At 40.2% G+C, this 57,671-nt stretch carries 33 protein-coding genes and 1 tRNA gene (2 of these 34 running past the window's edge); 16 read left to right on the top strand and 18 right to left on the bottom strand.

The window, feature by feature from the left end; genetic code table 11:
• The 11 genes from HME9304_RS09510 to HME9304_RS09460 all read right to left on the bottom strand — a co-directional run.
• Positions 1–327: the beginning of an SGNH/GDSL hydrolase family protein gene (locus HME9304_RS09510; RefSeq protein WP_112378371.1), read on the bottom strand. The gene continues 1,575 nt to the left of window position 1, outside the view; only the first 327 of its 1,902 coding nucleotides appear in the window; the start codon lies at positions 325–327; its stop codon lies beyond the left edge, outside the window.
• Positions 328–553: 226 nt separating this feature from the next.
• Positions 554–1,390, bottom strand: a complete 837-nt coding sequence (locus HME9304_RS09505) for an endonuclease/exonuclease/phosphatase family protein (protein ID WP_112378370.1) — start codon at positions 1,388–1,390, stop codon at positions 554–556.
• Positions 1,387–3,027: a sulfatase family protein gene (locus HME9304_RS09500; protein ID WP_112378369.1), complete on the bottom strand. Its 1,641-nt coding sequence runs from the start codon at positions 3,025–3,027 to the stop codon at positions 1,387–1,389. Before HME9304_RS09500 ends, HME9304_RS09505 begins: the two co-directional genes overlap by 4 nt.
• On the bottom strand, positions 3,024–3,929 hold the full coding sequence (locus HME9304_RS09495) for an alpha/beta hydrolase (RefSeq protein WP_112378368.1): 906 nt from the start codon (positions 3,927–3,929) through the stop codon (positions 3,024–3,026). The genes HME9304_RS09500 and HME9304_RS09495 overlap by 4 nt, the downstream gene beginning before the upstream one ends.
• A gap of 194 nt (positions 3,930–4,123) precedes the next feature.
• Complete coding sequence (bglX, locus tag HME9304_RS09490; RefSeq protein WP_112378367.1) at positions 4,124–6,400, bottom strand: beta-glucosidase BglX; 2,277 nt, start codon at positions 6,398–6,400, stop codon at positions 4,124–4,126.
• Positions 6,401–6,413: 13 nt separating this feature from the next.
• On the bottom strand, positions 6,414–8,162 hold the full coding sequence (locus HME9304_RS09485) for a family 43 glycosylhydrolase (RefSeq protein WP_112378366.1): 1,749 nt from the start codon (positions 8,160–8,162) through the stop codon (positions 6,414–6,416).
• A 45-nt stretch (positions 8,163–8,207) separates the two neighbouring features.
• Positions 8,208–9,587, bottom strand: coding sequence for a glucoamylase family protein (locus HME9304_RS09480; RefSeq protein ID WP_112378365.1), 1,380 nt, complete (start codon positions 9,585–9,587; stop codon positions 8,208–8,210).
• A gap of 63 nt (positions 9,588–9,650) precedes the next feature.
• On the bottom strand, positions 9,651–11,018 hold the full coding sequence (locus HME9304_RS09475) for a glucoamylase family protein (protein ID WP_112378364.1): 1,368 nt from the start codon (positions 11,016–11,018) through the stop codon (positions 9,651–9,653).
• 1 nt (position 11,019) lies between these two features.
• Positions 11,020–12,444, bottom strand: coding sequence for a RagB/SusD family nutrient uptake outer membrane protein (locus HME9304_RS09470; RefSeq protein ID WP_112378363.1), 1,425 nt, complete (start codon positions 12,442–12,444; stop codon positions 11,020–11,022).
• Positions 12,445–12,461: 17 nt separating this feature from the next.
• A complete protein-coding gene (locus HME9304_RS09465) occupies positions 12,462–15,536 on the bottom strand; it encodes a SusC/RagA family TonB-linked outer membrane protein (protein ID WP_239023233.1) in 3,075 nt (1,024 codons plus the stop codon).
• A 274-nt stretch (positions 15,537–15,810) separates the two neighbouring features.
• Positions 15,811–18,594 (bottom strand): Two component regulator three Y domain-containing protein, encoded by a 2,784-nt coding sequence (locus HME9304_RS09460; RefSeq protein WP_239023231.1) that lies wholly within the window; start codon positions 18,592–18,594, stop codon positions 15,811–15,813.
• A gap of 818 nt (positions 18,595–19,412) precedes the next feature.
• Between HME9304_RS09460 and HME9304_RS09455 the strand changes: the two genes are divergently transcribed.
• The 8 genes from HME9304_RS09455 to HME9304_RS09420 all read left to right on the top strand — a co-directional run bounded on the left by HME9304_RS09455 (position 19,413) and on the right by HME9304_RS09420 (position 36,474).
• On the top strand, positions 19,413–21,560 hold the full coding sequence (locus HME9304_RS09455; RefSeq protein ID WP_112378360.1) for a DUF5723 family protein: 2,148 nt from the start codon (positions 19,413–19,415) through the stop codon (positions 21,558–21,560).
• 338 nt (positions 21,561–21,898) lie between these two features.
• Positions 21,899–29,440 (top strand): T9SS type B sorting domain-containing protein, encoded by a 7,542-nt coding sequence (locus HME9304_RS09450; RefSeq protein ID WP_164674826.1) that lies wholly within the window; start codon positions 21,899–21,901, stop codon positions 29,438–29,440.
• Between the two features lie 3 nt (positions 29,441–29,443).
• On the top strand, positions 29,444–30,412 hold the full coding sequence (locus HME9304_RS09445) for a PorP/SprF family type IX secretion system membrane protein (protein ID WP_112378358.1): 969 nt from the start codon (positions 29,444–29,446) through the stop codon (positions 30,410–30,412).
• A 20-nt stretch (positions 30,413–30,432) separates the two neighbouring features.
• Positions 30,433–31,446 (top strand): dienelactone hydrolase family protein, encoded by a 1,014-nt coding sequence (locus HME9304_RS09440; RefSeq protein ID WP_112378357.1) that lies wholly within the window; start codon positions 30,433–30,435, stop codon positions 31,444–31,446.
• A 290-nt stretch (positions 31,447–31,736) separates the two neighbouring features.
• Positions 31,737–32,123: a hypothetical protein gene (locus tag HME9304_RS09435; RefSeq protein WP_112378356.1), complete on the top strand. Its 387-nt coding sequence runs from the start codon at positions 31,737–31,739 to the stop codon at positions 32,121–32,123.
• A gap of 251 nt (positions 32,124–32,374) precedes the next feature.
• Positions 32,375–33,040, top strand: a complete 666-nt coding sequence (locus HME9304_RS09430; RefSeq protein ID WP_112378355.1) for a hypothetical protein — start codon at positions 32,375–32,377, stop codon at positions 33,038–33,040.
• An 816-nt stretch (positions 33,041–33,856) separates the two neighbouring features.
• Entirely contained in the window at positions 33,857–35,725 is a 1,869-nt protein-coding gene (locus HME9304_RS09425) for a sensor histidine kinase (protein ID WP_112378354.1), read from the top strand.
• On the top strand, positions 35,722–36,474 hold the full coding sequence (locus HME9304_RS09420) for a LytR/AlgR family response regulator transcription factor (RefSeq protein ID WP_112378353.1): 753 nt from the start codon (positions 35,722–35,724) through the stop codon (positions 36,472–36,474). Before HME9304_RS09425 ends, HME9304_RS09420 begins: the two co-directional genes overlap by 4 nt.
• A gap of 42 nt (positions 36,475–36,516) precedes the next feature.
• Here HME9304_RS09420 and HME9304_RS09415 read toward each other — a convergent pair whose 3' ends face one another.
• The 4 genes from HME9304_RS09415 to HME9304_RS09400 form a co-directional block, all read right to left on the bottom strand.
• Positions 36,517–36,882 carry a DUF7009 family protein gene (locus HME9304_RS09415; protein WP_112378352.1) on the bottom strand — a complete coding sequence of 122 codons (366 nt, stop codon included), beginning with the start codon at positions 36,880–36,882 and terminating at the stop codon, positions 36,517–36,519.
• Between the two features lie 224 nt (positions 36,883–37,106).
• Positions 37,107–39,056, bottom strand: coding sequence for an OmpA family protein (locus HME9304_RS09410; RefSeq protein ID WP_112378351.1), 1,950 nt, complete (start codon positions 39,054–39,056; stop codon positions 37,107–37,109).
• A gap of 1 nt (position 39,057) precedes the next feature.
• The gene (locus tag HME9304_RS09405; protein ID WP_112378350.1) at positions 39,058–39,951 is read right to left on the bottom strand and encodes a PorP/SprF family type IX secretion system membrane protein; all 894 of its coding nucleotides are present in this window, start codon (positions 39,949–39,951) and stop codon (positions 39,058–39,060) included.
• Between the two features lie 63 nt (positions 39,952–40,014).
• Complete coding sequence (locus HME9304_RS09400) at positions 40,015–43,908, bottom strand: T9SS type B sorting domain-containing protein (protein ID WP_112378349.1); 3,894 nt, start codon at positions 43,906–43,908, stop codon at positions 40,015–40,017.
• 265 nt (positions 43,909–44,173) lie between these two features.
• Between HME9304_RS09400 and HME9304_RS09395 the strand changes: the two genes are divergently transcribed.
• Positions 44,174–45,073 (top strand): hypothetical protein, encoded by a 900-nt coding sequence (locus HME9304_RS09395; protein WP_112378348.1) that lies wholly within the window; start codon positions 44,174–44,176, stop codon positions 45,071–45,073.
• A 35-nt stretch (positions 45,074–45,108) separates the two neighbouring features.
• Here HME9304_RS09395 and HME9304_RS09390 read toward each other — a convergent pair.
• A tRNA-Leu gene (locus HME9304_RS09390) sits at positions 45,109–45,190 on the bottom strand.
• A gap of 149 nt (positions 45,191–45,339) precedes the next feature.
• Here HME9304_RS09390 and HME9304_RS09385 point away from each other — a divergent pair.
• The 3 genes from HME9304_RS09385 to pth all read left to right on the top strand — a co-directional run bounded on the left by HME9304_RS09385 (position 45,340) and on the right by pth (position 47,752).
• Positions 45,340–46,281: a ribose-phosphate pyrophosphokinase gene (locus HME9304_RS09385; protein WP_112378347.1), complete on the top strand. Its 942-nt coding sequence runs from the start codon at positions 45,340–45,342 to the stop codon at positions 46,279–46,281.
• Positions 46,282–46,373: 92 nt separating this feature from the next.
• The gene (locus tag HME9304_RS09380) at positions 46,374–47,027 is read left to right on the top strand and encodes a 50S ribosomal protein L25/general stress protein Ctc (protein ID WP_112378346.1); all 654 of its coding nucleotides are present in this window, start codon (positions 46,374–46,376) and stop codon (positions 47,025–47,027) included.
• Between the two features lie 95 nt (positions 47,028–47,122).
• Positions 47,123–47,752: an aminoacyl-tRNA hydrolase gene (gene pth, locus HME9304_RS09375; protein ID WP_112379781.1), complete on the top strand. Its 630-nt coding sequence runs from the start codon at positions 47,123–47,125 to the stop codon at positions 47,750–47,752.
• On the opposite strand, the gene HME9304_RS09370 is transcribed toward pth, so the two are convergent.
• Positions 47,753–48,439 (bottom strand): fibronectin type III domain-containing protein, encoded by a 687-nt coding sequence (locus HME9304_RS09370; protein ID WP_112378345.1) that lies wholly within the window; start codon positions 48,437–48,439, stop codon positions 47,753–47,755.
• Entirely contained in the window at positions 48,436–52,212 is a 3,777-nt protein-coding gene (locus HME9304_RS09365; protein WP_112378344.1) for a reprolysin-like metallopeptidase, read from the bottom strand. The genes HME9304_RS09370 and HME9304_RS09365 overlap by 4 nt, the downstream gene beginning before the upstream one ends.
• A gap of 53 nt (positions 52,213–52,265) precedes the next feature.
• Between HME9304_RS09365 and HME9304_RS09360 the strand changes: the two genes are divergently transcribed.
• The 4 genes from HME9304_RS09360 to HME9304_RS09345 all read left to right on the top strand — a co-directional run.
• The gene (locus tag HME9304_RS09360; RefSeq protein ID WP_112378343.1) at positions 52,266–53,195 is read left to right on the top strand and encodes a bifunctional riboflavin kinase/FAD synthetase; all 930 of its coding nucleotides are present in this window, start codon (positions 52,266–52,268) and stop codon (positions 53,193–53,195) included.
• Position 53,196: 1 nt separating this feature from the next.
• Complete coding sequence (locus HME9304_RS09355; protein WP_112379780.1) at positions 53,197–54,513, top strand: HTTM domain-containing protein; 1,317 nt, start codon at positions 53,197–53,199, stop codon at positions 54,511–54,513.
• Positions 54,514–54,564: 51 nt separating this feature from the next.
• Positions 54,565–55,836: a serine--tRNA ligase gene (gene serS, locus HME9304_RS09350; protein ID WP_112378342.1), complete on the top strand. Its 1,272-nt coding sequence runs from the start codon at positions 54,565–54,567 to the stop codon at positions 55,834–55,836.
• 76 nt (positions 55,837–55,912) lie between these two features.
• Positions 55,913–57,671, top strand: the 5' portion of a protein-coding gene (locus HME9304_RS09345; protein ID WP_417935256.1) for a tetratricopeptide repeat protein. 29 nt of this gene lie beyond the right edge of the window; the window shows 1,759 of its 1,788 coding nt (coding positions 1–1,759); it begins with the start codon at positions 55,913–55,915; its stop codon lies off the right edge, out of view.

Raw genomic sequence — 57,671 nt, 5'->3', positions numbered from 1 at the left:
CGATACATTTTTTTGGTAAGGATAGCCTACTGCGGTCGAAGCCCCCAAAACAAAAATTCGGGTAGTTCCACTATCCTTTTCTTTTTTGAACAACTCATAATAACCAGAAGTCGCATCTTTTTCATTGCCAAAATACTTTTTTGAAATGTTGGGATTCATAACCAAGAAATCGGGATTGCTCTTTGCCTCCACAAAAAGCGGATAGTCGGTTCCATAGTTGGCAAACCTTAAGGCAACCTCAATCAAAAAAAGCAGCAAAAACACCAGTAATATTGCTGCTACCTTAAAAATCCGTAATTTTCTTTTTCCGAGTTTCTGGGTTTTCAATTGCTTTGGAATTGAGAATTATGTTTCATTAATTATCTTAAAAATTACTTTTACGTGAGTTTGACGTAAGAATCAAATTTTAGTACTTATTTTCAATTTTTTATAGAAGTATTTCAGGTTGAGACCAGCTTGAAAAATCAAACCATATAGGCGTCTCGACTATGCTTGAAGTGACGGCCACCATATTTAGTCACATTCGTTTACAATACGTTACTATTACCTCGTGTTACTCTAACCGTAACCTGGCATAAACCGGTAAATGGTCCGAAGGATACTTGCAATCCTTGGAATCGCTCAAAATAGCACTTTTTAATACCTCAAAACTATTGGTATCCGTGAAAATAAAATCTATTCTGCGCGTAACGGGTTTGGCAAAATCAAATCCGTTAAATGTACCTTTGGGTCCGTGGGCATTTTTTCCAGCCGCTATATGGGTATCCTGTAATTCTTCCAAAAGGAGCTGTATACCCACACTTGTAGTTTCCAAATTAAAATCCCCCATCAAGATAGTTGGAAGTTGTTTTGTATTAAACTCTTTTAGTTGCTTCAGAATTAATTTAGCACTTTCTTCCCGTGCCCGAGTTCCAACATGGTCAAAATGCGTGTTGAATACAAAAAACTCCTTTCCGTTTTCCTTACTTTTAAATTTTCCGTAGGTACAAATACGTTTTATAGCGGCATCCCAACCCTTTGAAGGTTTTTGGGGTGTGGTCGACAGCCAAAATGTACTTTCTTCTACTAGTTCTATCTTATTTTGGTTATAGAATATTGCGCAAAACTCCCCTTCACCGTTACCCTCATCACGTCCAACACCCACGAAAGAATAATCCTCGAGTCCATTCTTGATATCCTCAAGCTGGTGGATAAGTCCTTCTTGTGTCCCAAAGACATCTGGTGCATAAAAATTAAGTTGTGAAATAAGAAAGTCCTTTCTTTGGTCCCAACCGTTTACACTATCCTTCGGATTATCATACTTGATATTGTACGTGAGCACATCTAGTTGCTGCCCACAAACGAATTGTGAAATAAAGAGTATACACAGAGTAGCTATTCTTTCCATCATTTTGTTTTACCGCGTAATCTATCAAAAGCCTCGTAGGCCCTGTCCACTTTTTCTTTGGAAACCTTCTCAAATTCTTTTTCGGTTACCTTATAAAGTTCCTGTACGCTGTCCAATTTTTCATGCATTTCATCAATCACCTTGGCATAAGATTCCGCATCAATCAAGTTACTCAATTCTTTTGGGTCTTTATCCAAATCGTAAAACTCCCAGGTATCTATATCATCATAAAAATGTATAAATTTGTAACGTTTTGTTCGTATACCATACTGTTTTTTGACCATGTGGAAGGCTGGATAATCGTAATAGTGGTAATAGACCACATCCCTAAAATCCTCTTCTTTCATACTGCCATCCAATAGACCTTTAAATGATTCGCCCTGCATCTCACTTGTAAGTTCAGAAGCATTGGCAAAATCCAAAAAGGTCTGGGCAAAATCCAAGTTTTGGGTAAGGGCCTCCACTTCGGTACCTGGTTCAATACTATTTGGCAATTGCATCACCAAAGGCATCCCCATAGATTCTTCGTACATAAAACGTTTGTCGAACCATCCGTTTTCACCGAGATAAAATCCTTGATCGGAAGTGTAGACCACCAGCGTATTCTTGTCCAGTCCATTCGCTTCCAAATAATCCAAAATCCTGCCTACGCCTTCATCCACAGCTGCAATGGTCGCTAAATAATCCTGAAGATAGCGTTGTCCCTTCCATTCGGCCAGCTCTTTCCCTTTTAAATCAGCCTTATGAAAAGCGTTGTTTTTTGGCAGATAAGCTTCATCCCATTGCTTGCGCTGTTCTGGGGACATCCGTTCAAAATCGGTGGTCCAAGGATTGTGTGCCAGTTCGGTGCTGCCGTATTCCAAAGTCATTTTTAAATCATGGCCCTCGTACATGTCCTCATAAATGGTCTGTTGTTGTTCTTTGGCGGCCTGTTGATCCGTAAAATCGGGGAAATAGGTATCCGGCAACGGAAACTGTACGGAATCGTATGTGTTGACATGCCTCAGCGCTGGCATCCAGTTCCTGTGCGGCGCTTTGTGATGTACCATCAAAAAAAACGGTAGGCTGTCCGTTCGTTTATGCTGCAACCAATCCAAGGCATCGTCCGTTATAATATCTGTTGCATAGCCTTCAATTCGGGTTGTGTCTCCATTTTCTATAAAATCGGGATTGTAATAATTTCCTTGGTCAACTAGTATTCTAGCATAATCAAATCCTTCTGGATTGCCGTGTAAGTGCCATTTTCCAGTGATTGCGGTTTCATATCCCGCTTTTTTCAATAGTTTGGGCAAGGTTGGCTGGCTTCCATCAAAACGCTCCCCGTTCTGTCTAAAACCATTGATGTGATTGTGCTTTCCCGTTAAAATGACCGCTCGGCTGGGTCCACAGATGGAATTGGTACAGGAATTATTTTTAAAAATAGCCCCGTTTTTTGCAATTCTGTCAATGTTGGGCGTGGGTGCCAATTTGCTTAGCTCATGACCGTATGCACTGATGGCCTGAAGCGCATGGTCATCTGCCATGATGAACAGAATATTTGGGGGTTCCGTTACAGTTTCTTCCTCAGTTGCCTTGCTTTTGCATCCTACTACAACTAATGTGCATATCATCGACAATACTAATCTATTGTACTTTTTCATTGGTTTCTTCTGATTTCCATTTTTGTTTGAACCATTCTTCTCTTGATAATTGTTTTTTCTATAAATTCTGCTATGATATCCGTGTATCCATAAGCCAAATTGGCCCAATCATGATTACCAATTGGGTCAACCGCCAATAGATATGAAGTATTTAAATCCTCCAACTTTTTGACGATACTTTCGGGGCCATCGAGCATTAAATAACCTAGTTTATCAGGGTCGCAATAATGATGCGGTGCGGTAGCAAAAGGAACAAGCTTATCTTTCTTTCCGTGAAAGAACATCGATGGCAGTGCTGTTTCGCTTGAAATATATTCTGAATCCACAACAGCTCCAGAAAAGGAAATCACCCCGGAAAAACCAATTTCCCCATAAGGCAATTTTTTAAACCGATATTGGTTTTTCATAAAAACCGTATTCAGGACCGCTTCGGCTCCAGCGCTGCTTCCGGCAAGAATTATAGTATTTGGGTCCACCCTTAGGTCTATGGCGTTTTTTACCAAGAAATCGGCAGCTTTCAGAATATCCTCTGTAGCCGTTAGAAAGGTCTCTATTTTTTCACGGGCAGGAACCGTACACCCAAAGCCATTATTCTTTCTTAAAAGCCGATAGCTCATGGATGCTACAACATAGCCTTTCCCAGCCATTTTGGTACAGAATTTTTTCTCCAATGGATTGTCCCGTTTTCCACTGCCGAACCCTCCTCCATGTACCAATAAGATGAGTGGCCTACTATCTATTTTATCTTTTTTTGAAGTATAAACATCTAGTTGTAATGTGTCTGAATAGGTATAAGTCTTTGTCTCTATTTTAGAAAAAACAGCATCTATATAACGTGTTTGAGCCATTGTTGCGATGGAACTGAAAAGTGCTATGAGAATACCAAAAATTCTAAATTGCATAAATTCTCTTATTTAAAAAGTTCGATATGATTCAAATTTTATGTGTTTGACAGTCCTCTTCAAACTGATTTTGTCAGGTCGAGACCAGTTGGTAAAATCAAATCATACGAACTTCTCGACTGCGCTCGAAGTGGCTGCCACCATATTCAATGACTTTCGTCCACATTTCGTTATCATTTTATATCGAACTCACGTTATTTTACTATGAAGGATGCTTTTAATGATGCATTTGAATCCGTTCCTACATAGACTTCAAAATCCCCAGGTTCCGAAACAAATTCCAGATTACCATTATAGAACTTTAAATCCTCTGCCGATACCTTAATGGTCACCTTCTTACTTTCACCTTTCTTTAAAAAAACTTTCTGAAACCCTTTTAATTCCCGTATTGGTGGTGTTATACTCCGTTCCATATCCCTAAGGTATAATTGCACCACTTCTTCGCCATCATAATTACCAACATTGGTCAATGAAACGGTTGCGCTTATCGATTCATTCTGCCCAATTTCAGTTTTGTCCAAGACTAAATCCGAGTACTCGAACGATGTATAGCTTAGACCGTATCCAAAAGGAAGCAAAGGCGTATTTTCCACATCCAGGTAATTCGATTTGAATTTTTCAAATTTATCTTTTGGCGCAGGTCTGCCTGTATTTTTGACACTATGGTAAATAGGAATCTGTCCAACGTTCCTGGGCCAGGTAGCGGTCAGTTTTCCAGATGGATTGTAATTCCCGAATATAACGTCCGCAATTGCATTCCCCGCTTCTACACCAGGATGCCATACCTGTAAAATTGATACGGGCATATTGAACTCTTCCAGAATGGTCAACGGCCTTCCGCTCATCAGTACCAGTACCAATGGCTTTCCCGTTGTGACCAGTTCCCTGATCATTTTTTTCTGGCTTTCGGGAATCGAAATATCAGTACGGCTTGCCGCTTCACCGCTCATTTCAGTAGCTTCGCCCACAACGGCAACGATAATATCGGCACTATTGGCAGCTTCCATTGCTTCTTGCAGTAATTTTTCGGGAGCCTTTTTATCGATTTCAATCCTTGGGCCAAAAACATTCACCCTATTTGCCAACTCCTTGTCGTTGGAAATATTTGCTCCTTTGGCATAGGTTATCTTCGCATTGGGCACCACATTTTTAAAACCCTCTAAAATAGTGATCGCCAATTTTGTGTCCCCCGTAGGCGCCCATGTACCCAGCATATTGTTTCGACTGTCCGCCAAAGGCCCGACCAATGCAATCTTTACGTCTTTTTTTAAAGGTAAAATCTGATTGTGGTTTTTGAACAGCACGAACGAACGCGCCGCGATTTCCCTTGCTGATTGTCTGTTTTCGGGAGTCAAAATATCCTTCTTTGGTCTTTTTTCATCAAGGTATCGGTAAGGGTCTTCGAACAGTCCCAGTTTGTGCTTGGCTTCCAAAACACGTCTACAGGCATTCGTGATTTCAGGTTCGGTCACTTTTCCTTCATCATACGACCTTTTTAAGGTAGTCAGAAAACCTTCTCCTACCATATCCATATCCAATCCCGCTTTTAATGCCAAAGCCGATACTTGCTGTAAATCGCCAAGACCATGAGCGATCATTTCGTTCACGGAGGTATAATCAGAAACTACCATTCCATTAAAGCCCCATCGTTCCCTGAGCAAATCGGTGAGCAGCCATTTGTTTCCCGAGGCAGGTACGCCATCCACATCATTGAAAGAACTCATCACCGTAGCTACTCCAGCGTCTATCGCCGCTTTATAGGGAGGAAGGTATTGGTTGAACATTCTGGTTCTGCTCATATCGACGGTATGGTAATCGCGTCCCGCTTCGGAAGCACCGTAGAGCGCAAAATGTTTTACACAGGCCAGCATGGTATTCGGGTCCGTAATATCTTCGCCCTGATACCCTTCTACCATAGTTTTGGCGATGGCCGAACCCAAAAACGGGTCTTCTCCAGCTCCTTCGGCGATACGTCCCCAACGAGGGTCCCTGGCAATATCCACCATAGGTGAAAAATTCCAATTGATGCCATCCGCGGTAGCTTCGGTAGCGGAAATACGTGCCACTTTTTTTATCAAGTCCATATCCCAACTGCTTGAAAGTCCCAACGGAATCGGAAAGGTGGTTTTATACCCATGGATAACATCGGAACCAAAGAGCAGTGGTATTTTTAAACGGGTATTGTTCACGGCAAGTTCTTGTGCAACCCGCACCCGCTCCGGACCCGAAACTCCGAACAGGCCACCGACCTGCCCCGCATTTATTTTTTCTTCCACGTTTTTACTCACTACGGAACCCGTGGCAACGCCTCCACCAGGGGTCAATAAATTCAGTTGCCCTATTTTTTCTTCCAAGGTCATTTTATCCAACAATTCCTCAACTTGAGGAATGGTCTCTTGGGCCTGTATCAATACTGCATTGAAGAGGAAGATAAAGACCTGTACAATATAAGTAGGCTTTTGATTTTTCATGTGTATTCGATTATTATTCTACTATTTCAATTTTTGATTGTTCGGAAACTCCGTTCTCGTTGAAGGCTTCAATAGAGAAGTAATATTTTTGATCTGTATTCAACGACTTTATTTCCAAATCGGTTGTACCGTAGACCAGCCAGGAACTGTATAGTTTATTAGGAGCGATACCCCAGAGCACATTATAGCCTTGGGCATCTTTGACCGCTTCCCAAGTGACCAGGGCACCCCTTCTCTTATCATGACGCTCAACGGCTAATTTCTTCACTGTTTTTGGCGATTTACCCTGTCCGTTGCCGAAAACACGGATGTCCGAAATGGACAGATAGGGTGTTGGCACATGAATATTTTTATAGCGTATGTAGCGCGCTTTTTCTAAATTTTTGAGAGCGACATAATCATTGGGAACGTCTTTTTTATTCTGACTTTGATTCACAATGGTTTTCCAATCTTTTCCATTGAGTGAAGCCTCAACGGTATACTGATGGTACAAGCCTGGGATTTTACCATACATGTCCGATTTATAGTCGTTATAATTTATTTGGACGGCACGAATCTGCATTGGTTTTTCCAAATCGATTTCGACCCATTGGGTGTCATCCGTATTTTCTGCCAGCCAAAACGTTTTTACCTTTTCATCAACCAAGTGACTTGCCGGATATTTTTCTGAGTGGGAAGATGACTTTACGGGTTTTTTATAGGAGAGTAACATCCATCCCGTAAATTCTCCTTTTTTGTCTTTTGTTGATGGAGCATAGTGGGGATAATCTCCAAAACGGGTATTGGAGTACAGGAGTCCATCTGCATCGAGATAAGTCGGGAACATGCCTACACGCCTTTCCCAACCCACGTTCACGTTTACTGCCATAGATGAAAAATGCCATAACTGGTTATCCGGCCCCGTAACCGTGCTACCATGGCCGGCACCATTGATAAATCCTCCCGGTTTATAGGAGAAGGGATTGTTAGGGGCATAATCAAAAGGCCCCAGAGGCGAATCTCCAATATAAACACCATCGCCATATACATCGAACTCGGTACCAGGGGCGCCGTATTGCAAGTAATATTTAGTATTGAACTTGTTCATCCAAGGCCCTTCTATATATCCGCTTAGAATAGTGTCCTTATGATTTTCGCCAAAACGTTCCCAACCGTGTTTTTCCGGGTCCAGATTGAAGAGCTCATGTATTTCGTTAGAGGGACGGAATTTTTTGTTCTTATCCAGTTTCTCCGCCCTTATCGGGAATTTGTTGGAGGATCCCCAGTAGATATACCCTTGGTCATCATCGTCGATAAAAAGCGCTGGATCCTGTAAGCGATGTAAAATAGATGGCGTAGCCTTCCATTCACCGCTTTTAGGATTTTCCGAGTGCAAAACACTCATAGAACCCGATGGATTTCCAGCCACATATAGAACGGAATCCCTGTAATTGTGAGCAGCCGGAGCATTGGAACCTTGGAAATACCATTGCTTTGGACGGATGAATTCCCATTCATCCATATCTTTTGAATGCCAATATCCCATTGACCGTGTCACGAACATGTAATATTCATCCTTGAAACTTACCACGGCAGGATCGGCACCGGAACGATAGGACAAATCTTTGTGGGCATTATAAATCATATAGGTGTAATCCAAATTAATGGGGTTACAGTAGGTTTTAGGTATTTCCTGTGAAAAATGCGAAATTGAAACTACCAAAGCAATTAGTATAGATAATTTAAGCTTAAGTCGCTTTAGGATTTTTGTTTCAAGTCTCATGTTGTTAATATTTCTACTCGGAATGCAATATTGTTGTAAATCTTTTTAATAGGTAAAACCAAGTTTGTCCAATCCATTTTTGACATCTTCGTTCTGCATAAACAAATTCCATAAAAGGCCTGTCCTGTAGTTTTCAATCATAACAATCTGTGGTCCCTGATCGATTGCCAAGTATGCATCGGCAACCCAATAATTAGCTTGTGGACTATAGGCATCGTAGAATCCTGCCGGTCCCAGAAGCCTATCTTTTAACCTGTAGAATGTTTGCATTGCCATCAGGGATTCTTCCGGAGTGTACGGGATTGAACTTATGGCCGCTGTTGGAGAAATTACGCCACGGTCATTAACGGGACTGTGTGCTGCATATCCTATGCTTCCATCATCATTTCTGGTATAGCTGGCCGTTAGCCCCCATGTTTCCGGTCCATAATCACGATACCCCAAAGGATTCTCAACGCAGTATTGATAATTAATTTTGGTATGGTTCATAGCAACTGCCCCATAATCTGCATAGGCATCGGAGAGGCCGTTCGGGTTTAATCCCAAATAGGAATAATGCGCCCAAAAAAGAGGGCCTCCAAATTGTGGAGAGCCGGGATGATTCACCAAAATAGGTATGTCATATTGGACATTGGACGAAACAATACCTCCGTTCGATGCCCAACCGTTATCGTAGACTTCTTTTTCGATGCTATAATCTGGTGATGCTGCAGCAAGAACATAGGTAATCAAGGTTTCATTATATCCTTTTAGCTGGAGATTTATGTCAAATTCGTTTTGGGGACTCCAATGCCAATACAGAACATTTTGACTTTGTGTATACCAGTTCCACTCTACTCCCTTCCAGAGCTCATCCACTTTTTGCGATAATAACACCTCATCTTCGTTTCCATTTTTGAAATATTCCTTTACACATATTAGCCCTTGAACCAAGAATGCTGTTTCCACCAAGTCTCCCCCATCATCTAAAGGACTGAACGGAATCACTTTTCCAGTACTTCCGTTCACCCAATGTGACCATGCTCCACGGAACCTATCCGCTGTTTCCAAAAAGTTCACAATTTGCTGTAATCGTTGAAGTCCCTCCTCCCTGCCGATGAAGTTTCTTTCTATCCCTACCAAAATCGACATCAATCCAAAACCTGTTCCTCCAATAGCGACCGTACCTTCACCCAAACCAGGTTCAGATGGGTGGTAGCGTTCTCTTGCGGCACCAGAAGCGGTATCGGCAAAATCCCAGAAATATTTAAAAGTGCTTTCTTGGACCAAATCCATTAGCTCTTCATCGGGTAAAGGCTCCGGTTCCACTATAGGACCGATAGGGTCAATAGGTGGTTCAACAGGGTCTATCCCTTCAGTTTCCCCATTGCTAGAGCATCCACAAAATATGATAAGAGAACACAGTATATATAACCTTTTTATCATTTCTTACTATACTTTCCCTTGTCTGGGTTTTAAAAAAATTATTTAATCGTTGATTCGATAGATTTAGGGCGATGTAACAAAATCCAATTTTTTTAAACCGTTCCGTACATCATCGTTTTCCATAAAAAGATTCCATAAAAGTCCTGTTCTATGGTTTTCAATCATAACGGGAATTGGGCCTTGGTCAATGGCCAAATATCTCGGCACATACCAATCTTTTTCCAAACTAAATGCATCGTAAGGGCCATATTTTCCGATCAGGGAATCTTGTTCTTCATACATAAACCTTAAAAAGCGTAGACTTTCGTCAGGTGTATATGGCATCGATGAGAGTGCCGCTGTAGGTGAAATTACACTAATGTCCTTATCAGGTCTATGTGACGTGTAACCTTTTATAGAATAGCTAGAGGTAAGCCCCCAACACTTTTTCCCATAACCTTTAAAATTATTTGGATTTTCAACACTGTGTTTGTAGTGTATGAGTGCATGGTTTTGATTTAATTTCCAATAATCAGCATATTGGTCTTTCAATCCTTTTGGATTTAATCCCAAATGAGAGTAATGTGCCCAAAAAAGTGGTCCTACAGGTGAATTTCCCCCAGAATAATGATTCAACTCTGTTTCTAGGCCATAATATGTTGTGTCTTGCATGATGTCTCCATTTCTTGCCCAACCTTCCGTGTAAACTTCTTTTTTGACAGGATTTGTAGGGGATGAAGCGGCCAAAACATACATGATAAGCGCTTCATTATAGCCTTTGACACCAAAATTCATTTTCCACTCATAGTTGGGAGACCAATGCCAATAGAGTATATTTTCTCCTCTTCTGGTATACCAGTCCCACTCTACTTCTTCCCAGAGTTTTTGAATTTTTGCCGCTAGTTGCTTTTCTCTATCATTGCCCTCTTGAAAATATTCTTTAACGGTCAACAGTCCTTGAATTAGAAAAGCGGTTTCTACCAAATCCCCACCATCATCATGTTTGCTGAAAGGTGCTGTCTTTCCCGTTGGCATAAGCCAGTGTGGCCAAGCTCCATGAAAGCGATCCGCTTTTGCAAGAAAGCTAACAGCTTTTTCGTAACGTTCCAAAGCTTGTTCCCGAGTTATAAAGCCTCTTTCCACGCCAACTAAAATCGTCATTAGTCCAAATCCCGAACCGCCAATGGTCACGATATCCTTATCATGTTCTGGATATATATTGTCCATGTGTATTCTTTCGCGAGCAAGTCCTGATACTGGTTCGGCACCTTCCCAGAAGTAATTGAAGGTCTGTTGCTGCACTTTATCCATCAACTCCTTATCAGAGTAAGAGGTGTTTGTAGTGGTACTCTTAGTGATATTTTTTTTAGTTTTCGGGCCATTGCACCCCGCTACTAAAGATGCAACAGCCGAAAAAACTAAAACTAACTTAACTACTAATTTGTCCACCATTTTACCAACCAGGGTTTTGGGTCATATCTGGGGTTTGAATCAATTGATCGTTTGGTATTGGGTAAAGTTCATGCTTACCTACTTCAAAAGGTTTTCCATGTGCGGTCATTACTTCTGCTGCCCTTCCTTGTCGTAAAAGATCGTACCAGCGGTCATGCTCCATTGCCAATTCCAATCTACGTTCTTTCCAAATGGCTTGGCGCAATGCTGATTGGTCGGTAGTAGTCACATCGGGTAAATTTACCCTGCTTCTGACCCTGTTCAAAGGCGCCAATGCATCTGATGATTGTGTTAGCTCATTCAAAGCTTCTGCACGAATCAATAATATTTCCGCAAAGCGAAGGATTCTTATATTTTTATCACCATCTCCCTGCCCTGCATTGGCACTGGAATATGCTTTTTCATTATATCTTGGATTTTCTACTGCTGGGTCGATTATACGACCATCAAATAAAACTTCTCCTGCAAAAATAATTGTCGCGTCACGACGAATATCATCGCCTTCATCATTGAATGCATTCAACAAATCTTCTGATGGGGTATTAAATCCCCAACCAAATCCACCAGCACCTCTAGCGCCTTGGGTAGACGAATACTGTTGTATACCATGCGCAACGATTTCACCCCTGCCCTGCAGTTCAAAAATAGATTCGATTCCGTTTTCGGTAGAAGCCCTCCAAACCGTTGCATAATCTGGTTCAAGGTCATATTCTCCAGAGTTGATGACGTTATTTGCCATATCTGCAGCTTCTTGCCACTTTTCTTGATAGAGATACACTTTTGCCAATAGTGCTTGCGCCGCGCCTTGTGTCGCCCTTCCCAAATCTGAAGCGGCATACTCACTTTTTAGGGGCAAATCGGCAATTGCTTCTGTAAGATCCTGTTCTATATAAGCATAAACTTCGGATACTGGTGCTCTTTCTATTAAGTTGATATGCTGCAAAGGTATATCACCGAAAGAACGTACCAGCCAAAAATAATTCAACGCTCTCAAGAATTTGCACTCGGCAATCAATCGTGCTCTTAAATTATTATCAATAGGTTCAAATTCTTCGGTAAATTCAATTGCTAGTGCAGCTCTACCAATGGTTTTGTACCATTGTGTCCACATGGACCTTACGGATGGTGTCGACACATTGTGCGTAAGGCCGTCAAGTAGGTTTTTGTCCGTTCCTGTGTCTGTAGGTGCACTTCCCTTATCTGCATTATCTGAAATTATTTCAGTGATGCCCAAAAAGGAAAAAGCATAGGAAAAATCTGTATGCCTACCATACACTCCCGTAACAAATTGCACAGGTTGAAAATCTTCTCCACTTTCTTCCGCGGTCGGATTTACAACTTCCACTTCTTCAACAAAGTCATCACAGGCAATTAAGCCCATTAAAGCCAAAAGGCCGATACATGTGATATTTATATATGTTTTCATATCAGTTTTTTATCAAATTATATTTGTAGATTAAGTCCCATTATAAATGTTCTCGTGGTAGGGTAGGCAGAAAGTTCAATCCCTGCTTCTTCTCTAGGAACACCGTTTCGGTTTATCTCTGGTGTAAAACCAGAGTAATTTGTGAACATGAACGGGTTTTGGGCAGTCATATATATCCTGGCCCTATTTAAAAACCCAAGACCTTGAATGGTATATCCTAAAGTGATATTATTTATCCTAAAGAAATCCCCGTCTTCCAACCAATATGATGATGCAAAAGCATCACGTTCGGCTCCTGGAGCAGAATTTGTAGAACCTTCTCCAGTCCATCGATTGTTAAAGGTTTCTACGGTAATATTTTCTCCGCCCAATCTGGTATTTGCCAAACCGTTGTAAATTTTATTCCCTCCAACACCAAATCCATCGATACTAAAATCAAATTGTTTGTAATTGGCACCAATGCTTACTCCATAATTGAATGTTGGTATGTAAGAGCCAAAGAATTTTTTATCCCTATCGTCGATTACACCATCATCATTTTGATCTTTGTAGCGTAAATGTCCTGGTAGAGGATTGCCAAATGCCGGGTTATTGTCGATTTCCTCTTGTGTCTGCCAAACTCCATCAGCCTCGAACAACCACCATGCAAAAATAGGCTGCCCATCTTGAAGCCTTTTGGTAATTTCTCCGTTGGCAAGCCCACCACCTGTTTCACCATCAAAACCTTCTATGACATTCTCTACTCTGTTTTTGTTTGTAGAAAAGTTGACACTAACGTTATAACTGAAATCATCGTTTACCTGGTCTCTCCAATTCAACAAACCTTCCACTCCAGTATTTGATACTTCGGCAGCTTGAGCCAAGAAATTTCCTTCGGCTTGTGAATTCAGTATGTTTTGAACGTTGATAATGGCATTTGTGTTTCTTCTGTTATAATAGGCAAATGTTCCTGATAGCTTTCTATCCAACAGCGCAAAATCCAATCCTGCCTCGACCTCTTCCGTAACCTCCCATTGTAAGGGGAGTACGGGACTACCAAATGAAGCCCCAAAGACCAAGTCCTGATTTGGTCCGAAGACATAATTTTGATTCCCTGATGCCTGCGCGGTATTTACTTGCTGTATATTAAATGGGACATTCGCATTTCCCAATTGTCCCCATCCAGCAAAAACCTTCAAAAAGTCCAATGTTTTGTTCTCTTTTAAAAAGTTTTCTTCAGAAATAGTCCAACCCACACTCACCGCAGGAAAACTATCAAAGAAGTTTTCCCCCGTAACAAAATCGCTTGTACCGTCCCTTCTAATCACTCCTCTAACAAAGTATTTCTCTGCAAAATCATATTCCACTCTTGCAAAATAAGATTGGAGGTTGGTGGATTGGTCGATTTCCTGTTCTACGGTGTTGTCAAAAAATGCAGAGGTTCTTCTTCCTAAATTACGTAATCTTGGTTCTTCAAAAACATCAAAAGCTTCAGCAGTAATTTGTTCTCTAGCGCCAAAATTCTCTCTGCTCAAGCCTGCTGTAGCTGATAAATTGTGTTTGCCAAAAGATTCTGTGTAGGTAAGAAAGCCTTCTAAATTCCATCTAAAGAATTGAATATCCCTAACGTTAAAGCGATTGTTTGCGAACTCCGTGGAAACAACACCGTCATCGTCAGGGTCTGACCTACCAATTTCAAATTCTTCTTCTGTTCTTCTTGGATCTGCATTTAACCATATATCCCTTCTAGGTTCGTATTGGTTTCTTTTAGAAAAAAACTGCGTTGCACCAAAACGACCTGTAGCTGTTAAATTTTTTGTGATGTCTACTTCAGTCGCTATTTGGCCTTGGATAGTAGTTGTATTAATATTTTCATCATTAAAGAATGTCTGCGCTACAGGATTGCCAGCATTAATCAATCTCCCTACTGACTCTCCTTCGTTCGCCTCAAAACCCACAATACCGGTGTCTTGGTTTACAAAAGGTTGACCAAACCTACCGTTATCGTAAAAAACAGGTACTAGCGGAGACTGTCTGTAAGCACCATTGAACGCGCCAAAAGGCTTTGGGGATTCATTGGTGTAGGTCAAATTTAAATTGGGTGTAATACGCACCTTATCGTCAAATAAGTGGAATGTGTTATTGGTTCTTATACTTCCCCTGCTGTATTTATTATCTGGTATAATACCTTCCTCCTCATAATAATTATAGCTCATAAAATAATCTATGGTTTCTGTTGCTCCAGAAACCGAGAAGTTGTTACTGGTCAAACTCCCCGTTTGTAACAATTCATCATACCAGTCCGTGTCATATTGCTGATTCTCTTGCAGCAAAAAACCGCCTACGGCTGAGCTTTCTTCATTAAAATAGTCTATGTACTGAGATGCATTGGCCATGTCAACTCGGTTAAGCACGGTTCGCATACCATAGAATGTATCAAAATTGAACGACGCCTTGCCCTTTTTTCCCTTTTTTGTAGAAATCAAGATTACCCCATTGGCCGCCCTAATTCCATAAATGTTCGCATAGGAAGCCCCTTTAAGAAATTCTATGGATTCAATATCTGTTGGGTTAATACTTCTTATGTCTTGCAAAGGTTGTCCATCTACAACATAAAAAGGTTCTCTGCCGGCTTGAGCCGTGCCCAGTCCCCTAACAATTACAGTAGGCGTCGCGCCAGGTGCATCATTAGCAACAATATTTACACCCGCAACTTTACCTTGAATTGCCTGTGCTGCAGTTAAGGCAGGTTGTTTGGCAATCTCCTCTGCCTTGACCGAAACTACGGCTCCCGTGATACTGGCTCTTTTTTGCTTTCCATAGCCAACTACCACGACTTCATCCAATAGTTGTGAGTCTTCCTGAAGGCTAATATTAATTATGGTTTGGCCATTAACAGAAACTTCCTGTGTACTAAAACCGATGTAGCTGAACACCAATATTCCATCACTTAGAATATCGTTCAGAACATAATTTCCATCAAAATCTGTCTGCACACCGTTTGTCGTACCTTTTGCAATAACATTGGCCCCAGGCAATGGTTGACCTGTGTTATCCAAAACAGTACCCGATACTGTAATGCTGTTCTGCGCAGAAATCACAGTATTCAGCATAAAAAACGAAATTAACAATAACACGCTTTTTGAATTCATAATTCTTTAAAATTTGAGTTAGATTATTGCCAATTTAACAAATAAGATCGCTTGGAGTCATCTATTGAAATACATAACAACTACATCATTAAAATAATGTTTCAAAGTGCCTATTATACTGGGAAAGCTGTAGTGTGAAAACTAAAAATTATTAAAATCTTTAACAAGATGATGTAGTAACGATGTACTCACAAAAATCATGTTTTACTTTAAAAAGTAATATTCAGACTACTAATTAAAATGTGATAAGGAAATTGGAAAGGTTCTCTGAGTTATCGATCTTTAGCTTTTTCCTTAAACGGTAACGATGTATTTCTACACCTCTAATGGTTATGGCCATAAGTGGCGCAATTTCTTTTGTTGAGAGATTCATTTTTAAGTAAGCACATAACTTAAGGTCCTTAGATGTAAGTCTGGGATACTGGGCGAGCAATCGCTCAAAAAAGTCTTCGTGCAATTCCTTAAAGCTTACTTCAAATCTTTTCCAATCTTCCTTGTCCATAACAGAATTGTTCAGCTTTTTTAAAAAGAGCCGATACTTTTGAGAATTGGCGAATTTGTCTTTATCAACAAGAAGCATATTTTTCAGCTCCAACAACATTTCATTTTTTTTGGCTATGTTAAGCGTGGTACTTGCCAATTCATTTTGCTTGAGCTTAATTTCTTTGGCCAACTTCTCTTTCTCCAAAGATGCGAGTCTTTTTTCTTGTTCCTTTTGCATTCTATCTTCCAGCTCTTTTTGTTTTCGCAAAAGTTTTCTTCGATTATACCAACGCACCGAAAAAACTGAACCTATTATTATCCCAATATAAATAGCTATACTAATATTTGAGAGATACCAAGGCGGCGCTATCGTAAATTCAATAGATCTTGAAGGAGATATTTTATTATCCACACCTACTGTTGAAACATTAAATTGATAATCTCCATAACTTAAGTTTTGAAAACTAACAGAACCGTTTTCTACATATTCTGAATAGTTTTGCGGCCCGCTTAGCTCATAGAAGTACCGTGCTTGGATTAATTTTGGCGAAGAAAAATCAATATCTAAAATTCGAGAGTCCTTATAGGTAATATCGAGATTAACTCCATTGATAGCATAGTCGTACTTTTCCGTCTTCAATAAATTTATTTCCGGTACGGGTAAAACTATAGCCTCAAGCTGCCTTTTCTGTTCTGCTATATTGATTTTTCCAAATCCATCGCTTAGTGCTATAAATGACGTAGAATCATTAATTTTTACAATATTGTGAGAATCCGGGACCAATCTTTCCCTTAAATTAAGATCGGTTATTGCCAGACTATCAGATTTCAAATCAGTGTAAATAATCTCTTCCATATCCTCATTGGCAACAAACCAGAAATGGCTTTCATCAAAACTCAGGATTTCATTTCCATTAAAACGTTGGAACTCATCAAATAAATGGATCTCTCCCAGAATTGAATCATATTTATACCAGATTCCTTCTATATTGAAGATAATCTGGTTTTTAATCTTATGAATTTTAACATTGTAATTACTAGGTACATATTCCCCGTTAAATTGTTCAATTTTAGTAACATTTTGGTAGGCATCATCTAAATGAATGCGATAAAAACCTTTGTACGGATGTACGGCCCATAAGATGTTTGTAGATTCAAAACATAACTGTTTGATTGGAAAATTAATTCCCACAACCTTGGTTATCTCCCATTTACCATTTTCTTGGCCTCTATATTTGGCGAGTCCATTGTAAGTTCCCTGAATGTAGGTTTTATTCTGTTCTGGAATTTTGATTATTTCGTATCCTCCTGATACTTCTGATATTTTTTCTAAGCTACCATTGAAAATTCTAAAAGTTCCCGTATTGTGGCCACAAAGTAAATCACCATCAACTATTTCCAAATCCCATACATGGCCTTGGGAACCCTCAATAAATTTTAGTACATCATCCTCAAAATAGAAGACACCTGTGTTGCTCCCCAAATAAAGTCTATCATTGAATATTTTGATGTCGTAAACTGTTCCCAAAGATCCTGAATTGTCCGTATAATAGGTAATTGGGCTGTTCAATTGCACTCTACCAAGACCATTATCAAGACCAAGCCATAATTGATCTTTATATTGGAGCATGGAAAGCAATGTATTGTTCTGCAGACCTGCTTTCTTATTGAGTATTCTAGATTCCATTGTTTGACCATCATATAGGTAAACCCCATTCTTAATGGTCCCAAAGGCTATTTTGCCGTTATCAAGCCTTAATATTTTATTTAATTGATGCTCTTTTAGCTCTTCGTTCAATTTTTTATTCCAAGCTATCAATGTATCGTTCTCAAAAAGATAACAACCATTCAGTTTAGTTCCTACCATTAATTTTCCATCGACCAGCTCCATATCGGTAACCATCTTACCGATTAACTCATCTTGGTTTTTTATTGGAATCAAAGAATTGTCCTTTAATTCAAAAAGACCTTCCTCACTCGCCGCCACAATCATTCTGTCTTTGTACCATATAAAATCCGAAATAACTTCCTTAGGGTCAACGACTTTAATTTCTTCATCTTCATAAATGTATATAGATGAAAAAGACCTGAAGAAAATAGCATTGCCTACCGGTAAAATCTCCCAGAATTCCTCGCTAGTGAATAAATGTTCTTTTATCAAATGTGTTAAAGAAGTGTATTCAAATATTGCGTTCTTTTTTTCCCAATAGCCAAATTCTTCATATGAACCTGTATAAATACGATTTCCAACAGCTAAAACGGATCGTATTATCGTACTGTTTGGCAATTTATTGAGTACCCATCTTTCACCATCATAATAGAGCAACCCTTTATTGTTAGCGACAAAAAGTTCTCCTTTGGAATTCGTGGTCAAGTCCCAATTCTTGCTTCCACCTTGATATTCAAGCAAGTTGTAATTGTAAATTGGGGGCAATAGGTTTTGACCGGATGTAAATAGGGGTAGAAAACATAGAACTAGAAGTAGCAGAAAGTATTGTTTTGAATTTTTGAGCAGTATCATTAGTGTGTTCTCCATATAAAATTAACGCTCAAGATTTTCACCTCTGGCAATCAGGGCTATTAACCATAAATTATAGCTAAAATTAAAGAACTAAGATTAATTGGCAATACTAAAGGACCATAGTTAAAACTTACTAAAATGTAAAAGTCATCTCAAACTGACAATATATAGAGGATAAAATAATTTTTATACTTCTATATATTCAAAATCTGTTTTTAAACATATCTATTTTGCCGATATAAATATTTTAAGATAAGCAAGATCTAAATTCTGACTTTTAGCGAACCGTCAGTCCATAATGCTCATTCGTTAACCCAAAAGGGGCATTCATAAGATGAAGGCCCAATTAAATAATGTGATATACTAGATTTGTATGGTAAGCAAGCGTTAAAATTGAGTTTGGTTTAATTCTTAGTAATGTTTTAACGCTTTTATATAGTAGTACACTTTTTTAGACTGATGATTATAAAAGTGTTTAGTTTAGTTGAGGTTTCCGTTACGCCAAGGAATTTCGTATGAGTTCCTTGGTTGTAATGGATAACGTAAAAATTTAAATATCACCATTAATTTAATCTATAATCTTTCAGAGCGCCATCCCCAATATGGCGCTCTGAATATTGTATGCAAGAACCTTACGACTTTTTAAAATCAATACTTTCTTTTTGACCAAAAAATTTACTCGTCATTTAACGAGTTATGAACCCAATACCCCCATTCATCAATTGAAATGCTATACTCATTCATTTGAAGCTAATGATATCACTTATTTACAGTCTCTTTGTGTTTTGATTTAAGAATGTAGTAATCATGATTCTTTATTAAATTTTGTAAAAATGAAATACAAAAAAATAGCATTGGTATTATTTATGGTTTTCATGGCAAATATGACCATAGCACAATCATACAAAGGGTTTTTAGAGGATAACTATAATGGAGTTCATGGAGTTTTGTCAAATCCTGCAAACATTGCCGATTCGAGGATGAAATTGGATATCAATCTAATTGGTGTCAGTGCATTTTTTGGTAACGATTACATCAAAATAAATTTGGGAGATGCTATTGATGACATAGATAAAGTATTTGACAAAGCAGACCGAACGCCGAGCCAAAGTAATTTCATGGCAAATAACCTTGACATACTTGGCCCTTCTTTTATGTTGAGCTTAAATAAAGAAAATTCAATAGCTATTTATTCCAGAGCCCGTTCATTTTTTAATATCATCAATGTCAATGGTGATTTACTAGATAAAGAAGGCGGTTTTAATGAAGATGAGAGCTTTATTATTGATGAAGGAAGTTTTTCTGGAGCGCTAAATGTATGGACCGAGTTTGGATTGACTTATGCGAGGACATTATTGGATAAAGAACAACATTTTTTGAAAGGTGGTATCACCTTTAAATATTTAATAGGGGCACAGAATGCATATACTCAAGGAGAAAATGTACAGTTGGACTATGATGCCAATACAAGGTCGATAACGACATCGGGGCAATTGACGTATGGCGAATATGATTTCAATACCGGTATTGATTTAGATAATTTCCTTGAATCAAGCAATGCAAGTGGATTTGGATTTGATTTAGGGCTTGTATATGAATGGCGGCCCGAAAACAAAACAACCAATCAATTGGTCAAAGATGGTAATCCTGTTTCCAATAGAGGAATCAATAAATATAAATTGAAGTTTGGTGCATCCATTACCGATATCTCAAAAATCAATAATCGTGATGGCGTAAACGGATTATATGATTTGAACAAAACTCAAAGTATAGATAACTTCGATGGACAAAATTTAGAGGAAGCAATTAGGGGTAATTTTGATTTGATAGGCCCGGAAACCAGTTCTGCAGATTCCCATTTACCTGCTGCCCTACATTCAAATTTAGATTGGAACATCAACTCGTCGTTTTACCTTAACCTTAACACAGATTTGTCACTTGTCAAAGCCAATAAGCTCAACTCAAATAGGATTTTGAACGAAGTATCACTATCTCCCCGTTTTGAAAGTAAATGGTTGAGCATATACTCGCCACTACGTCTGGTACAGGATATTGGTTTTTTGTGGGGAGCTGGTTTAAGGGCAGGTCCTTTATATATTGGTTCAGGTTCGGTATTTAGCGCTTTGATTAGTGATAATAGCCAATCTCTTGATTTCTATGCAGGTCTGAAAGTTCCAATATATCAGAAAACACTAAAGGATAAGGACAATGACGGCATTGAGGACAAATCCGATAATTGCCCTAAGATAGCAGGTCCAATAGAGAACAATGGCTGCCCTTGGGGAGATAAGGATGGTGATGGCGTATTGGACAAAGATGATGATTGCCCAGATATTGCAGGGTCAGAAGAAAATAAAGGCTGTCCATGGAAAGATACTGATAAGGATGGAATTCTAGATAAAGACGATGATTGTCCTAATGTATTTGGCAAACCTGAATTTAACGGATGTCCCGATCAAGACAACGACGGACTAAGGGATCAAGACGATAGATGTCCCGAAATTGCGGGTAAACTGGAAAATAAGGGCTGTCCAGATAGTGATGGTGACTCAATCGTTGATATAGATGACGCATGCCCAACAGTAGCGGGAACAATAGAAAATAATGGTTGCCCAGAAGTTACCGCTGAAGTACAGAAACAATTGAATGATTATGCTAGAACAATTTTGTTCGATACAGGTAAATCCTCTATAAAAACGGAATCCGTTTCCGTGATGGTAGATATTATACAGATTCTAAATGAATATCCCAATGCCAAGTTTACTGTAGAAGGACATACCGATAGCGTAGGCAGCTCTGCAAGCAATCAAAAACTGTCTGAAAGCAGGGCCGATTCTGTTAGAGATTTTCTCATCAACGAAGGAATCAAACAAGATAGGCTTAAAGCAATGGGATATGGAGAAGAAATACCGATAGCTTCGAACAAAACCTCTTTGGGCAGAAAACAAAATAGAAGAGTGGAAATAAACCTGATTAAATAACCATCCGTTAAGGTTTGACAATAGATTAAGAATGAAAGGTTTGGTGTTCTCATAAATTCTTAATGCAAACTGATGGTTTAACCACCAAGATATTTTCTTGGTGGTTTTTTTTGGTAAATACTCACTGAAAATGGTGAAAGAATTTTATTGTTAAAGAAATAAACTTCATTTGTTTTTCTGTTCAATTATGTTTTAGCCGTTAACTCAACTGGCACATTCATCAATTGAAACGTACCGTTGGTTAATCAATAGCTTCCTGTTCAACAACTTATCCTTTACTTTATTATGCTGGATTCTGCTCAGGCAAAATCTGGTTTTGTCCCAAAAAATTTATGCCTATGTCTACACAACTACTCAAGAATCTATTTAATTCAAAAAAAACATTGAAAAGAAAAAGCCATCCAGCTATAAATATTCTGAGGAGAATATTTACACTGGTATCATTTATATCTCTATTTATTCTATGCACGTTTCAAACTAATGCCCAACAATTGGATACATGGTTTACTGCAGATAGAGCAGTAAATTCCGAACCTCTACCTACTCCTGGCCAGCTTCAACTATTCACGCCATACGCTCCTGCAGATGGCACTCCAGTAAATATATGGTACGACTTTGTAGATTTTACCGCACAAGATGGTGTTCCACATCCTGCACCTGCAGATTATCCTGCCGCGCCTCCAACTGGTTTTGATTATCCTTTCGGTCCAGGATTTCTTTCACCAGCTGGTTCTATAGCTGGAATACCAACACTCCGTAGAAACCGAATGAACTTCAACCCGGCTGTTGAATTTGATGGGAGTGGAGATGGAGAAGCATTGCATTTTCGTTCAAATTCCAGAAATAACATCACAGTAATTGTTGTTTTCGAAGGTCTAGGAGCAGGAAATTCGGCTGAAACACAACGCCTTTTATTTGGTGGCGATGTTGACACACACCTTAGTGGCAGAACTAATATTTCGTTAGGCCTGTCAAATGGAAATCGTTTTTCTGTGGGTAGGACCTGGCTTGGAGATGGTGGTGGATTCTTTGAATCTGGCAACATAGATTTACTGGGAAGTCCTACTATCGGAGTATTTACGCGAAATGTTATAGGCTTTGAAGAAGAACGCTTGATTACTAAAGTTAATGGGATTCCAGATATAGCTACAGATAGAAGTGATATTACTGCAGATCAAGAATTATTCTATTTCAATAGACTGGGAAAACATTTTAATAGCAATGACTCCAATCGAAACTTTAGTGGTGACATTGCTGAAGTTCTTTTTTTTGATGGTGTTTTTCCAGAAGCTACCTACGTTCAAAGAGCAGAAAGTTACTTGGCAATTAAATATGGAATAACTCTAAATGGAGCGGGGGCTTTGGGAAGCATTGCCGGAAATACCTCTTATAATTATCTGGCAGCTGATGGAACAGTGATATGGCAGGCTATGCCCTCGCCTTATATCTATGATATTGCTGGGATTGGTAAAGATAGATTTGCAGATTTGGATGGAGGCATTCCAAACAATAGCTCAGATGACAGAAAATTACGTTACAACCTACACCAACGTATTTCCAAAAGCGTAAATACAGAAGCCATTGTAACCGTCTCAACCAACTCAAATTTTGGTAATGATAATCTAGATGACACAAGAACACCAGTTGACACAGGTGTTTCAGCATTTTCTACTCGGCACAACTATCTGGTCTGGGGCAATGACCATGCAAGTTTATCAGAGACAGTTGTTGAACTTCCTTTATCTGGAGATGTGGATTCAAGAATTTCAAGGGAGTGGAAGGTACAGATGTCGAATTCTGCTGGATTAAGTCCTATTCCAAATGTAAGTGTCAGTGTTGACCTTTCAGGCTCGGACATTTTAGCAAACGATGCATGTGCAATACATTTAATGATAGATACTGATGGAGATGGTGACTTTACAACGGGACCCATAACTTACATAACTGCTACAAGTATTATAGGTACGAATGCATTTTTTGATAATGTAAATTTTGAAGACGAAGATGTTTTTAGTATAGCCTACGGAGATTTTACACCTCCAACTGCAAGCAATCCAGCATCAATTGATGTATGTGATACAGTACCAGCTCCAGACCCAGACGTTGTTATTGATGAAGCTGACAATTGTGCTGTAGATACTGTAGTACATTTAAATGATGTATCAAATGGGGGTTCGAATCCAGAAATAATAACCCGTACCTACCGAATAACCGACACTTCTGGCAATTTTATAGATGTAGAACAAACGATAAATGTATATACCTCCCCAAACATCACCGACTTAGCCGACCCCACTGCCTGTGATTCCTATACTCTTCCCCCTATCTCAGGCTCCAACCTAACGGGCAACGAAGCATACTTTTCAGAATCGGGGGGCATGGGAACCCAGTACAATGAAGACGACGTACTCACAGCTTCTGGAACCTATTACATCTACGACGAGACGGGTACCACGCCGAACTGCTCTGACGAGGAGAGTTTTATTCTGACTATAATCTCCACCCCCACCGTGAGCGTAACCGCATCCAGCGACCCCACCACCTGTGGCGGAAGCGACGGCTCCATAGCCCTGCAGTTCACCGACGTGCCACCGGGCAACTATACCATAACCTATTTCGACGGGGCAGCGGACCAGGACATCCTTAACGTGCCCGTGGCGGCCGACAGCGCAACCCTCACGGGACTCAGCGCAGGGACCTACGAGGACATCAGGATCACCGTGTCGGGCTGCGCATCCGCAGCCGACGGGCCGGACGTGACCCTATCAGACCCCGAGACCCCCACCGTGAGCGTAACCGCATCCAGCGACCCCACCACCTGTGGCGGAAGCGACGGCTCCATAGCCCTGCAGTTCACCGACGTGCCACCGGGCAACTATACCATAACCTATTTCGACGGGGCAGCGGACCAGGACATCCTTAACGTGCCCGTGGCGGCCGACAGCGCAACCCTCACGGGACTCAGCGCAGGGACCTACGAGGACATCAGGATCACCGTGTCGGGCTGCGCATCCGCAGCCGACGGGCCGGACGTGACCCTATCAGACCCCGAGACCCCCACCGTGAGCGTAACCGCATCCAGCGACCCCACCACCTGTGGCGGAAGCGACGGCTCCATAGCCCTGCAGTTCACCGACGTGCCACCGGGCAACTATACCATAACCTATTTCGACGGGGCAGCGGACCAGGACATCCTTAACGTGCCCGTGGCGGCCGACAGCGCAACCCTCACGGGACTCAGCGCAGGGACCTACGAGGACATCAGGATCACCGTGTCGGGCTGCGCATCCGCAGCCGACGGGCCGGACGTGACCCTATCAGACCCCGAGACCCCCACCGTGAGCGTAACCGCATCCAGCGACCCCACCACCTGTGGCGGAAGCGACGGCTCCATAGCCCTGCAGTTCACCGACGTGCCACCGGGCAACTATACCATAACCTATTTCGACGGGGCAGCGGACCAGGACATCCTTAACGTGCCCGTGGCGGCCGACAGCGCAACCCTCACGGGACTCAGCGCAGGGACCTACGAGGACATCAGGATCACCGTGTCGGGCTGCGCATCCGCAGCCGACGGGCCGGACGTGACCCTATCAGACCCCGAGACCCCCACCGTGAGCGTAACCGCATCCAGCGACCCCACCACCTGTGGCGGAAGCGACGGCTCCATAGCCCTGCAGTTCACCGACGTGCCACCGGGCAACTATACCATAACCTATTTCGACGGGGCAGCGGACCAGGACATCCTTAACGTGCCCGTGGCGGCCGACAGCGCAACCCTCACGGGACTCAGCGCAGGGACCTACGAGGACATCAGGATCACCGTGTCGGGCTGCGCATCCGCAGCCGACGGGCCGGACGTGACCCTATCAGACCCCGAGACCCCCACCGTGAGCGTAACCGCATCCAGCGACCCCACCACCTGTGGCGGAAGCGACGGCTCCATAGCCCTGCAGTTCACCGACGTGCCACCGGGCAACTATACCATAACCTATTTCGACGGGGCAGCGGACCAGGACATCCTTAACGTGCCCGTGGCGGCCGACAGCGCAACCCTCACGGGACTCAGCGCAGGGACCTACGAGGACATCAGGATCACCGTGTCGGGCTGCGCATCCGCAGCCGACGGGCCGGACGTGACCCTATCAGACCCCGAGACCCCCACCGTGAGCGTAACCGCATCCAGCGACCCCACCACCTGTGGCGGAAGCGACGGCTCCATAGCCCTGCAGTTCACCGACGTGCCACCGGGCAACTATACCATAACCTATTTCGACGGGGCAGCGGACCAGGACATCCTTAACGTGCCCGTGGCGGCCGACAGCGCAACCCTCACGGGACTCAGCGCAGGGACCTACGAGGACATCAGGATCACCGTGTCGGGCTGCGCATCCGCAGCCGACGGGCCGGACGTGACCCTATCAGACCCCGAGACCCCCACCGTGAGCGTAACCGCATCCAGCGACCCCACCACCTGTGGCGGAAGCGACGGCTCCATAGCCCTGCAGTTCACCGACGTGCCACCGGGCAACTATACCATAACCTATTTCGACGGGGCAGCGGACCAGGACATCCTTAACGTGCCCGTGGCGGCCGACAGCGCAACCCTCACGGGACTCAGCGCAGGGACCTACGAGGACATCAGGATCACCGTGTCGGGCTGCGCATCCGCAGCCGACGGGCCGGACGTGACCCTATCAGACCCCGAGACCCCCACCGTGAGCGTAACCGCATCCAGCGACCCCACCACCTGTGGCGGAAGCGACGGCTCCATAGCCCTGCAGTTCACCGACGTGCCACCGGGCAACTATACCATAACCTATTTCGACGGGGCAGCGGACCAGGACATCCTTAACGTGCCCGTGGCGGCCGACAGCGCAACCCTCACGGGACTCAGCGCAGGGACCTACGAGGACATCAGGATCACCGTGTCGGGCTGCGCATCCGCAGCCGACGGGCCGGACGTGACCCTATCAGACCCCGAGACCCCCACCGTGAGCGTAACCGCATCCAGCGACCCCACCACCTGTGGCGGAAGCGACGGCTCCATAGCCCTGCAGTTCACCGACGTGCCACCGGGCAACTATACCATAACCTATTTCGACGGGGCAGCGGACCAGGACATCCTTAACGTGCCCGTGGCGGCCGACAGCGCAACCCTCACGGGACTCAGCGCAGGGACCTACGAGGACATCAGGATCACCGTGTCGGGCTGCGCATCCGCAGCCGACGGGCCGGACGTGACCCTATCAGACCCCGAGACCCCCACCGTGAGCGTAACCGCATCCAGCGACCCCACCACCTGTGGCGGAAGCGACGGCTCCATAGCCCTGCAGTTCACCGACGTGCCACCGGGCAACTATACCATAACCTATTTCGACGGGGCAGCGGACCAGGACATCCTTAACGTGCCCGTGGCGGCCGACAGCGCAACCCTCACGGGACTCAGCGCAGGGACCTACGAGGACATCAGGATCACCGTGTCGGGCTGCGCATCCGCAGCCGACGGGCCGGACGTGACCCTATCAGACCCCGAGACCCCCACCGTGAGCGTAACCGCATCCAGCGACCCCACCACCTGTGGCGGAAGCGACGGCTCCATAGCCCTGCAGTTCACCGACGTGCCACCGGGCAACTATACCATAACCTATTTCGACGGGGCAGCGGACCAGGACATCCTTAACGTGCCCGTGGCGGCCGACAGCGCAACCCTCACGGGACTCAGCGCAGGGACCTACGAGGACATCAGGATCACCGTGTCGGGCTGCGCATCCGCAGCCGACGGGCCGGACGTGACCCTATCAGACCCCGAGACCCCCACCGTGAGCGTAACCGCATCCAGCGACCCCACCACCTGTGGCGGAAGCGACGGCTCCATAGCCCTGCAGTTCACCGACGTGCCACCGGGCAACTATACCATAACCTATTTCGACGGGGCAGCGGACCAGGACATCCTTAACGTGCCCGTGGCGGCCGACAGCGCAACCCTCACGGGACTCAGCGCAGGGACCTACGAGGACATCAGGATCACCGTGTCGGGCTGCGCATCCGCAGCCGACGGGCCGGACGTGACCCTATCAGACCCCGAGACCCCCACCGTGAGCGTAACCGCATCCAGCGACCCCACCACCTGTGGCGGAAGCGACGGCTCCATAGCCCTGCAGTTCACCGACGTGCCACCGGGCAACTATACCATAACCTATTTCGACGGGGCAGCGGACCAGGACATCCTTAACGTGCCCGTGGCGGCCGACAGCGCAACCCTCACGGGACTCAGCGCAGGGACCTACGAGGACATCAGGATCACCGTGTCGGGCTGCGCATCCGCAGCCGACGGGCCGGACGTGACCCTATCAGACCCCGAGACCCCCACCGTGAGCGTAACCGCATCCAGCGACCCCACCACCTGTGGCGGAAGCGACGGCTCCATAGCCCTGCAGTTCACCGACGTGCCACCGGGCAACTATACCATAACCTATTTCGACGGGGCAGCGGACCAGGACATCCTTAACGTGCCCGTGGCGGCCGACAGCGCAACCCTCACGGGACTCAGCGCAGGGACCTACGAGGACATCAGGATCACCGTGTCGGGCTGCGCATCCGCAGCCGACGGGCCGGACGTGACCCTATCAGACCCCGAGACCCCCACCGTGAGCGTAACCGCATCCAGCGACCCCACCACCTGTGGCGGAAGCGACGGCTCCATAGCCCTGCAGTTCACCGACGTGCCACCGGGCAACTATACCATAACCTATTTCGACGGGGCAGCGGACCAGGACATCCTTAACGTGCCCGTGGCGGCCGACAGCGCAACCCTCACGGGACTCAGCGCAGGGACCTACGAGGACATCAGGATCACCGTGTCGGGCTGCGCATCCGCAGCCGACGGGCCGGACGTGACCCTATCAGACCCTGTTTTAAGCATTAGCATTATTACTCAAAACACATTGTGTTTAGACTCTGAAGATGGATCAGTGGATGTTTCGATTACCAATGGAGATGCGCCATATACTGTGCAGTTAAATTCTGGTGCTGATATGATGTTTCAGAACGACAGTTTTACGATAGATAACTTGGCGCCTGGAAATTATGACATCTCCGTAACATCTAATAATGGGTGTTCTTCTGAATCTTCATTTGAGATTTTTATAGAAGGGCCTGATTTGAGTGCTACAATAGATACCGATTATCTATGTAGTGGAAATACTCCGATCAACAGAACCGAGATTTTGTTGGTAGATCAAAGTATTTCATCAGATGTGCTTTATGCTATAGATTCCACAAATCCAGCAGATTTTGTCCTAAGCCCAGTATTTAATGATTTAGCTCCAGGAAGCCACTTTGCTGCTATTCTGCACACGGATGGTTGTCTAAGTACAATTCCTTTTGAAATTGATGAAATCAATCCGTTGGAAATGGTGATAGTGAAGAATAATGAAGCTGAGATAGAAGTAACTGTCTCTGGCGGTTTGCCTCCATATACCTATTTCTATAATGATAACCCAGGTACTTCGCAAAATACATTAACAGCACTGGAAAGTGGAAGCTATGTAGTTAGAGTGGTCGATAGTCTAGGTTGTGAGGTATTTGATACCACATCTGTTGATTTGGTAGATATTGAAATACCAAATTTCTTTACCCCGAACGGTGATGGAAACAATGATTTTTGGGGTCCTAGAAACATAGAGAAACTGCCCAATATTGAAACCTACGTTTTTGATAGATATGGCAGAAAAATTAAAATCATGGGGCAATCCAATAACGGTTGGGACGGTACCTACGAATCCAATCCGTTGCCTTCTGGTGACTATTGGTACACAATACGGTTAAACGATGGCACTGGACGCGAGTATGTTGGAAACTTTACCCTTTATAGATAAAATATGTTAAGAAACTGTTTGATAAAAATTGCAAGTCTGATACTATTGTTGAGTTTTATGCCCCTAAAAGGACAGGAACTTACGGTACCACAGCTTTCCCAATATCTTTCCGACAATCCTTTTCTTATGTCTCCTGCTTATGCTGGAATTGGAAATTATGTAAAGGTAAGAATGACAGGTCTCACACAATGGGTAGGTATAGAGGACGCACCTGATACCCAGTCCCTATCTGCTGATGTCAGATTAGGAAATAGGTCAGGTGCCGGTTTTGTCCTTTACAATGATTCCAATGGAGAAACAAAGCAAAGAGGTGCAAAAATTTCGTTTGCACACCACTTAATTATTGATAGACATGATGATGAGTTTTTCTCGTTTGCCCTTTCTTTCAACCTAAACCAATTTAGGATAGATATTGAAAATTTTGACAATGATGCCATTGATGATTTGGGTATAACGGACGACAGATCTTCCAGTAATCCCAATTTTGATGTTGGAGGTTTATATAGGAATGGTGGATTTTATATGAGCTTTAATGTAAACAATCTTTTGAATAAGGATTTTGAAAAATTCGATGCATCACTTTTTGAGCCCAATACGCTGAGAAACTATCAGCTGTATTCTGGATACAAGTTCAGAAAGAACAGACGTTCGGATTTTGAGATAGAACCCTCCATTTTTCTACAGTATTTTGAGAACGATGGACGTTCTATCACAGATTTAAACACCAAGTTTAAGTGGTACGATTTTATAGATTATTATTATGCTGGTATTACATACCGTTTCTTAAACGATCAGCTAGGGAAACCCCTATATGTGGGTCCCATGATGGGTTTAAAGAAAGGTGATTTTTATTTTGGCTATTCTTACCAAGTTATATTAAATGAAATATTGGGTTATTCCAGTGGAACACATGTTGTCACAATAGGAATAGACTTGTTTCAGGGAATCTCCAATTGTACATGTACATATTAATTTCTTAAACATTATTGAACATGAAAAAAACTAGAAGAGAAAATTGGTCATTCAGTCTATATGTATTGCTTTTTATGCTCACATTATTTTTGTCATGCGGCAAAGGCGACAATAACTTATTTCCCAGTAACATAAATGATGAAATAACTATTTTACCCAATACTAATGATACAATAGTCTATGTTACGGTTGATAACATCAAAATACCTGTTTACCTTTCAATTCCAGAAGGATGTAATAAAAGTAATTACCCCGCAGTCGTAGTTTTACATGGTTCGGACGGGATGTGGAAAAATCATAATCCTGAGGGCGAAGTGATGTCAGGTCAAAACAATGAATGGAAAGAAATTTTCAATAAAAATTGTATCATTAGCGCATTTGTTGATAGCTATTCTTCAAGAGGTGTTACAACAAGAACAGGAAAATGGACCACAGCTCCCGATAATTTTAAAATAAGTTCTCAGTTCATTCGACCGAGAGATGCATACGCAACATTATCCCTACTTAGAAATCTAAAGTTCAGCAATGGTAAAAATATGGTGAGGCCTAAAGATATTGGACTTTTAGGCTTTTCCGATGGAGCAACTGCAGTTGCTTCAACACTATATGACACTAAATCTACACCGTCTAGTTGGGAATGGAAGCAAAAATTTGATGGAAAAGAGTACAATACTTCTTCCGGTGTCAAAGCGCCACCGAATATACCATCAGAAGGTGGTTTCGCAGGAGGGGTTTTTTATTACGGAGGTTCAGGTGGTTTTGACTTTTGGGGAAATAATGCTTGTGGCAGTAATGCACTTGAAGGAAATATCTATACCCCCTATGCCCCAATACTATATCAATTGCCTAGTGATGGATACCTTACAGAAAATAGTTTATGCCTCGTTGATCTACTTAAGAAAAAAGGAAAACAAGTTGATCTAAATATTTATGAAAATGTTGGCCATGGCTTTGATTTTGAAGACATTGTGCAGAGCACTATAGCAAGAAATAACACTATAAATTGGTTTAAAAAAATATTGAATATGGAATAAAATTAAATCTGACCAAGTAAAATCAACCTTCAGTTAAGTTGTTCGTTTTGTATTATTATAAATATACCCCTCTAATAAGAAGGTGTTAATCTCCCCTTCTCAAAATACAAACTGGTTTTTACCAACTGCCAAGTAATTAGAACACACTAACTCAATCGCTTTAAATGTGGTATATAGAAATTAATATCACCTTAAAGTTAAATCATCCTCCAAAATAAATAAAATCAATAGCAGGTTCTTAAAAGAACCAAATTTAAACACACCCAAATAGAAAATAAATTTGACCGAAAATGAAAAAAAACTTTCTTGAAAAATGGATTCTTGATTTAATCAAATTAGAATATGAATTAGGTAATATTCCAAAACGTGCAAATTATAAACTAAAGGAAAGGAGGGATGACTTTATAGAAGTTACACTTACTTGGATGAATAAGGACAATATTGAATGCAAAATAATATATAGTGCAAGAGCCTACGGAAAAAGAAGTATTTCGGAAAGCTCTGAAATTGTAAATGAATCATTGTTTGATATGGAAAATTATTACACCTTGGAAATACATAAATACATAAATAACATCAAACGAAGCTATAGTACAAGGAAAATTGCTAATTATGATGTAATGAACGTAATAGGTCAGTTACAAAATACAGAAAATATTGATGATATAAATTCCTAATAATATGGATTTAAAAAGTTGGACTTTATATTTTATTAATATACGAATATGGATTACCCATCCAGAGTTCATTTAAGCCAGCAAAAAGTAAAAATCTCTTTGACGGATATTTGTGTATTTCATCCAAATTTGGCGATCCGTCAATTGGAAACAGACATCTATATATTCTACTACATAATTACACCTCGAAATTTGTTCCTTGTATGAGGAAACAAAAAGTTCCTGAAAAATTAACATGAAAATTATTGCTTATGCATCTATTTACAATAATATGGACATTGACCTGTGCAGCTATAATCGCAGGATACTCAATTTACCTTTTTAACAAGTCATTTTCATTTTTCCGTGAAGTTGATGAAAATACTTTATCCATGGCTTCAAATAAGGTTGAGCTATTATCTTTTGATTTAAAAAGTCAATCTCCTGGATGGTCTTTCAAACTGAACGTTCCGCAAATTACCGAAGAGGTTCTATATAAGAATCCAATTCTTTTTTATCTTGAATCCAGCGACTCCTGCTTAAAATTGCCATTGAACAATGCTACGGTTGGTTATTGTGCCTACGTATATAAGAATACTGGAAAAGTATATGTTACTTTTAAGTCCTTAGCCGATGGAGTATCAAATTTCTATGTGCCTACTTCACACGTTAGCAAACTAAAAATTATGATTATCAAATCTCGTGATAAAAGGTTGTACGGTGATTGGGGCAACCAATCAGCTAAATCCTATATATTCAAAGAACTGAAAAAAGCCGGTGTCAATATTAATGACTATGAAGATACTTTAAGTTATTTCAGCAATATAGCGGCTATAGAATTTAAAGGACACTTTAAAGAATCAAATAAAACAGTTGAAAAGCAACCTAATGTTGCATTTTTACAAAATCAAAGTCAAAAACTTTCTTCTACAGGCTAATCTTCTTTTAATAAATTATGAGTATCCATTAAAATATGAACTCAAAATGACCATAGGTCAATTCAAAACGGGACTATATCAAATCACAGTGTAATCAAAGTATATATACCCTTAGTTTTGAAACTATAAAACGAGAAAATTCTCATACAAGAAAAATATAAAAAACTAATCGCCAAAAAGGTTGATAATTTTCAATAAGCTCAATAATATTTTAAAAACATGACAAACTCACCATAAGTAATTTCTTTTTTTAGGCTCAGAACGAGTATGGGGTTATGCTGCGTACTAGTCTTGTAAGAAATGAAAGTGGTGAGTTTTTAAAAAATATTCAGTTATAACAATAGCTCGCTTTAAATACAAACCTATTAACACCCTTTAAAATCATTAAAAACAAATCGCTATAAGAATAAATCCAATTCCTTTAATCTAATTCATATGTGGATGAAAATCATCCGCTGCATTTCTTCCCCCATTAAAATCCAAAAACAACATACGGTTGTAAAATTCCTCGCTGACTACGGAACTTTTTAGAGTTTTTTATACAACACAATGTTGAAAATTATTTTCTCCCAGATATAAATTATCTGGAATTATATAATTAACCATTAAGATTATTACCTCTTAAATTTTTAGATGAATACTATACGTTATGTATGGTAAACTGTTTTAATAGATTAATCATCTTATCATTTATCAAACATTGTACTACCAATACAGATAAATAAGCTCAAATAAAATGATTTGTAAAATGTCATTATCAAAAATTGTACAACTATCAATTCATCAATACTCTGTATTTCAATTTTAAATAATTGAATGAAAAAAAAACCTTTACTCTGCTTATACAGTCTATTTTTTATTAGTTGGTTTTCTATTCAGTTGACAGCTCAAAACTTAGAAGAACCAAAAGTAAAAACACTCCCTTTTTATATTTTCAAAACCAATGATTCTTTACTAAATCTGAACTCAATTCTTGAGTCTACCCAGCACTTCTTACCCCCTGAACATGAAAAAAATAGCACGCGACCTCAGAACATATATTGGATAAAATTAGACTTAAAAAAAAGCTTAGATAGTCTAAATACACAACACACTTGGCGTCTTGAAACGCCTATTTTTGACAAAGCAGCTCTTTATTTTTTAAAGAACGATACTATAAGTTTTCAAACGTTTGGAACTTTTGACAATACTGGAAATCTTATTTCCAATTATGGCATTCCGAACATTGAGCTCAAAAAGGAGAATTTAATCGATAGTAAGTATCTATATATTAGAGCAGAAATTTTCAGTCGCCGTTCAAATATTTATCAATGGGATTTTACCTATATTCCAGTCAGCTCAAATAAAAACCTCAACTTCTATTATCCTGAAAAGTTTATAAATATTCTAATATCCGACTACACATATTCAGGCGCATGCATAATTATCCTCTTACTTTTTTTTGCTATTTATATCTATTCCGGAAGAAAACAATTCTTGTACTATGCGCTATATGTTTTAGCATCAATTATTTATTTAATTCGTCCTAATTTCAATAACCATACAATAATAGATTCGTACAATAGTCATCTTGGCCATTGGGTAGCAATAATATGTCAAGTGTTCATTAATCTATTTTATATTGTTTTTGCTATTTATTATTTAGGTACCAAAAAAAATTATCCAAAATTACATAAGTCTATACTTTTCATAGTTTTTATACTTTTTGGAATTATATTCTTAGATGCATTTGTATTCTTTTTGGGCGATTATGAATCTCACATATATATTCTTGATTTCCAAAGATTGGCTATGACAATTTGGGGCCTTATCGCAATGGTATATCTTTCAAAAAACGCAAAGAATCTTTTAGCCTATTTTATAGTGGCCGGGTCTTTTTCTTATATGGCGGGAGCACTCGGATATTTATTTTTTGAAAATCGATACTATATGATTTTAGGGTCAATTACAGAAATTTTAATCTTCTCTTTAGGTCTAGCTTATAAAATTAAATTGGAATATGAAGAAAAACTGTATCTGAAAAGAGAAGTATCTGAAAAAGAGCACCGCGCTTTAAGAGCTCAAATGAATCCCCATTTTATTTTCAATGCTCTTAGCGCCATTCAAAACCTTATCTTAAAGAACGATAGAATGGTTGCTTTAGAATATCTTTCAAAATTTGGAAAACTATCTCGCGGCATTTTAGAGAGTTCTTTTGAGAAAAAAGTTTTGCTAGCGGATGAAATAAAATTATTAAATTCCTACTTAGAACTGGAATCGCTTCGTTTTAATGGTGTTTTTAATTATAAAATATGCATTTCGAAGGATTTAGATACAAACGACACAGAAATACCTTTCATGATTACTCAACCCTTTATAGAAAATGCGATCATACATGGCCTCAATAATAAAAAAGAAGGAGATAAAAATCTTCTTGTTAGTTTCTGTAAAAATGGGGAAACCCTTATTTGTGAAATAGAGGATAATGGTATTGGTAGAGTCTTGTCCAATAAAATGAATAGTACTTTAAAAAAACATAAAACGTCAAGAGGTATAGAGATAATTAAAAGAAGGTTGCAAGTTACCGGCAACTCTGATCTAAGAAAAAATACAATTGAGATTATTGATAAATACGACAAAAACAATAATCCTTTAGGAACCAAGGTTACCATAAAGATTATCGATGCATTAAACCCGACAGTATGATATTAAAAGTAGTTATAGTAGAAGATGAAAAGCGAAGCAGGGAAACTTTAAGAACATTACTAGAAGAATTCTGTAAAGATGTACAGGTAATTGCAACTGCAAGCAGTGTCAATGAGGCGGTTAAAGTTTTATCCGTTTTTAGTCCCGATGTTGTTTTTTTAGATATAGAACTACAAACTGGAGTAGGTTTTGATGTCCTTGAGCAGATAAAAGAGCCTGATTTCGAAATAATCTTTACAACTGCTTTTGAAAAGTATGCCATACAAGCCATAAAGTTCAGCTCTCTTGATTATCTACTAAAACCTATTGACCTAGATGAACTGAAACAAGCAGTAGAGAAAGCGAGGGAAAGAATGGACACCAATATTTACAGACAGCAGATAGAGACATTAATGCAAAGTATTGGAAAGGAATCCCATAAACAGGAGAAAATTTGTCTGGCAACAACTTCGGGTATGGAGTTCATAGCAATAGAGGATATTGTTCTCTGTAAAGCAGATGGTTCTTATACGTCTTTTGTATTAAGGGACACAAGCACACTTTTAGTGAGCAAACATTTAAAAGAGTACGAGAATCTTTTGGCAGAACAACAGTTTATGAGGGTTCACAATAGCTATTTGATCAATTTAAAAGAGGTTAAGAAATATATAAAGTCTGATGGCGGATATATCATAATGAGCAATGACATGCACGTAAGCATCTCTCCTAGAAAAAAAGATGAACTTATTGAGTCAATGAAAAAGATATAAGATTGTTTTAAAATTTAAAATTGCCTGATCCCTTTAAAAGCTTTACATTTTTTTGGGATTGGGGTAATTATCGGATTGATCTTCAATGGTTTCATCCATACAGACAAAATCCTTTTCTAAGAGCAATTTAAGGTCTTTCCCGTTTTCAAGAACAAAAATATCTTCATAGCCTATCCTGTCGCTTTTGGCCCATTTCTTCGTTTCAGCAAAAGGAAACAAAAGAGTTATGGTATTATTGTTGAAAATCGCCTCCAGACCTTGTATGCCTTTTTTAGCTACGACCTTGTATACAAACTCACTGCTGCCAAAGTCAGTTTTTTCAACATAGCTTCCTTCTTTACAAAAAGTTTCAACTTCTGTACGGGTAAGCCTATATCGAATTGAATTTCCTTTAATCCTTATTTTCACCTTTCCAACTTTAGTTATAATATCAATAAAAATGTACCCTCATCAAAATTATTGCCCTAACAAAAAAAACGGAATATTTAGATAAAGTCGATTTTCTGAATCTTTACAGTTTAGTATAAATGTAAAATTTTTCATGAATTCCCACTATTAAACTTTCCTATAAAACGAAACCCCCAATAAAATTTGGGGGTTTCGTTTTTAAATTGCTTTTTTTGGATAGTATATTATTCTAGTTTTGTAATTATAAATTCCGATCTACGATTTTCATCATGCTCTTCTGTGGTACATTTTACACCATTGCTACATTGGTTCAATAATGTCTTCTCACCATAACCTATAGCGCTTTCAATTCGGTTTGCCTCTATTCCTTGAGAGATAATATAGCTTCCTGTGGCCTTGGCACGTTTATCGGATAGTGTTTCGTTGTAGCGATCACTTCCTCTGGAATCTGTGTGCGCTTCAATCTTTATAATCATTTTTGGATACTCTTTCATCACTTCCACTATTTTATTCAGTTCTTGAGCGGCATCTTGGCGAATATTTGCCTCGTTCAAATCAAAATAAATATTGTCAATTTTGATTTTAAGAATTCCGTTTTCTCTAACAATGAGATTATTCAGTTCTTTGATTATTTCTAAATGAACGTTTTTCGTATAACCTTTTTCATTTGTCGTGAAAAATTCCTTTTCTCCCGGCAAAAATCCTTCTTTATTAATTTTTACAGTATGTTTTGCTTCACAGTCCAACTCAAAATCAAAGCCATACGCACCAGTGGAATCAGTTATTGTTCTGTCCAAGACAGTTCCATCTTTAGAAAAGAGAATAACATTTACATCTACAATAGGCTGTGCATTGGCTTTTCTTATCACACTGCCCTTTACAGTTTGTCCGCAGGTTTCTTTCATCCTTTGGAACGAGTAAATATCATCATCTCCATTTCCACCTTTTCTGTTGGAAGAAAAATAACCTCTATTTGTCGATTCCCTTACGATATAGGCAAAATCATCCTTGTTGCTATTGATAGGTTTTCCCAGATTTTCTGGAATCCCAAACCCATTTACACCCAATTCACTTTCAAATATATCGAGACCACCAAGACCCAAATGCCCGTCTGAAGCAAAGTACAATCTTTCTTCTGTGACAAATGGAAACATTTCCCTTCCACTGGTATTAATCTTTGGGCCAAGATTTATAGGTTCCGAAAAGCTTCCGTCTTTCATCAGTTCTACCATAAAAATATCGGTCCCACCTATGCTTCCAGGCATATCGGATACAAAAAATAGAAATTTACCATCTGGACTCAACGCTGGTTGCCCTGTGGAATACGTTTCACTATTAAAAGGCACTTCTTCAGGCAAAGTCCATTCCCCTCCCTTTAATTCGGACGTATATATTTTTAAATGATTTGTACCTTCATCATCCCTGCCCAAATCGTTATTGGCATAGTTGTTTCTGGTAAAATAAATTATATTGCCCTCTGGAATAAATGTAGCAGCCGCTTCATGATATTTGGAGTTCAGTATTTCTGAAAAATTGACCACCTGTACCAAGTCAGACCCTAAATCTGTGGTATCCGCCATAAAAAAATCAAGATAAGGTTGGTTGTTCCATTCATAAACATTGGTTTCAAACCTTAGTGAATCACGGCTTGAGGAAAAAACGATTTTGTCCTTATAATACGTAGGTCCAAAATCTGCCAAGGGCGTATTTATTCCCAAATTTGAAATATAAAATTGTGGCTGTCCGTTCAAGAGCTCATCCAACTTGTCATCGTTATCCTCCAACTGGGCCACGGTAAATTCCGAAGTATCCAACTTTTTAGTGTAGATTTTCATGATAGCTTTTGCAAGCCGATAATTTCCGACTCCTTTTAGGGCATGGATATACCTAAACCCATATTCAGGTTGCAATTTTTTTTCATACTTGGAAAAAAGCAATCCATACCATTTGACCGCATTTTCCATATCGGTATTAAAAAAGTAGGCATCACCAAGCCTTTGGAGTATGTGTTGGGAATCATCACCTTTTTGAAAAATACTTTCATATTGTTTTGCAGCCTTTACGTACAATAGGTTATCAAAGTTTGTATCCGCATCATTGTATTTTAGTTGCGCACTTGAAAAACAAGCCAGCGACAAAAAGAGTACGACTATGTACATTTTTTTTATTCCCATCTTAGTAAAATCTTGGTGATTTAAGCCGTTTTTCCACAGTTTTGAATTCGTAACGCAAAAAGATTTCGTGTGTACCGCTCGTGTAACTCCTTAAATCGGTTGTAGTTAGGTCATATGCATAACCAACGCTCAAATCAGGAGATATCTGAAGTCCCAACAGCGCTGAAAATGAATCATCCCATCTATAGGCAAGACCAAAATTGAAAGTTTCTTTTAGCAACACATTTGCAGAAACATCTGCAATTATAGGAGCACCAGGTACCCACTTTACAAAAAAGGCAGGTTTAAATTTAATATCTGGGGTCACATCAACAATTTTTCCACCTATTAAAAAATAATGCAATCGTTCTGATGCTATCTCCTGCTCCTCTCCATCGTAATGGTCTTCTGAAAAGAAATTAGGGACCGCAAGCCCTAAATAACCTTTGGATGTATGATAATAAACACCCGCTCCTATAGTTGGAAAGAACTTGTTTTCTACATTATTCTGAAAAGCGATATCAGGGTTTTCGACCAATCCTTTTGAAAAATCCACATTGAAAAGTCTTCCTCCTGCTTTTAAACCAAAAGATAGCTTTCTATTGGAATCGTCCAGTTTGAGCGTATATGAAAAGTTACCGTCCACAAAAACCTCTGAAGAAGGCCCCAAAGCATCATGTGAAAGAACGAGACCCAATCCTACATTATTTCCCATAGGACCATCCACTGCCAACACTTGTGAAGTGGGTGCACCATTTACACCTACCCACTGGGAACGGTGTATTAACAAGGCAGTAAGGTGTCCACGTGAACCTGCATATGCTGGATTCACGCTCAAGGTGTTGTACATATACTGTGTAAATTGCGGATCTTGTTGTGCAGAGCTAGTAAAAATTCCTGACAACAAGATGAACATGCAGGTATATTGTAGCCATGATCTTATTTCTTGTATTTTATTGACTTTGCGCATACCCTTTCCTTATCGATTTATATATAACCAATCCGTTTTTGGTTCGGAACCATCACCAAGATCCAGCACATAATAGTACGTGCCCACTGGCAATAAATCACCTTGCTGTACTGTAGAACGACCCATTGATATTCCATCCCAGTCGTTGTTATAAGCGCGTTGTTCAAACACAATATTTCCCCATCGATTGTAGATTTGAAGTACATTATTGGGGTATCTTGAAATACAATCAATCTTAAAGAATTCGTTGACTCCATCGCCATTGGGTGAGAATTCGTTATATACTATCAAACACGAAGGTTCTACGAAAGCTTGGTCCGAGTCGTTGGTGTCATCTACATCCAACTGATCTACAAATAATAAGCTTGCAGTATTCAAGTAGTCATTGATATCCAGAACCTCAACGGTGAGTTGAAGATTGGCAGTGGCCAAAACCTCCAGATTATCCATTTCCCAAAATCCCGAGATTTCGTCATAAATTCCTTCTGAGGCTTGTGAGGCAATCAATTTATATCCAAGAGGCAATTTGTCCTCTATTCCAATATTGGTTGCAACCAGATTTCCCTGATTGATTGCCGTTATCGTAAATATTACTTCATCACCGATATTTGGCGTGTCAATATCCACGGTTTTCGTTATTGAAATATCGGTTGTTTGTGGAGTCACAAAAGCAATAGCTTCATCATCGTCCTCAATACCATCCGAAAAATCATCTACATCGATTCCTTGGTTTGGATTACTATCCGGGTCAGCGAAACTGCTTGTTGTTATTTCAGCTACATTAAGATATTCATCTGGATTTTCAGTCGGCGTGTTTACCGTTGCCAATATCACCAGAGTCTCCGTATTTTGATTAAAAATGGTACTGTTGATATTCCAAATCCCTGTTCTGAAACTGTAAGTTCCAACTGTTGTAACATGTGATTGATAGGTGTAACCGGATGGTAAGAGGTCAGTAACCACTACGCCGATAGCATCACTTGACCCACTATTGGTAAGGTTAACCGTAAATTCAACTACATCTCCTACGTTTGGTGTTGGGTTATCTACTGTTTTGGTCAAAGACAGGTCTGATAATCCCTCTGGAACAGGAATTACGGTATCTTGGTCGTCCTCAGTATTCAAATTATTGTTGGGTGCAGAATCTGGATCAAATGTATTCAAGGCAATCAGTTCTGCGGTGTTTGTATAATTTCCGTTCGGTCTTACCAAAGCAGTCACCTGTAATGTTTCGGATGTGCCATTGGCAATATCGGGTAAAGCCCAAGCTCCTGAAATAGCATCATAATTTCCTGAGGATGCTGTAGCCGATATAAAGCTATACCCCGTTCCCAAAGCATCTTCTATAACCAGTCCAGTAGCATCATTTGGACCTGCATTGTTGACGGTAACGGTGAATACCAACTGATCTCCTACCAAAGGGCTTAGATTATCTGCTGTTTTTGATATTGAAATATCAGTAACCGTTCTTGGAGTTGTAGATTGTTCATCTTGATCATCTTCAGTCAAAATACCATTACCAGGGGTGGAATCAGGATCCGTTTGTACGGAAGCAATAACTTCTGCCACATTGGTGTAATCTCCAGTGGCGTTTACCAGTGCAATTAGGTTGAGCTCGATACTATCTCCCCCCAAAATTGAGCCCACATTCCATTCTCCACTACCTGCATCATAAGTTCCACTTGAATCATCCGACACATAGGTATATCCTGAGGGTAAAGTATCTTCAACAATCACCCCTGTAGCATCGCTGGGACCTTCATTGGTCAAGGTCACCGTAAACGTTACGTTCGAGCCTACATCGGGAAACTCATTATTAACGGTTATCTCCAATAATAAATCGGCCGCTGGAATTGGTGTGGTCCCTGCACTATCTTGATCGTTTTCGAATACATTGTTGTTGTTTGGTGTAGAGTTGGGGTCCAAATTGCTGGAAGACAATACTTCAGTAACATTAAAATAATCTCCTGCAGGATTTACTCTAGCTACAATATTCAATGTTTCTATAGTTCCGTTGGGGACAGTACCGTTCAATTCCCATATCCCCGTTGCAGGTACATAGACACCTGCAGTTCTACTATTTGAAACATAGGTGTAACCCGAAGGTAAAAGGTCCAACACTTCTACTCCTGTCACATTACTAGGACCGTTGTTGGCCAAGCTAATATTGAAAATGACCTCATCGCCTACCAACGGACTCAATACATCAACAGATTTTCGTAAAACTAAATCTGAAATCGCTATTGGAACAGGCAGTATCGTTTCTTGGTCATCTTCTGTACTATCATTATTTGCTGGTGCAGAATCAATATCTTTTTCTGCTAGGGCTGTGAGCTCGGCAGTATTTGAGTAATTGCCAGTGGCAAGAACATCAGCAGTAATTACAAGTGTTTCTGATGTTCCGTTTCCAAGATTGCCTATCGTCCATGATCCATTTAAAGGCTCATAAGTTCCAATGGAAGGAACTGCACTTACGAATCCATAACCAGATTGTAGAACATCGGTAATCACTGTATTTGTAGCATCATTGGGGCCATCATTCTCCACGGTAACCGTAAACACTATCTCCTCCCCTACATTTGGAGTTAAATCATCCGCTATTTTAGATATGGAGACGTCAACAATGGGTGTTGGATTTATCGAGACACTATCTTGATCATCTTCGGCCAGAATATTATTGTTAGGAGTCGAGTCATTGTCCTGTTGATCATGACCGGTAACCTCTGCAACGTTTACATAATCTCCAGAAGCATTGACCAAAGCTGTAATATTTAAGGTTTCCGTACTGCCATTGGTAAGTGTTCCCACATCCCAGATACCTGTCGTATCCAGATAATCTCCCGCTCCGTCGTCTGATATGTATGTAAATCCTGAAGGCAACACATCTGTAACTTCAACCGAAGTTGCATTACTAGGACCATTATTTGAAACTGTCAATGTGAAAATTACGTTGGTATTGACATCCGGTGAAGCATTGTCCACATCTATATCCAATGAAATGTCCACTACTGGCTGGGGAGTAAGGGCAACATCATCTTGGTCATCTTCTGAGGAAACACCGTTGCTTGGAGTGGAATCAGTATCAAACCCGTCAGAAGCGATAACTTGCGAAGTATTTGTAAAATTTCCCGTTGAATTTACGGTGACATCGATTAATAATGTTTCAGAAGTACCGTTTGCCACCGTTCCAACCTGCCAAATGCCAGTGCCTTGATTATAATTCCCCGAAGTACTACTATACTGCTCAAAGTTGAATCCTGAAAGTAATTGATCTACCACGGAAACATTTGTAGCGTCATCAGGGCCGTCATTTGAAACTATTATTTCAAAACGGATTTCCTCACCAACATTTGGAGCAAGGTTATTGTCGACCACAATCTTCGTCAATGATAAATCTGCCTGTTGTGGTGCTGCAATAAGAGCATCTTCGTCATCCTCGCTTTGGTTTCCGGTATCATTATTTGGTGTGCTATCCGGGTCATTTTGGTCGCTCGCCGTTACTTCAGCTATATGTTCATATTCTCCAGATGTACCCGTTGGTGAAAGTACGTTTGCATTAAAGGTAAGTACCTGAGTATTGGCTCCCAAGGTAACTCCCAAACCTGACCATATGATATTTCTAGTACCTAAATCAAAAGTTCCACCATTGCTTATGGCTACAATACTTCCAAATCCGTCCGGCACAAAATTTCGAACAGAGACCCCAGTGGCATCCGTATCGCCAAAATTACTTAGATTGATCGTGAACGTTACTGTATCACCAACGTCTGGTGAAGAATCGCTGACCAACAACTCTAATTCCAAATCGGCGTTTTGAGCATAGCACAATTGAGATGAGGTGAACAAAAACAAAAAAAACAGGAAAAGACTTCCTTTTTTTTGGTGGGTTAACGGAATGTTCATAATCAATGAAATGAGGTTGCTCTTACTTGTAAGAATGCTCAAACATATCTACATCCATGGACTAAAATGAAAATATGTTGTATTTCATCGATCATTTGTTGTGAAACATCGAATTGGCGATGAAAGCTCTCACTAACATAGCAATCATTTATACTTGATAATCTGAAAATTTATATAAAGTAATTATTTCCGTTCAAAACATATCTTCAAATTATGATACTTCACTGTACATGATTAGATTGCACCGAATAAACAAAGGTTTAGAATGAAAACGATTTCCAATTTAGCATTTATAGGACTTTTTCATATACTCGTTCTTAGTTTTGCTACAGTCCGTGCACAGAATAATCAGAATCAAGTAAAATCTGCCATAACCATTGATTATCCTTCAAATACAACTGTTTGGAAAATACCGGAATTAGTTGAATTGCGATGGAATACCAAAAACATGGATACCACCCAATCCATACGTTTCTTTTTGGCAAGAAATGAAATGGTAGTACAAGAGTTGGGAAGATTTAAGAACAATGGCTACGCTAACGGAATCAAACTCGCAAAAAATATAAATTCCGGGGATGCCTATCAAGTTGTGGGCATTGAACTGTTCCCAAACAATAAATATCATATTGCAAAATTCGCTACTCCCTTTTTTTCGATTGTGAACAAGGAATCTGATGACCGAAAAAGAAAACAAGAATTGACCAATATAGTAACCCAACCCAGAAAGCGAAGAAAGAGAAAAAATATTAAAGAGAAGAAAAACATTCAGCTTTCGGAAACCAAGGTAGCGTCCAAGATGGAGAATAATCTGAGGCAGGAGTTTGATGGACGTAAAATTTCCTACATTAAAGAATTGGAGTTCAATACCGAAGAAATAACCGTTAAGATTTGGGACCATGGTATTCAGGATGGGGATATTGTTTCAATTTATCTCAACGGATCCCCTGTAGTTTCCAAACATTATTTGACCTATCAAATGCGGGAATTCGATATAAAATTAGATCCTGAAAAGCCCAACGACCTTTTTTTATATGCACATAATTTGGGTGATGCCCCGCCAAATACGGTCTCGGCAGAAATTACAAATGGTAAAAAATCCAATAAAATAGTATTAAACTCAGATCTGAAAAGTTGCGAAGCGGTTTTGATCAGTGTTAAAAAATAAACCTCAACAATTCAATTATGAAAGTTGAGGTTTTGTACTCGAGGTGGGAATCGAACCCACACTCCCGAAAGAACTGGATTTTGAATCCAGCGCGTCTACCAGTTCCGCCACTCGAGCATTTTTCCTAAGGGACTGCAAAGCTAAAAAATAATTTCATTTACAACCAAAAATACCTGTATTAATCCTTTAGCAACCCGAATTAATTTATAAATTTGCACCTCTTTAAAAAATAGATACTTTAAAAAGCTAGCTAACAAGAGTTTGTAATGCCATACCAAGTTCCAGAACCAAAAATTTTCGCATGTACCCAAAGTACTATCCTTGGAGAGAAAATAGCAGCCTCTTATGGTGCAGATCTGGGAAAAATTCTTTTTTCGAGATATAGCGATGGTGAATTTCAACCGTCTTTTGAAGAATCTATAAGAGGTGCACGTATTTTCATCATAGGCTCCACAAATCCAGGTCCTGAGAACTTAATGGAAATGTTGTTGATGCTAGATGCGGCCAAAAGAGCTTCTGCCAGACATATTACAGCAGTTATGCCCTATTTTGGCTGGGCCAGACAAGATAGAAAAGATAAACCCCGGGTTCCGATAGCGGCAAAACTTGTTGCCAAAATGTTGGAAACTGCTGGTGCCACCCGTATTATCACCATGGATCTTCATGCGGATCAAATACAAGGTTTTTTCGAAAAACCTGTTGATCATCTATTTGCATCTACGTTATTCTTACCGTATTTGAAGGAATTGAATCTAGACAATTTATGCATTGCATCACCAGACATGGGAGGCTCCAAAAGAGCTTACGCATATTCCAGGGCTTTGGAGAGCGATGTAGTGATTTGTTACAAGCAGCGAGCGAAAGCCAATGTAATTTCACATATGGAACTCATTGGTGAAGTAGATGGAAAGAACGTGGTTCTAGTAGACGATATGGTAGATACCGCAGGCACGCTAACTAGAGCTGCAGACCTTATGATGGAGCGTGGTGCAAAAAGTGTAAGGGCCATAACAACACATGGATTACTCTCTGGAAATGCTTATGAGAAAATTGAAAATTCCCAGCTTTCGGAATTAATTATAACAGATTCCATACCTATTGAACACAATAGAAAAAAAATAAAGGTATTGGGTTGTGCCAATTTGTTTGCTGATGTTATGCAAAGGGTACACCACAATACATCCATATCATCAAAATTTTTAATGTAGCCTTAGAAACTATCTGCAGCAGGCAGGTATACTCAGGCCAAGAAGCTTAGCAAATCAATATTGAATTTTAAATTTTTTAATTTTTATTTATAATGAAGTCAATTACTATCAAAGGATCCCAAAGAGAAAGCGTGGGCAAGGTATCTACCAAAGCCTTACGTAATGCTGGAAAGGTCCCTTGCGTACTGTACGGAGGGGATACACCATTGCACTTTTCAGCAGATGAACTAGCGTTCAGACATTTAGTGTACACCCCCAATGCATTTACAGCTGTAATTGAGTTGGAAGATGGCCAAAAGTTTGATGCCGTATTGCAGGATATTCAGTTTCATCCTGTAACTGATAAGATTTTACATATAGATTTTTATCAGTTGTTCAAGGACAAACCTGTTACCATGGATATTCCAATACGTTTGGAAGGAAATTCACCCGGTGTAAGAAATGGTGGGCGTTTGCTTTTTAGAAAAAGAAAACTTTCCATTAAATCCTTACCGGACTTATTGCCTGATTTTATAACCATTGATATTTCAAAACTTAAAATTGGTGGAACAATCGCAGTAGAAACGCTTTTAAATGACGACTATACTATTCTTCACCCAGACAGTACCGCAGTTGTACAAGTGAAAGCTTCTAGAACTTCTGTTGATGATGAGGAAGAAGAAGAAATAGAAGGAGAAGAAGGAACCGAAGCAACAGCAGCTGAAGGTGGAGATGCACCTGCCGCTGAAGCAGAAGCCACTGAATAGTTTTTAGAAATTATTGATTTCAAAAGCATCCCAGTTTTACAGTTATGTAAACTTTTGGGATGCTTTTGTATTTTTGGGAAAATGGAAACTTATTTATGTTTCAATTTATAAAAGTACTTTTTGGCACGGATAAACAGCTATTGCAAGAAACGGACAACATGAGAAAATTCCTAATCGTTGGTCTAGGGAATATTGGGGCCAAGTATGAAGAAACAAGACATAACGTTGGTTTCAAAATACTGGATTTTTTAGCGGAACAGGAAGGTTTTTCGTTTGAGACCCAAAAATTGGGTGACGTCGCCACTTTTAAGCATAAAGGCAGAAGTATTCTATGCTTAAAGCCATCAACGTATATGAACTTAAGCGGTAAAGCAGTAAAGTATTGGATGGAAAAAGAAAAGATTCCATTGGAAAATACCTTGATCATTACAGATGACATCAATCTTTCTTTTGGCTCTATTCGTTTAAAAACAAAAGGTAGCGATGGTGGACACAACGGTTTGAAGGACATTCAAAACACATTGCAGACCACAAAATATAACCGATTTCGTTTTGGGGTCGGTTCCGAGTTTGGGAAAGGAAAGCAAGTAGACTATGTACTAGGGGAATGGAATACGGATGAAACGAAACAACTTAAAGAGCGACTTCAAAAATCCAGTGATTTGATACGTTCGTTTGTATTTTCAGGCATCAATAATACCATGAACCAATTTAACGGTACTTGATCAAAATGTCTTGAATTCAAAGGTTCCTGATTCAGAACTGTTTCCCTCTGAATCCGTTGTAATCACCTTCCAAAAATAAACGGTATTGGACTCAACATCTGCATCAAACTCCATAGTATTGGCGCTGGTGGTCCCAAGCAAAGTAATAGGTGGGTTTTCGTTTGAAAAGAAAACATCAAAAGAAATTATATCATTCTCTACGTCCGCCCCGATCCATTCTAAAGTGACCTCATTAGAAATATCTCTTAGTACGGTAGAACCTGATACTGGACTTACCAATTGTGCGGGAAATGGAGCATATGTAGTTAATGAGCCTGCATTGTAAAATAACCATGTCTCGCTTTCAGCAACTTGATCGGATCTGGAGCTAAGCGATGTGACCGACCATGAAAAAGGTGTGCCCTTTTCAATGGACAGACTTGCAGATGTTGAAGCTGTAGTAATCGTCTGTGGAATATTGGTCTCCAAATTTACTACGCGCAATGTATATGTATCGGCATTCAATGAAGATTGCCATTCAAATGTCACTTGGCTTAGTGTCTCATTAACGCTGACCCCCGTTGTACATTCCGAATTCTCTTCGGGAAAAACAAGGTTTGCCACAGCTGGTGTTGGTGGCGGGTCATCATTGCCCCCACAAGAATAAATAAACGTAAGTAACAATAAACCTATAATAGCCTGCTTCATTCTTTAATCAATTTTATGACCTTATTTGTTCCTTTGCTCTGGATGCTCATATAGTAAATGCCTGTGGACAATACGGAAAAATCCATTTCTAGTTCTATACCGTTTATTTCTCTTTTATCTGTCAAGACCAATCGCCCATTTGCAGAAAACACCTGTATATCAAGATTACCTGTCAAACCATTGAGAAAAACCTTAGTTCTCTCGTTTACGGGATTTGGATAAACAATAGGTTCTGATGAAATAAAAAACGTTTCTTCGTAAACTCCTTGGCAAGGTAAGCTTGTCGATATTTTTAGGGTATTGAATCCATTTTTTAAGTTCAATTGTGTTTGACTGGCTTCGGTCTGTGTGACCAAACCATTCAATTCTATCGTAAACAAATCGGCCCCACCAAGCGTAAGTTGGAGTACTCCTGACTCAACTGCCGTAAAAGCCGTTAAAAGTGATGGCTCTGTGATTTTGATTTCAAAACAAACTTCTTCATAGACAATGATGCCGTCCGTTCCCGTAATGCACAAAGAATAGTCCCCAGCATTTATACTTTCAAAGACATGGGAATCCGTAAAATCTATGCTCTGTGTTGTAGCACCTCCATTTAAAATAGCGGTGTAGGTTATTGAATCATCAGAAGCTGTTAAGGAAATGGAACCATCATTACTGTTTCTACAAGATTCACTTTGTAGTTGCACCCTAAAGTTATCTGCAGGAAATCTATACACGGGACAACCGGCAGCATCGACTTCAGCCCCTATTGGCGTTCCCAAACATAAATCATCACCGTCATCGAAAACGCCATCTTGATCATCGTCCGGTCTAAATTCACCTTCGGCACATACTTCCAAGGAAAACGAAACCAATGCTCCACCATCATTTGGTGCCGTATCCCTAATTTCCAATGTCCAATCCCCAAAAGTGGATTCACCAACGAGAGAAGCCAGTGAGCCTATAGGGGAAACGGTTCCTGAAATTGCAGGGGTAGCTGAGCAGACAATATTTGCTCCATCATCATCAAAAACTGCATTGATATTATCTAAATCCCCGCATGCACCAGAAACCAATGTGACTCTCGTGCCCGAAGGGGAAATGAGCGTAATAATCAAATCCTGTAAAAATGTGTGCGTTAGTTCCAAATTTACATTGATGTCGGTAATGCTTAAATCCTCAACGAACTGAATTGTGGAAGTTATCGTGGGTGATCCTATGTTTGAAATGGTTAAAGGCAATGTTTTTGAACTAACGTTCCTGCAATCAACTTGTGTAGTTGTAAAACTAAACGGTGTTCCAAAAGTACCTGTGCCGCAATCGTTCTTAGGTCTTATGTGCCAAAAGTATTCTGTTTCCGGTTGTAATGTTGGACTTTGGTAAAAATTAAATGGTGTGGTTGCGGATTCCACTATATCCACAAAACCATTATCTGTTGCTATTTCAATATCATAGTCCTTGTAAAACTCATTTTCTTCCCATACTAATCTGGGATTGATAGAGGTATTGATTTCCATATCTGTTGGAGTGGACAAAACCACATCAGAAAAACTTACGTCACTTATATTAAGTGATAACGGAAGGTTCTTTGTTACCGAAACAGAAGTCGAAGTAATGGTGATTGGATATGATGCAGGTGCAACATCATCCGTATTGGAAATGGTCAATTGAACATCTGTATCATTTGCCGAGGCCTGAGCGGGAACAAAAGCCGCCGTTAAACCTACCGGTAGATCAACTGAAAAGGTTGAGGTCTCGTTGAAGCCTCCAAAAGTCTGGTATGTAAATGGAATGATGATGTCATCTGGTTGACAAACATCAAAAGTTAAATCTTGGATATTTAATACTACATTAGATTCTTCAATACTAAAATTAGATGCATTAACGGCGAAAAAAACATTATCACTGGCTTTGACCATAATCCGTGCAGTTTCGGTAGCATTTCCTGGAATTAGAACATCTTCAATTCCATCATTCACTACATCTTCCGCAAGAATAATTGGAAAAGTAGTGCCACCATCCACGGATAAAAATATATCGACTGTTTTAGCATCAACAGGAAGAATATTGGTGTTGGCAACATCCCAAGTCACCTGTTGTACAGACCCGGCTTCATAAGTCTCATTTGAATCTTGTGATGTCATAACAAAAGGTCCAGCAATGTTTACTACTTTAACATCAAGCAAATCGGAAATCACTTGCCCGCCCTCCAGTGCATTGTCCCTTACCGTAAAAGCAAAGCTCAAATTCCGCTCTATTGTAGATATGGTTTCCCAAGCACTATTGATTTGTGGATTGGTCTGGGCAAGGTTCCCTTGCACTACACGGGACAATCTTGGAAAATATCTTGAAGGGTCTGTAGTAGGCGGCAACGATCTAAAGTTCGCCCCACTTGGATTTTCAGGACCAAAAGTATCAAACGTAACTATTCCGCTGTCAATTTGTTCCCAAGTATATGTGAGTGTGTCATCAATATCACTGTCCGTGGCCATTCCTTCCAAAACAAAAGCAGTGCCCTTTGGAATTACATAATCTCCCATTGGGGTAACGACTGGGGGCGAATTAGTCAAAGCAACCGTCTCTCCGCAGGTTACAGTCTCTAAATAATTGGAAATCTGTAGAATACTGTTATAGTGGAAATAGTCATCACCATTGGGCGCTACATTATTACCTGGACTTGCAATGCCGGCATAACCCATAATCGTGGTTCCGCTGGCCGGTTCTGCTTGAACATCGGTTCCCTCAGGGTCAAAAGACCATGTGTGGTTTGCCCCAAATTGATGCCCCAACTCGTGTGAGACAAAATCCAGATCAAATATATCCCCTTCTGGATTGGAGGTAGACGAAAAAGCGCTCCCTTTTCTGTTATCCGAGCAAACTGACCCAATAAAGCCTGCATTCCCATTATTTTGTGAAGCAAGTTCAACTTTATTAAAAAGATGGCCTACATCATAATTTGCCTCGCCAATTGTGGTCGTCAATGTGCTTTGAACCTGAGCATTCAAATTTCCGTTATAAGGGTCTGTGGCCGCATTTGTAAAAATGATCAGATTGTTATTTGCCACCAACTCCAAAGTAACTCCTAGATCGGTTTCAAAAACTTCGTTTACACGCGTCAATGTAGCATTGATTGCTGCTAGGGCATCAGCAACAGTTCCACCATGAAATTCTGTATACTCCCCTGTAGCGGATACGGCAATTCTAAACCTTCTCAACTCTTGGCCGCTGACCAAGGGACTAATTGTCTTTCCTACAATAGCGCCCATTTTCTTGGTATCACAAATAAATCCGTTTTTGTTCTCGGTCCCTGCACCCTTATCATAGACAACGTAGGTGCCACTTTTATTTGACAATTGCTCCATAAATACGGTTTGATGACTTTCAAGATCAATTATCATACTTTGGAGTCCCTTATGCGAACTACTGAGCCTGACCCTATATTTTCCATCCAGGCTTAAGCCGGAAAATGACTTTATATTGGGATATTTTTTGGATAAATCCGGATGAAAAACGGATGTCTCTTTTAAAGAAAAAGAGATGACCTTCCCATTATGTCCTGGAAGATCAATTACTTGGCTTTGATTTTTAAAGGTGGAAAAAGAATTGATTTTCTTTGAGAAGCTTTGTTTATCCAATGTATAAACTGCCGCTGCTTTACTTATATTTTTTATTGAAGGACTTCTAAAACTTGATCTGGCTTCAGTAGATTTCCAATAGCCTTGTTGTGCATAAGTGTAAAAGCAGGCAAAAAATATGGTTATTGAGAAAACAAGATGTAATTTAGCTTTCATAGATAAGGGCATAAGTCAAATTCAAAAATAGCCTTTTTTATTTTCTTGATTTAGTGGAAACAATCAAAGGTATTTCTCACTTCATAAACAACAAATTTCAAACTGCCGTTACCATTGGTACTTTTGATGGGGTACACCTTGGTCACGGCAAGATATTGGAACGCCTCATAAATAGTGCCAAAACCGCTGGTTTAAAATCAACCGTCCTCACCTTTTTTCCCCATCCTAGGATGGTCTTGCAAAAAGATACAAACATTAAGTTATTGAACACATTGGATGAAAAGATTCAGACAATGGATTCCCTGGGGCTGGATTATCTGATCATACATCCTTTTACAAAAGACTTTTCCAGACTTTCAGCTACCGAATTTGTGAGGGATATATTGGTCAATAAACTAAAGACGAAAAAAATAATCATTGGTTATGATCATAGGTTTGGTAGAAACCGTAATGCCAATATACAGGATTTAACGGCTTTTGGGAATACATTGGATTTTGAGGTGGAGGAGATACCCGCGCAAGAAATCGATGATGTGTCCGTTAGTTCAACAAAAATCAGAAATGCACTTTTAGCAGGTGATATCCTAACTGCAAATAGTTATTTAAATTATGCTTACATGCTCACGGGCATCATAAAAAAAGGAAAGGGTCTTGGCAAGCAGTTTGGTTTTCCGACAGCGAATCTTCACATACCCGAACCTTACAAACTCATTCCAAAAAATGGCGTTTATGTTGTTAAGAGCAACATCGATCAAAGAGAATATTTTGGGATGATGAACATCGGCTTCAACCCAACAGTATCCGGAACAGAAAAAAGCATCGAAATCAATTTTTTCGATTTTGAAGGTAGCCTTTATGACAAGAAGGTACAAGTTGGCATCCTACATCGTATTAGGGATGAGAATAAATTCGATTCCGTTGAGGAACTTAGAGAACAATTGAAGAAGGATAAAAAAACTTCGTTAAACTTAATTGCCAAATAAAGTGCTTAACCAATTTCTTTTTAAGAAGATCGACAATGCCCAACTTGTTGTATTTAGGGTTTTTTACGGTTTACTGATAAGTGCCGAATGTTATGGAGCAATTATCACAGGTTGGGTAAGGAGAACGTTGGTCGAGCCCCGATTTACTTTTTCATTTATCGGTTTTGAATGGTTACAGCCTTTACCAGGTGATTGGATGTACGTTTATTTTGCCATAATGGGCACGCTCGGGTTAATGATTGCCTTGGGCTATAAATACAGATTGAGCGCTTTCACTTTTGCCGTTATGTGGACAGGCGTATATCTTATGCAAAAAACATCGTACAACAACCACTACTATTTGTTAATGCTCTTGGCGTTTATAATGGCATTTCTTCCTGCAAATCGGGATTTTTCCTTGGATGCCAAACAAAATCCAAATTTCCGTTCGACAACAATGTTCAACTGGATTAGATGGATGGTGATCCTGCAACTTTTCATTGTGTACACCTATGCATCTGTTGCAAAGCTGTATGGAGATTGGCTGGACTTCAGCATAATTGAAATCTTAATGAAATCCAAGCAGAACTATTTTCTTGTAGGCGACTTATTGCAAGAAAAGTGGGTTCACAAAATTATAGCCGTATTTGGAATTTTGTTCGATTTGCTCATTGTTCCCGCGTTACTTTGGAAACCAACTCGTAAGATAGCCTTTATATTTTCAATATTCTTTCACCTGTTCAATAGTATTGTATTTCAAATAGGTATTTTCCCATACTTGTCATTGGCTTTTATTTTATTCTTTTTCCCTCCGCAGACCATTAGGAATATTTTTCTGAAAAAAAAGACTGTAATTGTGGACAATACCATACATGTTCCAAAAAACAGTAAATGGATTTTGGCAATTTTGGGATTATATTTTACTATACAATTCTTACTTCCGCTCAGACATTACACTATTCCAGATGACGTGCTTTGGACAGAGGAGGGCCATCGCTTGAGTTGGCGAATGATGCTAAGAAGCCGTTCCGGTACGGCACGTTTTAAAATTGTCAGCAAAAAAACAGGGGAAGAAAACTATGTAAAGCTAGATGATTACCTCACTAAAAAACAAAAAAGAAAAGTAGCTTGCTATCCGGATTTTACATGGCAATTTGCTCAATATCTTAAAAAAGAGTATGCCGAAAAAGATGAGGAGATTCAAGTTTTTCTTGAAGGAAAGGTCAAGATCAATAATGGAAAATACCATGAGTTCGTTGATCCCAAGGTAGACTTGGCCAACGTACCGTGGAAACATTTTTCACATAACGAATGGATAAGACCCTCACAAAAAGATTAAATATTGGTCAACTCGCTTGGATTGACTTAAATTTGCCGCTCAAAACAAGTCATGCTTCAATTACATAAAATCAGGGAGGACAAAAGCATTATAGTGAATGCTTTAAAAAAGCGAAATATCGATGCAGAGCCATTGCTATCGGCAATTATTGATTTAGATGAGAAAAGACGCGCCATTCAAACAGAACTTGACGCTACTTTGGCAAAATCCAATAAGCTGTCCAAAGAAATTGGAGTACTTTTTAAAACCGGTAAAGCAAAAGAAGCAACTCTACTGAAAGAACAAACTACCGATCTTAAAGAAGCTTCAAAACAATTGGGCGAACTGCTCAATACTACTGCTGCTAAACTTCAAGAATTGTTGTACCAAATTCCCAACATACCTCATGAATCCGTTCCTGCTGGAAATTCCGATGACGACAATGTGGAAATTTTTAAGGAAGGAGATATTCCAAAGCTAAATGAAGATGCATTGCCCCACTGGGAATTGGCAAAAAAATATGATATTATAGATTTTGAGCTTGGCGTAAAGGTTACGGGAGCGGGTTTCCCCATTTATAAAGGAAAAGGGGCCCGATTGCAGCGTGCGCTCATTTCCTACTTTTTGGATAAAAATACTGAAGCTGGGTACACGGAGGTACAACTCCCACTTATGGTCAACGAAGCTTCTGGTTACGGAACTGGACAATTGCCCGACAAAGAGGGACAAATGTATCATGTACAGAATGATGACCTCTACCTAATTCCAACCGCCGAGGTTCCTATTACCAATCTGCACAGAAACGATATTGTTTCCCAAGAAAGTTTTCCCATAAAATATACGGGATATACTCCTTGCTTTAGAAGAGAGGCCGGAAGCTATGGTGCCCACGTTCGTGGCTTGAACAGACTGCACCAATTTGACAAAGTGGAATTGGTACGAATTGAACGCCCCGAAAACTCATACCAAGCTTTGGATGAAATGACGGAACATGTAAAAAATATTCTTAGGGAATTGAAATTACCTTACCGAATATTACGCCTATGCGGCGGTGATCTAGGTTTCACAGCGGCACTGACGTTTGATTTTGAAGTTTTTTCCACTGCGCAGGATAGGTGGCTCGAAATAAGTTCCGTATCAAATTTTGAAGCCTTTCAAGCAAACCGATTAAAACTTCGATACAAAGACGAGGACGGTAAGAGTCAATTGGCCCATACATTAAATGGCAGTTCTTTGGCACTGCCCCGTGTTTTAGCGGGAATCTTGGAAAACTATCAAACTAAAGAGGGCATTAAAATACCGGAAATATTGGTTCCCTATTGCGGTTTTTCAATAATCAACTGAACCTTCTGACTATTTATTTGGATTCACTTAACAGGATTCCGTGTTTTTCTACGTTATATTTGAAATAAAGATTGCGTTGCGATACTTTCTATTTCTTATTACATATAGCCTATTTCAAACTTTTACGTGCGCGCAAGAGGATTTCCTGGCCAAGCAGTATTTCAATGATGGAGAGTATGAAAAAGCCTTGGTTTTTTATGAAAAATTAGTGGCTAAAAGCCCAAGGCGAACGGATTATGCGGAAGGTCTTATAGCAAGTTACCAACAATTGGAGCGGTATACCGATGCCGAAACATTTCTGCTAAAAAAAATTGAGGATCCCTACGCCTTCCCAACATTTTTTATAGAACTGGGCTATAACTACACATTACAGGACCAGCCCGAAAAAGCCTTGGGATTTTACGAGCAAGCAATACAGAAAATAAATGAGAATCCAAATTTTGGATACAGTGTAGGATATCGTTTTCAAAAGTATGCGCTGCTCGATTATGCCATACAGGCCTATAACAAAGCCATGGAACTAAAGCCTGACTTAAACTATGATTTTCAATTGGCACGAATTTATGGTGAGAAAGGGGATGTTGAAAAAATGTACAGTTCCTATTTAAATTTAATCTATGAAGGTAGGACCTCACGATCTAATGTATTAAGGAATATTGATGACTTTATCTCAGAAGATCCTGCAAACACTAATAATGTTTTATTGAAAAAAGTACTGCTTAAAAAAGCGCAAAAAGATCCAGACGTTCTTTGGAATGAGTTATTGAGTTGGCTCTTTATCCAACAAAAACAGTACAATAGTGCTTTTAACCAAGAAAAGGCAATATATAAGCGCACTGGAGAAAGCTCCCTCGATAGATTGGAGAACTTGGGCCAAATTGTACTGGAGGAAAAAAATTACACCTCCGCAATACCTATATTTGAATATATTGTGGAAAATAGCAATAACCCTGTTGCCAAATTAAATGCACAACTCCACTTAATAGACATTGAACTTGAAGGAACAGATAGAAAAAAGCTGGAAAGCGTAGAAAAGAAGTTTCAAGCTTTGGTCACGGAATACGGAGTACAAAGTCGCTCTTTGCAGCTACAAATAGCTTACGGAAATTTTCTAACGTTTAAAAAGGAAAATCCAAAACCTGCAATTGCAATGCTCAAAGAGTGTTTAGTGCTCCCTTTGGGACGAATGGGCGTGGCCTATGTAAAATTGGCTTTGGGGGATATTTTGGTTTACGATCAAAAGTTCAATCAAGCACTTATCTACTTTACCCAGGTTCAAAAAAGTCTAAAAAATGATGTCCTTGGCCAAGACGCACGTTTTAAGGTGGCCCAGACCAGTTTTTATAAAGGAGATTTTGATTGGGCTCTCACTCAATTGAAAGTATTGAGAGGTTCAACATCGCAATTGATTGCCAACGATGCTATGCAATTGAGTCTATTGATATCGGACAATTCCCTTGAAGATTCCACACAAACAGCACTAAAGAAATATGCACGGGCCGATTTGTTGGCCTATCAAAATAAAAATAGGGAAGCAATTGAAACTCTAGAAGACATTTTGGAAAATCATAAAGGTGAAAAAATTGAAGATGAAGCACTTTTGAAACAAGGAGAATTATTGGAAGCCCAAAAATCATACGAGGCTGCCGAATTTAATTATAAGAAAATCATAGCGTTTTATGCTGATGGAATTCTGGCAGATGATGCGCATTTTGCATTGGGCGAACTGTACAGAAATATTCTCGGCCAACCAGAAAAAGCAAAAACCCAGTACGAAAAAATTATTTACAATTATCAGGACAGTTATTATTTTCCAAAGGCCAGAAAGCATTTTA

The organism is Flagellimonas maritima (genome assembly GCF_003269425.1).
GTDB lineage: Bacteria > Bacteroidota > Bacteroidia > Flavobacteriales > Flavobacteriaceae > Flagellimonas > Flagellimonas maritima.
This window is presented reverse-complemented; position numbering and strand designations above follow the sequence as displayed.

Coding starts and splice junctions, on each gene's coding strand:
- HME9304_RS09405 (WP_112378350.1), bottom strand. CDS start 39,951: ATGTTCATCTTGTTGTCAGGAATTTTTACTAGCTCTGCACAACAAGAT.
- HME9304_RS09420 (WP_112378353.1), top strand. CDS start 35,722: ATGATATTAAAAGTAGTTATAGTAGAAGATGAAAAGCGAAGCAGGGAA.
- HME9304_RS09435 (WP_112378356.1), top strand. CDS start 31,737: ATGAAAAAAAACTTTCTTGAAAAATGGATTCTTGATTTAATCAAATTA.
- HME9304_RS09440 (WP_112378357.1), top strand. CDS start 30,433: ATGAAAAAAACTAGAAGAGAAAATTGGTCATTCAGTCTATATGTATTG.
- HME9304_RS09505 (WP_112378370.1), bottom strand. CDS start 1,390: ATGATGGAAAGAATAGCTACTCTGTGTATACTCTTTATTTCACAATTC.
- HME9304_RS09460 (WP_239023231.1), bottom strand. CDS start 18,594: ATGGAGAACACACTAATGATACTGCTCAAAAATTCAAAACAATACTTT.
- pth (WP_112379781.1), top strand. CDS start 47,123: ATGTTTCAATTTATAAAAGTACTTTTTGGCACGGATAAACAGCTATTG.
- HME9304_RS09385 (WP_112378347.1), top strand. CDS start 45,340: ATGCCATACCAAGTTCCAGAACCAAAAATTTTCGCATGTACCCAAAGT.
- serS (WP_112378342.1), top strand. CDS start 54,565: ATGCTTCAATTACATAAAATCAGGGAGGACAAAAGCATTATAGTGAAT.
- HME9304_RS09395 (WP_112378348.1), top strand. CDS start 44,174: ATGAAAACGATTTCCAATTTAGCATTTATAGGACTTTTTCATATACTC.
- HME9304_RS09475 (WP_112378364.1), bottom strand. CDS start 11,018: ATGGTGGACAAATTAGTAGTTAAGTTAGTTTTAGTTTTTTCGGCTGTT.
- HME9304_RS09445 (WP_112378358.1), top strand. CDS start 29,444: ATGTTAAGAAACTGTTTGATAAAAATTGCAAGTCTGATACTATTGTTG.
- HME9304_RS09430 (WP_112378355.1), top strand. CDS start 32,375: ATGCATCTATTTACAATAATATGGACATTGACCTGTGCAGCTATAATC.
- HME9304_RS09495 (WP_112378368.1), bottom strand. CDS start 3,929: ATGCAATTTAGAATTTTTGGTATTCTCATAGCACTTTTCAGTTCCATC.
- HME9304_RS09410 (WP_112378351.1), bottom strand. CDS start 39,056: ATGGGAATAAAAAAAATGTACATAGTCGTACTCTTTTTGTCGCTGGCT.
- HME9304_RS09380 (WP_112378346.1), top strand. CDS start 46,374: ATGAAGTCAATTACTATCAAAGGATCCCAAAGAGAAAGCGTGGGCAAG.
- bglX (WP_112378367.1), bottom strand. CDS start 6,400: ATGAAAAATCAAAAGCCTACTTATATTGTACAGGTCTTTATCTTCCTC.
- HME9304_RS09400 (WP_112378349.1), bottom strand. CDS start 43,908: ATGAACATTCCGTTAACCCACCAAAAAAAAGGAAGTCTTTTCCTGTTT.
- HME9304_RS09465 (WP_239023233.1), bottom strand. CDS start 15,536: ATGCTGAATACTGTGATTTCTGCGCAGAACAGCATTACAGTATCGGGT.
- HME9304_RS09425 (WP_112378354.1), top strand. CDS start 33,857: ATGAAAAAAAAACCTTTACTCTGCTTATACAGTCTATTTTTTATTAGT.
- HME9304_RS09470 (WP_112378363.1), bottom strand. CDS start 12,444: ATGAAAACATATATAAATATCACATGTATCGGCCTTTTGGCTTTAATG.
- HME9304_RS09450 (WP_164674826.1), top strand. CDS start 21,899: ATGTCTACACAACTACTCAAGAATCTATTTAATTCAAAAAAAACATTG.
- HME9304_RS09370 (WP_112378345.1), bottom strand. CDS start 48,439: ATGAAGCAGGCTATTATAGGTTTATTGTTACTTACGTTTATTTATTCT.
- HME9304_RS09365 (WP_112378344.1), bottom strand. CDS start 52,212: ATGAAAGCTAAATTACATCTTGTTTTCTCAATAACCATATTTTTTGCC.
- HME9304_RS09480 (WP_112378365.1), bottom strand. CDS start 9,587: ATGATAAAAAGGTTATATATACTGTGTTCTCTTATCATATTTTGTGGA.
- HME9304_RS09485 (WP_112378366.1), bottom strand. CDS start 8,162: ATGAGACTTGAAACAAAAATCCTAAAGCGACTTAAGCTTAAATTATCT.
- HME9304_RS09500 (WP_112378369.1), bottom strand. CDS start 3,027: ATGAAAAAGTACAATAGATTAGTATTGTCGATGATATGCACATTAGTT.
- HME9304_RS09455 (WP_112378360.1), top strand. CDS start 19,413: ATGAAATACAAAAAAATAGCATTGGTATTATTTATGGTTTTCATGGCA.